This window comes from Streptomyces sp. NPDC001348, assembly GCF_053597535.1.
On sequence record NZ_JBSFIK010000055.1, the window covers coordinates 1 to 54,509 of the forward strand.

Annotated in this window: 57 protein-coding genes, 1 other RNA gene and 1 pseudogene (1 of these 59 running past the window's edge); 31 read left to right on the forward strand and 28 right to left on the reverse strand. The window is 71.3% G+C overall.

The window, feature by feature from the left end; genetic code table 11:
- Positions 1-135: 135 nt before the first annotated feature.
- From ACWC21_RS37065 to ACWC21_RS37080, 4 genes are all read right to left on the reverse strand, one after another.
- Positions 136-870 (reverse strand): bifunctional DNA primase/polymerase, encoded by a 735-nt coding sequence (locus ACWC21_RS37065; protein WP_450888593.1) that lies wholly within the window; start codon positions 868-870, stop codon positions 136-138.
- A 127-nt stretch (positions 871-997) separates the two neighbouring features.
- Positions 998-1,999: a small ribosomal subunit Rsm22 family protein gene (locus ACWC21_RS37070; RefSeq protein WP_450888595.1), complete on the reverse strand. Its 1,002-nt coding sequence runs from the start codon at positions 1,997-1,999 to the stop codon at positions 998-1,000.
- Positions 2,000-2,011: 12 nt separating this feature from the next.
- Positions 2,012-3,187 (reverse strand): serine hydrolase domain-containing protein, encoded by a 1,176-nt coding sequence (locus tag ACWC21_RS37075; protein WP_450888597.1) that lies wholly within the window; start codon positions 3,185-3,187, stop codon positions 2,012-2,014.
- On the reverse strand, positions 3,139-4,434 hold the full coding sequence (locus ACWC21_RS37080) for a multidrug effflux MFS transporter (RefSeq protein WP_450888599.1): 1,296 nt from the start codon (positions 4,432-4,434) through the stop codon (positions 3,139-3,141). The genes ACWC21_RS37075 and ACWC21_RS37080 overlap by 49 nt, the downstream gene beginning before the upstream one ends.
- 98 nt (positions 4,435-4,532) lie before the next feature.
- Between ACWC21_RS37080 and ACWC21_RS37085 the strand changes: the two genes are divergently transcribed.
- Together ACWC21_RS37085 and ACWC21_RS37090 are read left to right on the forward strand one after the other, a co-directional pair.
- The gene (locus tag ACWC21_RS37085; RefSeq protein WP_450888601.1) at positions 4,533-5,588 is read left to right on the forward strand and encodes a Gfo/Idh/MocA family protein; all 1,056 of its coding nucleotides are present in this window, start codon (positions 4,533-4,535) and stop codon (positions 5,586-5,588) included.
- Positions 5,585-5,803: a hypothetical protein gene (locus tag ACWC21_RS37090; protein WP_450888603.1), complete on the forward strand. Its 219-nt coding sequence runs from the start codon at positions 5,585-5,587 to the stop codon at positions 5,801-5,803. Before ACWC21_RS37085 ends, ACWC21_RS37090 begins: the two co-directional genes overlap by 4 nt.
- A gap of 306 nt (positions 5,804-6,109) precedes the next feature.
- On the opposite strand, the gene ACWC21_RS37095 is transcribed toward ACWC21_RS37090, so the two are convergent.
- The gene (locus tag ACWC21_RS37095; RefSeq protein WP_450888605.1) at positions 6,110-7,465 is read right to left on the reverse strand and encodes a D-alanyl-D-alanine carboxypeptidase family protein; all 1,356 of its coding nucleotides are present in this window, start codon (positions 7,463-7,465) and stop codon (positions 6,110-6,112) included.
- 124 nt (positions 7,466-7,589) lie between these two features.
- Here ACWC21_RS37095 and ACWC21_RS37100 point away from each other — a divergent pair.
- A pseudogene (locus ACWC21_RS37100) lies at positions 7,590-7,807 on the forward strand (ABC transporter permease); the annotation flags it as partial.
- 93 nt (positions 7,808-7,900) lie between these two features.
- Here ACWC21_RS37100 and ACWC21_RS37105 read toward each other — a convergent pair.
- Positions 7,901-8,887: an aldo/keto reductase gene (locus ACWC21_RS37105; protein ID WP_450888607.1), complete on the reverse strand. Its 987-nt coding sequence runs from the start codon at positions 8,885-8,887 to the stop codon at positions 7,901-7,903.
- A gap of 142 nt (positions 8,888-9,029) precedes the next feature.
- Between ACWC21_RS37105 and ACWC21_RS37110 the strand changes: the two genes are divergently transcribed.
- The 3 genes from ACWC21_RS37110 to ACWC21_RS37120 all read left to right on the forward strand — a co-directional run bounded on the left by ACWC21_RS37110 (position 9,030) and on the right by ACWC21_RS37120 (position 11,240).
- Positions 9,030-9,587, forward strand: coding sequence for a DoxX family protein (locus ACWC21_RS37110; protein ID WP_450888609.1), 558 nt, complete (start codon positions 9,030-9,032; stop codon positions 9,585-9,587).
- A 30-nt stretch (positions 9,588-9,617) separates the two neighbouring features.
- Positions 9,618-9,956 carry a MazG-like family protein gene (locus tag ACWC21_RS37115; protein WP_450888611.1) on the forward strand — a complete coding sequence of 113 codons (339 nt, stop codon included), beginning with the start codon at positions 9,618-9,620 and terminating at the stop codon, positions 9,954-9,956.
- A 153-nt stretch (positions 9,957-10,109) separates the two neighbouring features.
- Positions 10,110-11,240, forward strand: coding sequence for a GH12 family glycosyl hydrolase domain-containing protein (locus ACWC21_RS37120; RefSeq protein WP_450888613.1), 1,131 nt, complete (start codon positions 10,110-10,112; stop codon positions 11,238-11,240).
- Between the two features lie 280 nt (positions 11,241-11,520).
- Here the strand turns inward: ACWC21_RS37120 and ACWC21_RS37125 are convergent, their stop codons facing one another.
- Genes ACWC21_RS37125 through ACWC21_RS37140 form a run of 4 tightly spaced genes read right to left on the reverse strand, consistent with a single transcriptional unit; the run spans position 11,521 to position 13,912 of the window.
- Positions 11,521-12,132 carry a flavin reductase family protein gene (locus ACWC21_RS37125; RefSeq protein ID WP_450888615.1) on the reverse strand — a complete coding sequence of 204 codons (612 nt, stop codon included), beginning with the start codon at positions 12,130-12,132 and terminating at the stop codon, positions 11,521-11,523.
- A gap of 3 nt (positions 12,133-12,135) precedes the next feature.
- On the reverse strand, positions 12,136-12,363 hold the full coding sequence (locus ACWC21_RS37130; protein WP_450888616.1) for an MbtH family protein: 228 nt from the start codon (positions 12,361-12,363) through the stop codon (positions 12,136-12,138).
- A 50-nt stretch (positions 12,364-12,413) separates the two neighbouring features.
- Positions 12,414-13,133 carry a tryptophan 2,3-dioxygenase family protein gene (locus ACWC21_RS37135; protein ID WP_450888618.1) on the reverse strand — a complete coding sequence of 240 codons (720 nt, stop codon included), beginning with the start codon at positions 13,131-13,133 and terminating at the stop codon, positions 12,414-12,416.
- 2 nt (positions 13,134-13,135) lie between these two features.
- Positions 13,136-13,912: a thioesterase II family protein gene (locus tag ACWC21_RS37140; RefSeq protein WP_450888620.1), complete on the reverse strand. Its 777-nt coding sequence runs from the start codon at positions 13,910-13,912 to the stop codon at positions 13,136-13,138.
- Positions 13,913-14,130: 218 nt separating this feature from the next.
- On the opposite strand from ACWC21_RS37140, the gene ACWC21_RS37145 reads away from it, so the two are divergent.
- From ACWC21_RS37145 to ACWC21_RS37155, 3 genes are all read left to right on the forward strand, one after another.
- Positions 14,131-15,327 (forward strand): cytochrome P450, encoded by a 1,197-nt coding sequence (locus ACWC21_RS37145; protein ID WP_450888622.1) that lies wholly within the window; start codon positions 14,131-14,133, stop codon positions 15,325-15,327.
- Positions 15,328-15,354: 27 nt separating this feature from the next.
- Positions 15,355-15,585 (forward strand): ferredoxin, encoded by a 231-nt coding sequence (locus ACWC21_RS37150; protein ID WP_450888623.1) that lies wholly within the window; start codon positions 15,355-15,357, stop codon positions 15,583-15,585.
- 64 nt (positions 15,586-15,649) lie between these two features.
- Positions 15,650-16,954, forward strand: coding sequence for a cation:proton antiporter (locus ACWC21_RS37155; protein WP_450888625.1), 1,305 nt, complete (start codon positions 15,650-15,652; stop codon positions 16,952-16,954).
- A 121-nt stretch (positions 16,955-17,075) separates the two neighbouring features.
- On the opposite strand, the gene ACWC21_RS37160 is transcribed toward ACWC21_RS37155, so the two are convergent.
- The gene (locus ACWC21_RS37160; RefSeq protein ID WP_450888627.1) at positions 17,076-17,963 is read right to left on the reverse strand and encodes a sigma-70 family RNA polymerase sigma factor; all 888 of its coding nucleotides are present in this window, start codon (positions 17,961-17,963) and stop codon (positions 17,076-17,078) included.
- A 132-nt stretch (positions 17,964-18,095) separates the two neighbouring features.
- Between ACWC21_RS37160 and ACWC21_RS37165 the strand changes: the two genes are divergently transcribed.
- Entirely contained in the window at positions 18,096-19,688 is a 1,593-nt protein-coding gene (locus ACWC21_RS37165) for an MFS transporter (protein WP_450888629.1), read from the forward strand.
- A gap of 293 nt (positions 19,689-19,981) precedes the next feature.
- On the forward strand, positions 19,982-20,476 hold the full coding sequence (locus tag ACWC21_RS37170) for a winged helix-turn-helix domain-containing protein (RefSeq protein WP_450888630.1): 495 nt from the start codon (positions 19,982-19,984) through the stop codon (positions 20,474-20,476).
- Between the two features lie 145 nt (positions 20,477-20,621).
- Here the strand turns inward: ACWC21_RS37170 and ACWC21_RS37175 are convergent, their stop codons facing one another.
- Positions 20,622-21,128 carry a YceI family protein gene (locus ACWC21_RS37175; protein ID WP_450888632.1) on the reverse strand — a complete coding sequence of 169 codons (507 nt, stop codon included), beginning with the start codon at positions 21,126-21,128 and terminating at the stop codon, positions 20,622-20,624.
- Between the two features lie 86 nt (positions 21,129-21,214).
- Here ACWC21_RS37175 and ACWC21_RS37180 point away from each other — a divergent pair, with 86 nt between their 5' ends.
- The 8 genes from ACWC21_RS37180 to ACWC21_RS37215 all read left to right on the forward strand — a co-directional run bounded on the left by ACWC21_RS37180 (position 21,215) and on the right by ACWC21_RS37215 (position 30,327).
- Entirely contained in the window at positions 21,215-22,099 is an 885-nt protein-coding gene (locus tag ACWC21_RS37180; protein ID WP_450888633.1) for a sigma-70 family RNA polymerase sigma factor, read from the forward strand.
- Positions 22,100-22,244: 145 nt separating this feature from the next.
- Positions 22,245-23,837, forward strand: coding sequence for a tryptophan halogenase family protein (locus tag ACWC21_RS37185; RefSeq protein ID WP_450888634.1), 1,593 nt, complete (start codon positions 22,245-22,247; stop codon positions 23,835-23,837).
- Between the two features lie 25 nt (positions 23,838-23,862).
- The gene (locus ACWC21_RS37190; protein ID WP_450888636.1) at positions 23,863-24,468 is read left to right on the forward strand and encodes a flavin reductase family protein; all 606 of its coding nucleotides are present in this window, start codon (positions 23,863-23,865) and stop codon (positions 24,466-24,468) included.
- Positions 24,465-25,535 carry an LLM class flavin-dependent oxidoreductase gene (locus tag ACWC21_RS37195; RefSeq protein WP_450888637.1) on the forward strand — a complete coding sequence of 357 codons (1,071 nt, stop codon included), beginning with the start codon at positions 24,465-24,467 and terminating at the stop codon, positions 25,533-25,535. The genes ACWC21_RS37190 and ACWC21_RS37195 overlap by 4 nt, the downstream gene beginning before the upstream one ends.
- The gene (locus ACWC21_RS37200) at positions 25,532-27,289 is read left to right on the forward strand and encodes a non-ribosomal peptide synthetase (protein WP_450888639.1); all 1,758 of its coding nucleotides are present in this window, start codon (positions 25,532-25,534) and stop codon (positions 27,287-27,289) included. Before ACWC21_RS37195 ends, ACWC21_RS37200 begins: the two co-directional genes overlap by 4 nt.
- A 48-nt stretch (positions 27,290-27,337) precedes the next feature.
- Positions 27,338-28,549 (forward strand): cytochrome P450, encoded by a 1,212-nt coding sequence (locus tag ACWC21_RS37205; RefSeq protein WP_450888641.1) that lies wholly within the window; start codon positions 27,338-27,340, stop codon positions 28,547-28,549.
- A gap of 39 nt (positions 28,550-28,588) precedes the next feature.
- A complete protein-coding gene (locus tag ACWC21_RS37210; protein ID WP_450888643.1) occupies positions 28,589-29,932 on the forward strand; it encodes an FAD-dependent oxidoreductase in 1,344 nt (447 codons plus the stop codon).
- A gap of 68 nt (positions 29,933-30,000) precedes the next feature.
- Entirely contained in the window at positions 30,001-30,327 is a 327-nt protein-coding gene (locus ACWC21_RS37215) for an antibiotic biosynthesis monooxygenase family protein (RefSeq protein WP_450888645.1), read from the forward strand.
- 15 nt (positions 30,328-30,342) lie between these two features.
- Here ACWC21_RS37215 and ACWC21_RS37220 read toward each other — a convergent pair whose 3' ends face one another.
- From ACWC21_RS37220 to ACWC21_RS37255, 8 genes are all read right to left on the reverse strand, one after another.
- Positions 30,343-31,368, reverse strand: coding sequence for an isocitrate/isopropylmalate dehydrogenase family protein (locus tag ACWC21_RS37220; RefSeq protein WP_450888647.1), 1,026 nt, complete (start codon positions 31,366-31,368; stop codon positions 30,343-30,345).
- Positions 31,369-31,743: 375 nt separating this feature from the next.
- An RNA gene (gene rnpB, locus ACWC21_RS37225) (RNase P RNA component class A) lies at positions 31,744-32,147 on the reverse strand.
- 52 nt (positions 32,148-32,199) lie between these two features.
- Positions 32,200-32,778, reverse strand: a complete 579-nt coding sequence (locus ACWC21_RS37230) for a Uma2 family endonuclease (RefSeq protein ID WP_450888648.1) — start codon at positions 32,776-32,778, stop codon at positions 32,200-32,202.
- Between the two features lie 106 nt (positions 32,779-32,884).
- Positions 32,885-33,814 carry a DMT family transporter gene (locus ACWC21_RS37235; RefSeq protein WP_450888650.1) on the reverse strand — a complete coding sequence of 310 codons (930 nt, stop codon included), beginning with the start codon at positions 33,812-33,814 and terminating at the stop codon, positions 32,885-32,887.
- 4 nt (positions 33,815-33,818) lie between these two features.
- Positions 33,819-34,664, reverse strand: a complete 846-nt coding sequence (locus ACWC21_RS37240) for a helix-turn-helix domain-containing protein (RefSeq protein ID WP_450888652.1) — start codon at positions 34,662-34,664, stop codon at positions 33,819-33,821.
- 18 nt (positions 34,665-34,682) lie between these two features.
- On the reverse strand, positions 34,683-35,192 hold the full coding sequence (locus ACWC21_RS37245) for a TetR/AcrR family transcriptional regulator (protein WP_450888689.1): 510 nt from the start codon (positions 35,190-35,192) through the stop codon (positions 34,683-34,685).
- Positions 35,193-35,196: 4 nt separating this feature from the next.
- The gene (locus ACWC21_RS37250; protein ID WP_450888654.1) at positions 35,197-35,628 is read right to left on the reverse strand and encodes a DUF4260 family protein; all 432 of its coding nucleotides are present in this window, start codon (positions 35,626-35,628) and stop codon (positions 35,197-35,199) included.
- 91 nt (positions 35,629-35,719) lie between these two features.
- On the reverse strand, positions 35,720-36,310 hold the full coding sequence (locus ACWC21_RS37255) for a TetR/AcrR family transcriptional regulator (protein WP_450888691.1): 591 nt from the start codon (positions 36,308-36,310) through the stop codon (positions 35,720-35,722).
- Between the two features lie 167 nt (positions 36,311-36,477).
- Here ACWC21_RS37255 and ACWC21_RS37260 point away from each other — a divergent pair, with 167 nt between their 5' ends.
- From ACWC21_RS37260 to eda, 5 genes are all read left to right on the forward strand, one after another.
- Complete coding sequence (locus ACWC21_RS37260) at positions 36,478-38,070, forward strand: FAD-dependent monooxygenase (RefSeq protein WP_450888656.1); 1,593 nt, start codon at positions 36,478-36,480, stop codon at positions 38,068-38,070.
- A gap of 88 nt (positions 38,071-38,158) precedes the next feature.
- A complete protein-coding gene (locus ACWC21_RS37265; protein ID WP_450888658.1) occupies positions 38,159-38,908 on the forward strand; it encodes a MerR family transcriptional regulator in 750 nt (249 codons plus the stop codon).
- Positions 38,905-39,480 carry a hypothetical protein gene (locus ACWC21_RS37270; RefSeq protein WP_450888660.1) on the forward strand — a complete coding sequence of 192 codons (576 nt, stop codon included), beginning with the start codon at positions 38,905-38,907 and terminating at the stop codon, positions 39,478-39,480. Before ACWC21_RS37265 ends, ACWC21_RS37270 begins: the two co-directional genes overlap by 4 nt.
- 59 nt (positions 39,481-39,539) lie before the next feature.
- Positions 39,540-40,322, forward strand: a complete 783-nt coding sequence (gene yaaA / locus ACWC21_RS37275) for a peroxide stress protein YaaA (protein WP_450888661.1) — start codon at positions 39,540-39,542, stop codon at positions 40,320-40,322.
- 69 nt (positions 40,323-40,391) lie between these two features.
- Positions 40,392-41,054, forward strand: a complete 663-nt coding sequence (gene eda, locus ACWC21_RS37280; protein WP_450888663.1) for a bifunctional 4-hydroxy-2-oxoglutarate aldolase/2-dehydro-3-deoxy-phosphogluconate aldolase — start codon at positions 40,392-40,394, stop codon at positions 41,052-41,054.
- Here eda and ACWC21_RS37285 read toward each other — a convergent pair.
- From ACWC21_RS37285 to ACWC21_RS37295, 3 genes are read right to left on the reverse strand one after another with little or no spacing between them, the layout of a single operon-like run.
- Positions 41,026-42,555, reverse strand: a complete 1,530-nt coding sequence (locus ACWC21_RS37285) for a bifunctional RNase H/acid phosphatase (protein WP_450888664.1) — start codon at positions 42,553-42,555, stop codon at positions 41,026-41,028. The genes eda and ACWC21_RS37285 overlap by 29 nt on opposite strands.
- Positions 42,556-42,565: 10 nt before the next feature.
- Positions 42,566-43,309, reverse strand: a complete 744-nt coding sequence (locus ACWC21_RS37290; protein ID WP_450888692.1) for a zinc ribbon domain-containing protein — start codon at positions 43,307-43,309, stop codon at positions 42,566-42,568.
- Positions 43,306-44,172 (reverse strand): Nif3-like dinuclear metal center hexameric protein, encoded by an 867-nt coding sequence (locus ACWC21_RS37295; protein WP_450888666.1) that lies wholly within the window; start codon positions 44,170-44,172, stop codon positions 43,306-43,308. The genes ACWC21_RS37290 and ACWC21_RS37295 overlap by 4 nt, the downstream gene beginning before the upstream one ends.
- A gap of 188 nt (positions 44,173-44,360) precedes the next feature.
- Here ACWC21_RS37295 and ACWC21_RS37300 point away from each other — a divergent pair, with 188 nt between their 5' ends.
- Both ACWC21_RS37300 and ACWC21_RS37305 read left to right on the forward strand, forming a co-directional pair.
- The gene (locus tag ACWC21_RS37300) at positions 44,361-45,497 is read left to right on the forward strand and encodes a hypothetical protein (protein WP_450888668.1); all 1,137 of its coding nucleotides are present in this window, start codon (positions 44,361-44,363) and stop codon (positions 45,495-45,497) included.
- Between the two features lie 96 nt (positions 45,498-45,593).
- Positions 45,594-45,749, forward strand: coding sequence for a hypothetical protein (locus ACWC21_RS37305; RefSeq protein WP_450888670.1), 156 nt, complete (start codon positions 45,594-45,596; stop codon positions 45,747-45,749).
- 174 nt (positions 45,750-45,923) lie between these two features.
- Here the strand turns inward: ACWC21_RS37305 and ACWC21_RS37310 are convergent, their stop codons facing one another.
- From ACWC21_RS37310 to ACWC21_RS37320, 3 genes are read right to left on the reverse strand one after another with little or no spacing between them, the layout of a single operon-like run.
- Positions 45,924-46,862 carry a 3-oxoacyl-ACP reductase gene (locus ACWC21_RS37310; RefSeq protein ID WP_450888672.1) on the reverse strand — a complete coding sequence of 313 codons (939 nt, stop codon included), beginning with the start codon at positions 46,860-46,862 and terminating at the stop codon, positions 45,924-45,926.
- Positions 46,863-46,901: 39 nt separating this feature from the next.
- Positions 46,902-47,978, reverse strand: a complete 1,077-nt coding sequence (locus ACWC21_RS37315; protein WP_450888674.1) for a Zn-dependent alcohol dehydrogenase — start codon at positions 47,976-47,978, stop codon at positions 46,902-46,904.
- 32 nt (positions 47,979-48,010) lie between these two features.
- Positions 48,011-48,886 (reverse strand): MaoC/PaaZ C-terminal domain-containing protein, encoded by an 876-nt coding sequence (locus ACWC21_RS37320; protein WP_450888675.1) that lies wholly within the window; start codon positions 48,884-48,886, stop codon positions 48,011-48,013.
- A gap of 248 nt (positions 48,887-49,134) precedes the next feature.
- On the opposite strand from ACWC21_RS37320, the gene ACWC21_RS37325 reads away from it, so the two are divergent.
- Genes ACWC21_RS37325 through ACWC21_RS37340 form a run of 4 tightly spaced genes read left to right on the forward strand, consistent with a single transcriptional unit; the run spans position 49,135 to position 52,736 of the window.
- Positions 49,135-50,055, forward strand: a complete 921-nt coding sequence (locus ACWC21_RS37325) for an ABC transporter ATP-binding protein (protein ID WP_450888677.1) — start codon at positions 49,135-49,137, stop codon at positions 50,053-50,055.
- The gene (locus tag ACWC21_RS37330) at positions 50,055-50,771 is read left to right on the forward strand and encodes an ABC transporter permease (protein ID WP_450888678.1); all 717 of its coding nucleotides are present in this window, start codon (positions 50,055-50,057) and stop codon (positions 50,769-50,771) included. The genes ACWC21_RS37325 and ACWC21_RS37330 overlap by 1 nt, the downstream gene beginning before the upstream one ends.
- Positions 50,772-50,785: 14 nt before the next feature.
- On the forward strand, positions 50,786-52,072 hold the full coding sequence (locus ACWC21_RS37335; RefSeq protein ID WP_450888680.1) for a sensor histidine kinase: 1,287 nt from the start codon (positions 50,786-50,788) through the stop codon (positions 52,070-52,072).
- A gap of 52 nt (positions 52,073-52,124) precedes the next feature.
- Positions 52,125-52,736, forward strand: a complete 612-nt coding sequence (locus tag ACWC21_RS37340; RefSeq protein WP_450888682.1) for a response regulator — start codon at positions 52,125-52,127, stop codon at positions 52,734-52,736.
- Between the two features lie 40 nt (positions 52,737-52,776).
- On the opposite strand, the gene ACWC21_RS37345 is transcribed toward ACWC21_RS37340, so the two are convergent.
- Positions 52,777-53,565 (reverse strand): hypothetical protein, encoded by a 789-nt coding sequence (locus ACWC21_RS37345; protein WP_450888684.1) that lies wholly within the window; start codon positions 53,563-53,565, stop codon positions 52,777-52,779.
- Entirely contained in the window at positions 53,565-54,104 is a 540-nt protein-coding gene (locus ACWC21_RS37350) for a SigE family RNA polymerase sigma factor (RefSeq protein ID WP_450888686.1), read from the reverse strand. Before ACWC21_RS37350 ends, ACWC21_RS37345 begins: the two co-directional genes overlap by 1 nt.
- Before the next feature lie 183 nt (positions 54,105-54,287).
- On the opposite strand from ACWC21_RS37350, the gene ACWC21_RS37355 reads away from it, so the two are divergent.
- A protein-coding gene (locus ACWC21_RS37355; protein WP_450888688.1) for an MFS transporter crosses the window boundary here: on the forward strand, positions 54,288-54,509 show its 5' end (the start). 1,518 nt of this gene lie beyond the right edge of the window; only the first 222 of its 1,740 coding nucleotides appear in the window; it begins with the start codon at positions 54,288-54,290; its stop codon lies off the right edge, out of view.

Consider the following 54,509-nt stretch of genomic DNA (forward strand, 5'->3'; position numbering starts at 1 on the left):
CCACTCTCGGCTTCGCTCGAGCGGGGGGACCCCCATCGAGGGCTCTCCGGCGCCTTGCGATGCACGGCACCAGACCACGCGACCTCATCGGGCGCACATAGTGCAAGGACCCCTTAGGCCCTCTGCCGGCCCGGCTCAGCGCCGCAGGGGCCAGGCCGCCGTCGAGTGGCCGGGTTCCTGGCCCGCGTGGCGGGCGCAGGCGTCGGTGAGGGCCTCCAGCAGGCTCAGCGGGTCGGGCAGCGGAAGCTCGGGGCCGCGTACCCAGCGCACCGCCTTGCCGTCGCCCGGCAGCCGGGCCGGGGGGACCAGCACGTACGAGCCCCGGCAGTGCCAGCGCAGGCCCGGGTGCTCGTCCATCGTCTCGGGATGGCAGTCCAGTTCGCAGGGCCACCACTCGTCCTCGTCCTCGGGCGTGCCCCGGGTGAGGGTGAAGAACAGCATGCGGCCGTCGTCGCTCTCGGCGACCGGACCGACCTCGACGCCGGAGCCGAGCAGCCGCTCCAGGGCCTCCCGGCCGGCCTCCGCCGGCACGTCGAGCACGTCGTTCACCATGCCGGTGGCGGTGACGAAGTTGGCCTCCGGCTGGTGCCGGGCCCAACGCTCGATCTGGGCGCGGTCGGTGGTGGACTGCGTCTGCCAGGCGAAGGACACGGGATGCCGGGCCGGAGTGGGGCAGCCGACCCGGTCGCAGGAGCAGCGGTAGCCGGGTGCGGGGTGCGCGGCGGGCGCGAGCGGCAGTCCCGCTTCGGCGGCGGCCAGCAGCAGGGCCTCACGGCCGCCGTCGTCGGCGGTCTCCTTCGGGCGGCGGCCACGCAGCCACTGGGAGAGTCGGCCCTGCCGGCCGGACCGGCCGTCGAACGTCCCGCTCATGTATCGCCTCGCATCGCTGTTGTGCGGACAGCATGCCCCATGGTCCCACCTTCCCGTGCGCCGGGGGCATCCGGGGCAAGGGTGACCATGCGGTCAGCGCGGGGCGATCCCGGTCCGTGGCCCGGCGTCAGGAGTGTCCCGGCTCCGGTGCCGGCGGCCACGCGTCGCCCCAATCGGCGTCCCGGGCCGCCCGGTACAGCTCGCCGTGGCGTTTGGTGACCGTCGTGCGGCGCTTGTGCCCGTCGGCCTCGCACAGGTCGAGGAGGACCTGGCCCTTGCGGATCTGCGGGCGCCGCACGACCCGCGCGGGCGCCGGGGCGGCCGGGAGGCGGGTGGCGGCGACATAGCTGAACTTCTCGTCCTCGTAGGCCAGCGAGCCGCCCTTGACCTGCCGGTGCAGGGAGGAGCGGCTGACCCGCGCGGAGAAGTGGCACCAGTCCGTGCCGGGGGCGAGGGGGCAGGCGGCGCTGTGCGGGCAGGGCGCGGCGACGCGGAAGCCGGCCGCGACGAGCCGGTCGCGGGCCTCGACGACCCGGGCGTGGCCGGCCGGAGTGCCCGCCTCGACGATCACGACGGCCTGGGCGGACCGGGCGGCGGAGTCGACGAGGGCGGCGCGGTCGGGCTCGGTGAGTTCGTTGAGGACGTAGGAGACGGTGACCAGGTCGGCCGGGTCGAGGGTGAGGGCGGCGCCGATGCGGGCGCGCTGCCAGCGGACGTCCCCGAGTGCCGGGTGGGCGGCGGCGAGCTCCTCGCCGAGTGCGAGGGCGGGCGCCGCCCAGTCCAGCACGGTCACCGGCCGGGTCCCCGCCCAGGTGGCGCTGACCGCCCAGGTCGCCGCGCCGGTTCCGCCGCCGGCGTCGATGTGGCTGCCCGGCGTCCATCCCGGTACGGCGTCCGCGAAGGCCGCCAGCGCCGAGCGCACCGCCTCGAAGGTGGCCGGCATCCGGTAGGCGGCGTACGCGGCGACGTCGGCGCGGTCCCGGAGGATCGGCGCGTCGGTCGGGGTGTCTCCCCGGTAGTTGGCGATCAGCCGTTCCACGGCCCCGGCGGCCTGCTTGGGCGGGAGTCCGTCGAGCAGTGCGGTGAGGGTCGCGCGGAGGGTGTCGGCTGCGGAGGCGGGGGCGTTCACCCGCCGATTCTCTCAGGCGCCGCGGACCGCCCTCGCCAGCCGGGTCGCCGCCGCCGCCCTGGGCCCGCTGTCCGGTGGCCGTCGGCGGGGGTGCACGGTGTTGGCCAGCAGCACGAGGAAGGTGTCCGTCGCCGGGTCCAGTACCAGGGACGTCCCCGTGAAGCCCGTGTGGCCGGCCGCTCCGCTGCCCGCCAGCTCGCCCATGAACCACGGCTGGTCCACGGTGAAGCCGAGTCCGGGCGGGGCCAGCAGGAGTTCCACGAAGTCGGGGCCGAGGATCCGGGCGGGGCCGTACGCGCCGCCCGCCAGGAGGGTGCGGCAGAAGACCGCGAGGTCCGTGGCCGTGCCGAACAGGCCGGCGTGGCCGGCCACCCCGCCCAGCGCCCAGGCGTTCTCGTCGTGGACGACGCCCCGCACCATCCCCCGGTCCGTTTTGGCCCACGGCCGCCGCTGGTCCTCGGTGGCCGCGGCGTCCGGGCACGGCCCGAAGGCGGTCGCGGTCATCCCCAGCGGCCGGGTGATGCCCTCGTGCACCAGGACGTCGAGGGTGCGGCCGGTGACGCGTTCCAGCACGCACTGCAGCAGCAGCATGTTCAGGTCGGAGTAGAGGTGGGTGCCCGGCGGTTCGACCGGTGCCTCGGCCCGCAGCAGCGCCAGCCGTGCGGTGTCGTCGGCGCACTCGTACAGGGGCAGCTCGGGGCGCAGCCCGGAGGTGTGGGTGAGCAGCTGGCGTACGGTGATGTCGTGCTCGGCGGCGCCCCGGAACTCCGGGAGGAAGGCGCCCACCCGGGCGTCGATGCCGAGGGTGCCCCGTTCGATCTGCTGGACGGCGGCGACCGAGGTGAACAGCTTGGTGAGGGAGGCCAGGTCGAAGGGGGTGCCGACGGTCATCGGCACCCGGGCGGCGCGCGGCGGTTCCACGCCCGCGTCGCTCTGCGGGTCGTAGGCGGTGTACCGCACCGCCCAGCCCGCCGCCTCCCGCACGGCGATCACCGGCCCGCGTCCGGCCACCACGACGACGCCCGCCGCCCAGGGGTGGTCGCCGGCGGTGAGGTCGCGGACCTCCCGGGCCAGCCGGCCGAGTTCCGTGGGGTCGAGCCCGGCCCGTTCCGGGGTGTCGACGCGCAGTCTCGGTGCGCTCAGCTCTCTGCTCCCTCCGTCCCCGTACGCCTGTTCCAGGGTCGGCACATTCCCGCGAAGCACGCCAGTGCAACCAGCGCCCCCGCCAACTGGACGACGGCCATCGGCACGGCGGTGTGCTCCCCGGCGACGCCGACGAGCGGTGAGGCGACCGCTCCGACGAGGAAGGAGGAGGTGCCGAGCAGCGCGGACGCGGAGCCGGCCGTGTGCCGGGTGCGCAGCAGGGCGAGGGACTGGGCGTTGGGCAGGGTGATGCCCATCGCGGACATCAGGACGAAGAGGGCTGCGGCGACGGGGGCGAGTCCGACGTGCCCGAGGACGCCCGTGGACATCAGCAGCAGCGCGCCGGCAGCCAGGGTGATGACGGTCAGGCCGACGGCGAGCACCCCGTCCAGCCGGACCCGGCCGACCAGCACCTTGCCGTTGACCTGACCGGCGACGACCAGGCCGACGGAGTTGAGGCCGAACAGGAGGCTGAAGGTCTGCGGGGAGGCGCCGTAGATCTCCTGGATCACGAAGGGCGAGGCGCTTATGTAGGCGAAGAGCGCGGCGAAGGCGAAGCCGCCGGCGAGCATGTAACCGGTGAAGGGCAGGTCGGCGAGCAGCGCGCGCATCCCGCGCAGCGCCTCTCCGACGCCGCCGCCGTGGCGCTGAGCGGGTGGCAGGGTCTCGGGCAGCCGGAACCAGACGACGCAGCCCAGCAGGGCCCCGACCACCGTCAGGACCACGAAGACGCCCCGCCAGTCCGTCACCCGCAGGATCTGTCCGCCGATCAGCGGCGCGACGATGGGCGCCGCCCCGGAGACCAGCATGAGGGTGGAGAAGAAGCGGGCCATGGCCACGCCGTCGTACAGGTCCCGGACGACCGCCCGGGCGATGACGATCCCGGCCGCGCCCGCGAGGCCCTGGGCCAGCCGGAAGGCGACCAGGGTCTCCACGGTGGGCGCGACGGCGCACAGGGCGGTCGCCACGACGTAGACGGCGAGGCCGGCGAGGAGCGGGCGCCGGCGGCCCCACCGGTCGCTCATCGGGCCGACCACGAGCTGCCCGAGCGCCATCCCGGCCAGGCAGGCGGTGAGCGTGAGCTGGATCGTCGCGGCGGGTGCGTGCAGGGAACGGGTGACCGCCGGAAGGGACGGGAGGTACATGTCCATGGCCAGCGGGGGCGTCGCGGTGAGGCCGCCGAGGATGAGGACGAGCAGGAGGCCGGCCCGGCGGGTGGCCGGTACGGCGGGGTCCCGCGGCTCGGAGCCCTCGCCCAGCCCCGGTGTCGACGCCGTCGTGTGCTCGCCCATGTGCCCCTCCCTCTCCGAGCCGACCGGCACCTATGCTCTCAGCCCGGAGAAGACCGGTCGTACACACGTGCCGGGGATCACATGAGCGAGGGGTGGGGATGGCGGAGCAGAGCGTGCGGTGGGGGATCCTGGCCACGGGCGGGATCGCCGCCGCGTTCGCGGCGGACCTGGTGGACCTTCCCGACGCGGAACTGGTCGCGGTGGCCTCCCGCAGCGAGGAGTCGGCGCGGGCGTTCGCGGAGCGGTTCGGGATACCGCGGGCGTACGGCGACTGGGAGTCGCTGGCGAAGGACGGGGACATCGATGTCGTGTACGTCGCCACCCCGCACTCGGCCCACCGGGTGGCGGCCGGCCTGTGCCTGGAGGCGGGGCGGCACGTGCTGTGCGAGAAGCCGTTCACGCTGAACCTGCGCGAGGCCGGGGAACTGGTCGAGTTGGCGCGCGGACGCGGCCGCTTCCTGATGGAGGCGATGTGGATGTACTGCAACCCACTGGTCCGGCGGCTGAAGGCACTGGTCGACGACGGCGCGATCGGCGAAGTACGCACCGTCCAGGCCGACTTCGGCCTCGCCGGGCACCTCTTGCCGGAGGCGAGGAATGGAGAACTGCCGCCCGCGCACCGGCTGCGGGACCCGGCACTCGGCGGCGGCGCGCTGCTCGACCTGGGCGTGTACCCGGTGTCCTTCGCGCACCTGCTGCTCGGTGAGCCGTCCGACGTGACCGCGCGGGCCACACTGTCCGCCGAGGGCGTCGACCTGCAGACGGGAGCCCTGCTGGGCTGGGAGAGCGGTGCGCTCGCCTCGGTGCACTGCTCGATCGTCGGCGGTACGTCCGTCTCGGCGTCGGTGACGGGTTCGCGGGGCCGGATCGACATCCCGGACGGCTTCTTCCACCCCGACCGGTTCGTGCTGCACCGCGACGGCCGCGCCCCCGAGGAGTTCGCCGCCGACCCGGCCGACGGGCCGCGCAGCAGCCTGCGGCACGAGGCGAAGGAGGTCATGCGGGCGCTGCGGGCGGGCGAGACGGAGTCCCCGCTGGTGCCGCTGGACGGCACGCTCGCGGTGATGCGGACGCTGGACGCGGTGCGGGAGCGGATCGGGGTGCGTTATCCCGGTGAACTCGAGGAGGGAGCCTCGTACGTTCCCGTGTCATGACCGGCACGCGGACGAGGATCGCGGTGGTGACCGGCGCCGGCTCCGGCATCGGCCGGGCGGTCGCCGTGGAGCTGCCGCTGGAGGCGAACGTGCAGTTCGCGACGGTCCTGGCGACGACGATGCCGTATGGGGGGGCGGAGCTGAGCACCGACGCCCCGTCACTCCCTCGCCCCGCACAAACGGAATTGCAACATCCGCGCTATTGCGGGCGATAGCGACCCTATGCTCAAATTTCCTTCACCAGAGCTTCACAGTTGGACCTCTGGTATCCGCCGACCACACCGAGGGGGGAGGCGGCAGCCGTTCCACCGCACCGGGCTGGGGGTGGACCTCGCGCCGAGCGCGGGTACGCACCGGTGGGTGGATCGGCTGCCGCTTGAGCAGACCTGCGGTCGGCCGCCATGTTCTGCCTGCCGCGTAGCGCCTGTTGCGCGTGGTCGCGGCGTTGCCGGGCCGTCGACGTGAGCCCCGCCACCACCCTCCCCCCGCCGTTGCGGGCGGAGGGAATGTGACGTCCGGCCTCAGCCCGACTGCTCCATGTCCGGCTTGCTCCGCGCCTCGTGGTTGGCCTTCGCGTCCGGCACGGCCTTCGCGTCCGGCGCAGCCTTCGCGCTGGGTGCGGCATCGGCATCGCGCTTGGCCTTCGCGCCGGGCGCGGCCTTCCCGCCGGGCGCGGCCGTCGCGTCCGGCACCCCGTCCGCGACCGCGGCGGCCCTGCGCCGTCGCAGGGCCCACGCGCCCGCTCCCAGCAACGCGACCGCGCCACCGGCCCCTTCCAGCAGCCGCCAGGCCGACGAGCCGCCCGAGGGCGTCCCCGACGCCCCGGCGGCGGCCTGGGCCCCCTTGCGCTTCGGAGCCGGACTCGCGCTCGCGCCCACCTTCGCGCCGCCCTCGCTGATCGGCTCGACCAGCGCGCCGATCGGCTCCGCCGAACGCCCCCCGCCGAAGCCCCAGTCGAGCAGCGCGGCGGTCTCCTCGTACACGGCATTGCCTCCGCTCCTGGGGTGCATCACCGTGACCAGCAGGGTGCGCCCGCCGCGCACGGCCGCGCCGGTGAACGTGTTGCCGGCATGGCTGGTGTAGCCGTTCTTCACCCCGATGAGACCGTCGTAGGTGTCCAGCCCCCAGGCCCCCGTCAGCAGCCGGTCGGTGTTCTGGATCTGGAAGGTCTTCTTGCCGCCCGCCGGGAAGTCGGCGGTCCGCGTACCGCAGTAGCCCCGGAAGTCCCCGTCCTTCAGCCCGTGCCGGGCGAACAGGGTCAGGTCGTACGCCGAGGACAGCTGGCCCTTGTGGTCGAAGCCGTCGGGGCTGACCACATGGGTGTCCAGGGCCTGCAGGTCCTCCGCCTTGGCCTGCATCTCGGCGACCGTCTTCGCCAGCCCGCCGTTGAGGTGGGCGAGGACGTGCACCGCGTCGTTGCCGGAGCGCAGGAACACGCCCTGCCAGAGCTGGTGGACGCTGTAGGTGATGCCGGGCTTGACGCCGACCAGGCTGGAGCCCGCCGGGACGTCGGCCAGGTCGGCGTCGGTGACCTTGTGCGTCATGCCGCGGTCCAGCTTGTTCAGCACGGTGTCCGCGAACAGCATCTTCAGCGTGGAGGCGGGCGCGAGACGTTGGTGGGCGTTGAACGAGGCGAGCACCTCACCGGTGTCGTGGTCGGCGACGAGCCAGGACCGGGCGGTCAGTTTCCTGGGCAGCCCCGTGGCGCCACTCACCTGGATCCCTGGACGAGCCAGCCGCACACCGCCTATGGCCGTCGCCGCGGAGGCGGGGCCTGCTGCCGACAGGGGAAGGGCGGCGGCCGTCAGACCTAGGACGGCACGCCGACTGAGCCGAGAACAATCATGCACTCCGGGACCGTACACCGCGGCCGCCATAGGAAAATCTGACCCTGTACCCGATTTCCCAGCCCTGACACATGTTTTACCCAGGTCTGCTCAAAGGTTCCTCCGCAGCTTGGCGCCGCGCCGACAGCGGGCGCCAAGAACCTCGAGGAACGGGATGTTCGGCGTCCGTCTCACGCGCGAACCGATCCGGCACAAGAATGCCGCTCCGGTCATCGCGACGGGTCTGGCGCTCGGTATCGCGCCGGTCATCACCGTCGACTCGCTGTCGGCCGGCATGCAGGAGGCGCAGGACAAAGTCCTGAAATCGCCGTACGGCCCGGGACGGACATGACCGTCACCAAGGCCCGTTCGGCGCCCGGGGCCGGCGGCTCGTCCACCGCCCGCCGCGCCCCACGCCTGGCCACCGTCGAGGCAGGGCGGATCACGCCGACCGAGCAGAGCGTGCGCTGCTGAGAAGGGGGCCGCTCACCTCCCGAGTATCCGGTCGACGTCGGCCAGTTGCGCAGCGGTGAGCGGCCCCTTCGCGATGGCGCCCGCGTTCTGCTCGGCCTGCGCGACCGAGCGGAAGCCGGGGATGGGGACCGTACGAGGACTGCGTGCCCACAGCCAGGCGAGGGCTCCCTGGGCGAGGGTGCGACCGTCACTGGTGAGAACGTCCTTCAGGGCGTCGACCCGGGCGAGCCACTGCGGATCGGCCCCCGACCCGTCGCTGAACCCCTGGAGCCAGGCGGGCGGCCGGCTGCGGATGTCCCCGGTCTCCAGGGCGGCCCCCTGCGCGTGCTTGCCGGTGAGCAGGCCCATGGCGAGCGGGCTGCGGTTGATGCTCGCGAGCCCCGACTCCTCGCACAGCCGGATCATCTCCGGGGCGTCCTGCAGGACGTTGAGCGCGTGCTGTACGGCCGCGCAGTGCTCCCCTTCGGCGAAGACGGCGGCGCGTGCGGGGTCGTCGGTGCTCCACGCGTAGGCACGCACCAGCCCCTCCTTGACGAACTCCTCGCAGAGGTCGCGCAGTTCGGCCGCCCGACCGAGGTCGGCGTCCGACAGGTGCAGCTGGTAGAGGTCCACGTGGTCGGTGCCGAGGCGGCGCAGCGAGGCGGTGAGTGCGCGGCGGGCGTACTCCGGGGAGTCGTCGCTGCCCGTGAGGGTCCGGGTCTCCTCGTCGAAGACGTTGCCCCACTTGGTGGCGACGACGACATCGCCTCGCCGCTTGCCGAGGGCGCGGCCGAGAACGCGCTCGCTGTGTCCGGCGCCGTAGGTGTCGGCGGTGTCGAAGAAGGTGACGCCGAGGTCGAGGGCGCGGTGCACGGCCCGCACGGACTCCTCGTCGTCGACCTTGCCCCACCCCAGCGGCTGCCCGTCGGCGGCCTGCCACTCCCCGCCGATGGCCCAGCAGCCGAAGCCGAGCGCGCTGACCTGTATGCCACTGCGTCCCAGTGTCCTGTTGCTCTCCATGGCAAGGACGCTAGAAGTTGAAGCGCACACGAAGGCAAGCTCTTACCGCGGCTGTTTCAGCGGCTGCTTCAGGTGTGGACGGTGCGACGCTGGAAACGCGTGCAATGACCGTTCCTGTCGACTTCTCGCCTGGGGAGCAACCGTGACCTCTTACGACCGACGCGATCTGGGCCTGCTGCTGCTCCGGCTGGGGACCGGCGGAGTACTGGCGGCGCACGGCGCGCAGAAGCTGTTCGGCTGGTTCGGCGGCCACGGCCTGGAGGGGACCGGCAAGTTCATGGAGTCCGTCGGCTACTCCCCCGGCAAGGAGAGCGCGACGGCGGCGGGCCTGGCGGAGGCGGGCGGCGGCACGCTGCTGGCACTGGGCCTCGCGACCCCCGCGGCCGGCGCGGCGGCGGCCGGCGCGATGGTGGGCGCGGCGGCGGTGCACAAGCCGAACGGCTTCTTCGCCCAGGAGGGCGGCTACGAGTACGCGGCCAGCCTGGCCCTGGCCGCCACCGGCCTCGCCATCACCGGCCCCGGCCGCCTCTCCCTCGACCACGCCCTCGGCCACCGCGTCAACCGGGGCTGGATGGTCCCGGCGGCCCTCGGCGTGACGGCGGCGGCGACCGCGGTGGTCGTCGGGGCGCGGAACAAGCGCCTGCAGAAGTCCAAGGAGGCCGAGGCCGGGGCCGAACAGGAACCCCTGTTCGAAGAGTAGGCCCGCTCCGGCATGGGGCAGGCTGCCCGCATGACCGACGACGAGTACGCGGCCCTCTGGCCGACGATCGACGCCCTGACGTTCTGGCTGGACACCAAGGAAAGCCACGACGGCACCGAGGGCACGCTCCTGCGCGTCCTGAAGCTGTCGGAGGAGGTCGGCGAGGTCTCCGAGGCGGTGATCGGCGCGATGGGGCAGAACCCGCGCAAGGGAGTCACCCACACGTGGGAGGACGTCGAGGCGGAACTGTGCGACGTCGTCATCACGGCGCTCGTGGCGTTGCGCACGCTGACGCCTCAGGCGCGGGAGGTCTTCGGCCGGCATCTGGCGCGAGTGGCGGAGCGGTCGCTGGGCACCGAGCGGGCTTGACCGGCGGCCTGCGAGCCATGCTCCCGGTCACCACAGGGTTGTCAGGGACATGTGTGCGGCCTACAGTCCCAACTGCGAATGGGAGCGCTCCCATATGGGGAGGTGGGGGCGCTCCACCCCCCACCTCCGGACATACCGCCGAAAGAGGCCCGTATGCGACCGTTACCGCACCTCCCGCGTACCGTGCGCGGCACGTTGGGCGCGCTCCTCACCGCGCTCGCCACCGTTGCGGCGCTCTTCGCCGCGACCCCGTCCGCCCAGGCCGACACCACGGTCTGCGATCAGTTCGGCTCGACCGTCGTCCAGGGGCGATACGTCGTCCAGAACAACCGCTGGAACACCAGCCAGACCCAGTGCGTCACCGCCACCGGCTCCGGTTTCCGGGTCAGCCGGGCCGATGGTTCCGTGCCGACGAACGGCGCGCCGAAGTCCTACCCGTCCCTCTTCTTCGGCTGCCACTACACCAACTGCTCGCCGGGAACCAACCTCCCCGCACAGCTCTCCGGTATCTCCAGCGCGCCGAGCAGCATCTCGTACGGCTACGTCGGCGATGCCGTGTACGACGCGGCGTACGACATCTGGCTGGACCCGACACCGCGCACCGACGGCGTGAACCGGACCGAGATCATGATCTGGCTCAACAAGGTGGGCCCGATCCAGCCCGTCGGCTCCCAGGTCGGCTCGGCCACCGTGGGCGGACGCTCCTGGCAGGTGTGGTCGGGCAACAACGGCACCAACGACGTGCTGTCCTTCGTCGCCCCGTCGGCGATGAGCGGCTGGAGCTTCGACGTGATGGACTTCGTCCGGCAGGCCGTGTCCCGCGGGCTGGCCCAGAACAGCTGGTACCTGACGAGCATCCAGGCCGGTTTCGAGCCGTGGCAGAACGGCACCGGCCTCGCCGTGAACTCGTTCTCGTCGACCGTCAACACGGGTGGCGGCCCCGGCCCCGGCGGCCCGGGCGGTTCCACGAGCTGCCAGGTGTCGTACGCCACGAACGTGTGGGACGGGGGCTTCACCGCGAACGTCACCGTCGGCAACACCGGTTCGGCACCCGTCGACGGCTGGCACCTCGCCTTCACCCTGCCCTCGGGCCAGCGCATCACCAGCGCCTGGAATGCCTCCGTCTCCCCGTCCTCCGGATCCGTGACGGCGAGCGGCCTGTCGCACAACGCGGACATCCCCCCGGCCGGCAACCAGACGTTCGGCTTCCAGGGGACCTACAGCGGCGCCTTCGCCACGCCGAGCGGGTTCAGCCTGAACGGGACCGCCTGCAGCAGGGCGTGAGGTGGCCGCGGAACGCGGCGCCGTCGAAGTGGGCAGCGTCCGGCCCGGCTTCACTGCCGACGGCGGGGCAGACGAGTCGGGCTGTACGCCCTAGTTTTGCCCCGCTCAGCGAGCGACCACGCTCTGACCTGCCTGTTTACGAAGTCCCAGCGGCTGTCTCAGCCGCCTGGGACTTCTCAAGGCGTGGTTCAGGAACCGGACACCGTACTCGAGTCGCGATGCGCGGCCCGGTCGGTGGCGGATGTGCCCGGCCGAACGACGCGCGTGCGGGCGGGGCGGCTCAGCCATCGACGACATAGCGATCCAGGGTGCGGACGTAGTCCGCGGCGCCCATGCGGCCGACGGATCCCAGCAGGTCCAGGTCGACGTGGCAGCCGGATTCGTCGATCAGCCCCTCGTCCGCGGTGATGTGGACCACTTCTCCGATGACGACGAAGTGATCACCTACCGGGACCACCGCGGACGTCCGGCATTCGAAGGCGATGGGAGACCCGTCGATGCGGGGAGAGCGGACCCTCTTTCCGGGCAGCGGCCGCAGACCCGCCGGTTGGTACTCCGACTCACCGTACGGCAGGGGTTTCGCCGAGGCGGTGGCCGCCTCTGCATGTTTTTCGATCAGTACGTTGACAGTGAACTCCCCCGTACCTCCCTCGGTCGGCACCCTGGCGTTGCGGCACGAGTCCTTCTCCGTGCCGTCGGCCCGTCGACCGGCGCAGAAGAGCAGGGCCATGGGGGAATACCCGACCGCCGTGTAGTAGGAGAAGGGTGCCAGGTTGATCGCTCCGCCTGGGGAGACGGTGCTCACCATGGCCACCGGCCGGGGCACCACGCTCCACAGCAGAAGCCGCTCGCGCTGCCGCACGGTCATGTCCGCTACGTCGATCTCCAGCATGGATCAGCCGTTCTCGGTGGCGACGGGCCGGCCGGCGCTGGAACCCCGCAGGCTCTGGGGGCGCAGGTCCGTCCACACGCGGTCGACGTACGCGAGGCACTCTTCCAGTGTGCTGGTGACGCCGACGGGCGACCAGCCCGCCGGGATCGCCCGGTCCGTGGGCCAGACCGAGTACTGCCGTTCGTGGTTGATCACGACGTGATGGAGCCCGGTGGTGTCGTCCGCTGTCATGAGGGCCGCCTTCGTCCTGTGGAGGGGTTGATGTCGTGGTCCGGTGCTTCTCACGCGGGGCTGGGGGTGAGTTCATCCGTGTGCAGGGCCCCGCGCAGCCGCCGCAGTTCGGGGAAGGGCAGCGTGATCCGGCGCATCAGGAACTCCTCCCCGGACGTTCCTCCGGTGCCTTGCCGGCCGCCGACCATCTTCGACATCAGGCCGAGGTGGGCCACCTTCCAGCGCCAGTAGCCATTTCCCACGTCAAGCAGCATCTCGGCCACCCTGTGCAGGCCCCCACCGGCGATCCCGAGGCGGCAGACGTCGGCCACGGTGCGGCCTTGACGACGGGTGTTCTCCACGAAGGCCCGGTACAGCTCGCCCTCCTCACTGCCGTCCCCCAGCAGTCGGCCGAGTTCCCGGAACTGCTGCGACTGCGCCCCGCTGGCCGTGCCGAGATAGGGTCGGAACTGGACGAAGTGACGCAAGGGGAGCCGTTCCAGGACGAGTACCTGCTCATGCAGGATTCGGAGCAACTCGGCTGCGCGATGGAGGAGTTCCACGCTGGTCTCCACATCTTCGGCCGGACGGCCGACGGAGGCGAGCAGGTCCCTCGCCAGGCTCAGATCCGCGACGGCCTGCTTGAGCCACAGCTCGCAGGACTGGTGGGCGACGATGAAGAAGTGCTCGGCCAGGACCACGGTCCGGTCGGCTGTCGCGGGGATCTGTGTCTTCTGGAGTGACAGCAGGATGTCCGTCTGGAGATATGAGGAGTAGTTCAACTCGGCCATGGTCAGCTCCGCGTCAGTGAGTCTGTGTGGAGTGCGGTGTCGAGGAAGGCGGTGATGTCGACGAGAAGGTGTTCGGCGGTCTGGAACGGGTGGAAGTGGTCGCCCTCCCGTTCGAGCAGGCTGAACGGCCCGGTCGTCACCGACGCCCAGCCGGCCAGCAGGGAGGTGTCGACCAGCGGGTCCGAGGTGCCGTGATAGCAACGGACGGGGCAGGACAGGGAGACGGCTCCGGGCTCCGGCCGGTAGTCCTCGTGCGCCGTGATGTCCGTACGCAGCACCGGCAGCAGTGCTTCCACCAGTTCCGGCTCGCGGGCGACGGCTGGGTCGATCCCGCCCAGCGAGCTGACCAGGGACCACAGTTCGTCATCGGAGAGCAGCCCGGCCCGCGCCCGGCCCTGCACACCCGGAGCTGGGCAACTCGACGCCAGGAGACCACAGGGCGCTCGGTCCAACGTGCGGAGGGTCAGAGCGGTCTCGTAGGCGACGAAGGCACCAAGGCTGTGCCCGAACAGCACAGTGGGCAGGGGCTTCAGGCGCAGCAGTTCGGAGGAGAGTTCCGAACTCAACGCGCGCACGTCAGTGGACAGCGGCTCGCCGAAGCGGTCGCCGTGCCCCGGATACTGACACGCGAGCAGTTCGACGGCCGGCGGGAGCCCGGCGACCCATGCCTCGTAGCCGGCCGTGGTGCCGCCGGAGTGCGGTAGGCAGACGACCCTTGCGATGGGGGCGGACGCACGGGCCAGCGTCCGCAAACAGTGATCCCGGCGAGTATGCGGCATGATGCGCTCCTCCGCTTCGGACGTGTTCTCAACTTCCCACGGCGTACCGGGGGCACAGAGCAATCTTTCGGCTCTCCGTCACTGCCGGGAGCGGCCGCGAAAGACTTCTGACACAACTGGAGCGGCCCCGCGCGGCCGTCTGTGACGATCCCTTTACCGGAGCCGGTGCCAGGCACTGCGAGCAGTGCGTTTCCAGTCTTCAGTGGGGATTGCCGTCGATGAGCCGAACAGCTGTCGCCTCGCTCGATCTGACCGACTCGCGCACGTTCATGGAGCATGATCCGTTGAGGTTCTTCGCCGAGGTGAGGTTGAGCGAGCCGGTGTACTGGCACGCTGCCGCGGACGGCCGCCCCGGTTTCTGGGTGGTGGCCGGGTACGCCGACGTGGTCGCCTGTTACGGCGCTTCCGAGGCTTTGGCCTCGGGCCGTGGAACCGTGCTCGATGTGCTGTTGCGCGGCGACGACTCCGCCGGAGGCAGGATGCTTGCCGTCACGGACCGGCCACGGCACCGGGAACTTCGAGCCCTCTTGTGGCGCGCCCTGTCGCCGAGAGTACTCAACAGGGTCGCTCGGAGGATCGAGGAGCGCACCACCGCGCTCATCGAGGCCGCCGCCGGCCTGGAGACCTTCGACTTCGCCACCCAGGTCGCGGAACACGTGCCCATGAACACGATCTGCGACCTGTTGTCCATCCCCGAGACGGACCGGCCGAACCTGCTGCAGTGGAGCAAAGGAGCGCTGACCGGGGCGGAGGAACTCGATTCCCTGGAAGCACGCAATGAACTGGTCCTTTACTTCATGGACCTGGCCGAGCTGCGGCGCGCTGACCCGGGTGACGACGTGATCAGCACGATCGCCACCGGGCTGATCCAGGGCGAGCCACTGAGTCTTGAGGAGATCGCGCTCAACTGCTACAGCCTGATCATCGGCGGTGACGAGTCCTCGCGGGTCTCAGCAGTCAGCACGGTCAAGGCTCTCGCCGAACACCCTTCGCAGTGGCGGGCCTTGCGGTCCGGTGAGGTCGACCTGGACACGGCCGTCGAGGAGGCCCTCCGCTGGGCGACTCCCTCGTTCCACTTCGCACGAACCGCCACACGCGACCAGTCCATCGGGGGGCGGCACGTGCGGGCGGGAGACATCGTGACGCTGTGGAACATCTCGGCCAACAACGACGAGCAGGCATTCTCCGAGCCGCGAGTCCTCGACCTGTCCCGGACTCCAAACAGGCATGTCGCCCTGGGCCACGGACCCCACTACTGCCTGGGGGCCTTTCTCGGCCGTGCCGAACTGCGCGCCCTGTTGAGCGTGCTTGCCGGGACCGTCCGGGACCTGGAGGTCACCGGGCCGCCCGCCCGTATCCAGTCCAACTTTCTCAACGGCTACAGCTCGCTGCCGGTGCGCTTCCTCGCGAAATGACGGCGCGGCAGAGGCAAGGGGACGCCCATGCGAACCGAGAAGAGGAACGACATGCTTGTGACGGTCGACCAGGAGCGCTGTATCAGCTCGGGAATGTGCGTCCTCGCTGTGAGCGAGGTGTTCGACCAGCGGGAGGCGGACGGATCCGTCCGCCTGCTGCGGGAGGACGTGCCAGGCGAACTGCAGGACCGGGTACGCCGTGCCGCCGGCGTCTGCCCTTCGCGAGCGATCTCCATCCAGCAGGAGACCGAGTCCTAGACAACACGGATCCCGCACGAGTGGTCATCGATCGCCGAGGAAACCCCTAGCGGAGGAGCCCGTCATGCCGCCGGTCACAGCCCCGCCATTGGGCGGGCATCCGTTGCTGGTTCTGCTGGTCCAGGTGTGCTTGCTGCTCGGTGCCGCACTGCTGCTCGGCCGGCTCGCGACACGCTTCGGACTACCTGCGGTATCGGGCGAGTTGACCGCTGGAATCCTGCTCGGGCCCTCGGTCGCCGGCCGGTTAGTCCCGGGGTTTCACCGCTGGCTGCAGACGTCACAGGCCTCCCAGGTTCATCTCCTTGACGCGGTCGGTCAGCTCGGCGTGATCCTCCTTGTGGGGACGACCGCACTGGAGGTCGACCTCGCCCTGGTGCGTCGTACCGGACGCACGTCCTTCATGGTGGGAGCATTCGGCCTGCTGATCCCTCTGGGGCTCGGTTGCGCCGCGGCCTTTGTGGCGCCTGTCGCCCTGCAGCCGGCTGGTCGCGCCCGCGGTCTGTTCGTCTTCTTCATCGGCGTGGCCATGTGCGTCAGCGCTCTCCCGGTGATCGCCAAGATGCTGTCGGACATGCGGCTGCTGCACCGGGAGATCGCTCAGCTGACCATCGCGGTCGGCGTGGTGGACGATGTCACCGGCTGGATGCTGCTGTCCGTGGCCTCCGCCGCGGCGGCCGGCGGGCTCACCCTCGGATCGGTCGCCGCGCCGCTGGTCCGGCTGGTGCTGATCACGGCATGTGCCGTGCTCCTCGGCCGTCCGGCGATCAGGTGGCTGATGGCCAGGGCACGGAAACCGCAGACGGCGATGGGCATGGCGACCGTGCTGATCACGGGGTGCGCGGCGGCCACGCAGGCCATGGGCATGGAGGCGTCCTTCGGAGCCCTTGTCGGCGGTCTGCTGGTCGGCGCCGCCGGGCCTGGCACGCGGAGTGCCCTGTTGCCCCTGCGCTCCGTCACGCTCTCGGTCCTCGCCCCCCTCTACTTCGCCGAGACCGGTCTGCGGATGAACCTGTCCGTGCTGGGCACACCGCTGATCGCGCTCGCCGCGCTGTGTGCGCTCGCCGTAGCGACGGTGGGCAAGTTCGCCGGGGCGCTGCTCGGCGCCCGCGTTGCCGGGCTCGATCGCCGTGCCGCCCTGGTGCTCGGTGCCGGGATGAACGCACGAGGCGTCATACAGATCATCGTCGCCGGGATCGGTCTGCGGCTCGGCGTGCTGAACACCGCCTCCTACACCATCGTGGTGCTGATCGCCGTCTGCACGTCGCTGATGGCGCCACCGGTCCTTCGCAGGGCCGTGCAGCGCATCGAGGTCAACGACGAGGAGCGAGCGCGTCTCCAGCGGGGCAAGGATCTGGCGGGCGTCTCCTGAGGAGACGCCCGGCCTGAAGTCCTGTCGCTCGGATCAGGCCGGATGCAAGTCACGGGGCCTTCCCGACACCGCGGATGCGCTTGCCGGACCCGCAACGCCGGGATGATCCGAACGACCGCGCCTACGGCTTGAAGGCACCGAAGTCGATCGCGGCGAGGCGCTCCGGGTCGAGCAGGATCTGGATCTGCGTGATCCGGCCCTGCCGGACGGCGAAGCCCATCACGGACACGCGTGCGCCGTCCCGGTGGACCAGGGCACCGGGGGTGCCGTTGACGAGGACGGCGGACACCGTCACACCCGGCTGGCGGAACAGCGCGGCCCGCTCCGCCACGAGGCGCGCGCCGCGGATCGCTGCCGAGGCGGAGGCGAGCGCGAGCCCGCCGTCCGCACGGAGTTCGACATCCGGGTCGAGTACGGCCACCAACCCGTCGAGATCACCGTTGCGCGCCGCGCCGAAGAAGGCGTCGACCAGCATCCGCCGGGTCGCGAAGTCAGCGTCGGAGTCCACTTCACGGGTGCCCTGTACCCGGCGGCGCGCCCGGCTTGCGAGCTGGCGGGTCGCCACTGTCGTACGCCCGACGACGGCCGCGATCTCGTCGAAGGTCAGATGGAACATGTCGTGCAGCACGAACGCGACCCGCTCGGCGGGGGCCAGCGTGTCCAGCACGATCAGCAGCGCGAGGCTGACCGAGTCGCTCAGCAGCGCCTCGTCCTCAGGGCCGGGGGACGGTTCGTGCCCGACCACGGGGTCCGGCAGGTGGACGCCCACCGGGTCCTCCGGCCGCGTGGCGCGTGTCCTCAGGGCGTTCAGGCAGATCCGGCTGATCACCGTGGTCAGCCAGGCGGGGAGGTTGTCCACCTCGTCCACGTTGCTGCGGCTGAGTCTGATCCAGGTCTCCTGTACGGCGTCCTCGGCCTCGGCGTGGGAGCCCAGCATCCGGTACGCGACGTTCCTCAGGCGCGGCCGGAAGTGCTCGAACTGCTCCGCCAGCAGATCGTGGTCGTGCACGGTCACACTCCTCGGTCGCCAGGGGTCATCACTTGTGGGCGGCTAGCCGGCCCGTCGCATGTGGACCCGACCGGGAGCACGGATGATCACTTCTTCATTGCATATCACACGGACTTCGAGAGGGGAGATGACATGAGTGTTTCTCTCACCGAATCACGACGCCGGCAGCTGACGCTGTTCGCGATGTGCATGGCGACATTCATGACCTCGCTCGACCTGACCATCGTGAACGTAGCGCTGCCGTCGATGCAGAGCGAATTGCACATGAGCGCCGCAGAGCTGGAGTGGGTGATCAGTGCGTATTCGTTGAGCCTGGCCGCGATCATCCCGGCCAGCGGAGCGCTCGGCGACCGGTACGGCCGCAAGCGGGTCTTCCTGACCGGCATGGTCGTCTTTCTCGTCGGTGTGATCGCCTGCGCCGTGGCCTGGAACGCCGTATCTCTCATCGCCTTCCGCGCCGTGCAGGGCGTCGGCGGCGCGGCGATGCTCGCCCTGGGGCTTTCGATCATCACAGAGACGTACCCGCAGGAGCAGCGGGCCGGTGCGATCGGGGCCTGGGCGGCCATCGGCGGCACCGGATTCGGCGCCGGACCCGTCGGCGGGGGGATCCTGCTCACCTTCTTCAGCTGGCCGTCGGTGTTCTGGGTCAACCTGCCCTTCGCGGCCCTGGGCATCGTCTGCACGACCGTGGCGGTCCGGGAGTCACGCAATCCCCAGGCCCGCAGGCTGGACGTGCCGGGGATGGTGCTCAGTTCCCTCGGACTTGTCTGTCTCACGCTCGGGTTCGTCGAGTCGTCCGATCAGCCGTGGGGAGCGGCCCTCGTGGCCTTGCCCCTGACTGTCGGAGCGGCCCTCCTGGCCGCCTTCTTCTGGTGGGAGCGCCGTGCTCCGCACGCCATGCTTCCGCCGGCTCTGCTGCGGGCCCGGAGCTTCGCAAGCGCCTCGGGCATCTACATGCTGTGTTACGGCGGGATGAGCGGCGCGCTCTTCTGGGTGACGCTGTACTTCCAGAACGTCGCGGGCTGGTCGGTGCTGCGCACCGGCCTGTCCTGGCTGTTCATGAACATCCCCTTCCTGACAATGGCGCAGTTCGGCGGGCGGCTCGACTCCCGCTTCCGGTCATCGGTGGTGGCCACCTGGGGAACGCTGGTGGCCGCGGTCGGTGTGTTCCTGCTCAGCCGGGCGGGAACCACCCCCTTCGCGATCAGCGCCCTCGGATACGCGCTGTACGGCGGCGGGTTCGGCACATTCGTGCCCGCCGTGACCCACGTGGCGATGCGCGACGTACCCTCCGGTGTCTCGGGAGCGGCCTCCGGCGTCCTGAACGCGTCACGGCAGATCGGCTCCTCGGTGTGCCTCGCGGTCCTCGGCACCGTGGGCGTGAACGCGGCCGTCTCCGACTGGCACGGAAAGGTGTCCGGGCTGGACGGGTCTCGCCACGCAGCGGCCCTCGATCAGGCGGACAACGTGGGCGGCGGTCGCCTCCACACAGTGGTGGAAACGCTCGGCAGCTCGTTCCGGCAGGCCACCGTCGATTCCTTCCTGCACGGCTACCAGTTGGCCGTCGGGATCGCCGCGGCCTGCACGGCCGTGGCAGCGGGCCTCGCCTGGACGGGGTTCCGCAACCGGGGCGAGCGGCCGCAGGCCGCCGCGCACCCGGCCTCGGTGGTCCAGGAACCCGAAGCCACTGTGTCGGGGGACAGCCCCGCCCGACGTAGTCAGTAATCCACGTCACGGTGAGGAGGACGGCCAAGGGGGCAGGATGGGAGGTGATTCTTCAGTCAGCGCGGTCTGTCCGCGCCGTTGGATACGGCGCGGACAGACCGTCCTGGCGCCCAGCTTGACAACTGCGTCCAGCGAGAATGCGCCACCGGGCACAGGCAATATGCCGCCCGCGGACTGCCCAGCGCCTCGCCTCGAGCCGCGACGTGATGGCAGCCCCTGACATCCGAAGCGCATCCTTCGCCGAGCCCAAAAGGTAAGAACGCCAGTTTGCCTGTTTGCCGCGGGAGACACTCTTGAGCAAAGGCGTCAAGTTAATACGCTGGCCCATCGAAGCCGACGTCCGGAATGACTGCAGAAAGGCCGGGATTCCCCGCCTGCTGGTCGTAGAGGCCGGCAACGATGCTCCTGTCTGCGCCGACCCCACGGAGGACTGGATCAGAGCACCGGCCCCCCGTGGCGACGTCGAGGCACGTATAGAGGCGTTGGTCCAGCGTGCCTATGGACAGAAGGTCCCGACCGTCGACTCCACCGGGCTTCTTTGTTTCGGCACCAACTCGGTGGCCATCTCCAGCACCCAGGTGGGAATCATGGAGCACTTCGTCGCCCACTACGGGGAAGTGGTCTACCGGGCGGAGCTCGAGCAGCAGGTGGTCATGACGACCGGAAAGATCACCAGAAACGCCCTCGACCTGCAGATCATGCGGCTGCGCCGCCGCATCGCCGCGGTCGACCTCAGCATCACGACCGTCTGGGGACGGGGTTACATCCTCGAGTCTGCCACCACCTGACACGTATCGCGCCTTCCGGCAGCATCCGGTCTCGCCGGTGTGCCCTCTGCCCGTTCGTCACACGGGCAGAGGGCGCCCAGGTCCGGGCCCCGCGATTCACGAGGAGGCGAGCGAGGCCTGGATGTCCAAGGTGATCCGCACGGTCTCACCGACAACGGCGGTGGGGATGTGCGGGGTTACGGCGAAGTCCGTCCGGCCGACCGTCACCGAGGCACTGCCATCGAGCCACCGGGACTCCGCGTACCGGGTCGGTACGGAAGCCGCCGGGTTCGGCGACCAGAGTGACGGTCCCGGTGACATCGCGCATGGCCGACTCGCCGTCGATCAATATCCGGCCCTCGTGCCAGCGCACCGGAGTGGAACGGAATACCAGCTTGTTGTGCGGGTCGGACGCCAGCGCATCGTCGCAGCGGAAATAGCCGTCACGGGCTCCGTAACCGGTGTCGATGCTGTCCGTCTCGATACGGGCGGTCAGGCAGGACCGCTCGACCGTCTCCCCGGTGCGGATCGTGCCGTCGAAGACGTTGAAACGCCCGTGCACCCGAGCCGCCCCCGGATGGCGATCGGTGAACCGCACCTCGGAGTCGGAGGCGTCGATGGTCCAGGTTCTCGCGATGTACCCGGGGACGGGCTCGGCAACGGTTTCGGTCATACCGCCTCTCCTCGTCGTTCGTGCGTCACACGGCCCGCGACGCACGGGTCATGAGTACGACGGACCGTGAACCGGAAAGGTGACCCATGGACCAGCATCAGTCCCTGGCAGACTGCTTCGAGGAGAACCGCAGGGCCCTGCTCGGACTGGCATACCGCATGCTCGGCTCCCGCGAGGAGGCGGAAGACGCGGTGCAGGAGACCTGGCTGCGGTTGGACCGCGCCGATACCGAGGCGGTGCGCAACCTGCCGGGCTGGCTCCGCACGGTCACCTCCCGTGTCTGCCTCGACCTGCTGCGCAGTCGGCGCGGTGGACGCGAGGAGTGCTCGGACCGTGACCTCGCACCGGCCACTGTGGCTCCCGGCAAGGGGGATCCCGAGCACGAGGCGCTCGAGGCCGAGTCCGTCGGTCTGGCGCTTCTCGTCGTCCTCAACACCCTCAGCCCTGCCGAGCGGGTCGCGTTCGTACTGCACGACATGTTCGGCGTGCCGTTCGACGAGATCGGTGGGATTCTGGACCGCAGCCAGGCGACCGCCAAGAAACTGGCCAGCCGCGCCCGGCACAAGGTGCGGGTGCCCCGGGAGCGGCAGCTGGCGGCGGTGGACCAGCACCGCGAGGTCGTGGCGGCCTTCCAGATCGCGGCATGCACCGGTGACACCGGGATCATCGCCGCGCGTCTCGCGCCGGACGTGGTGCGGCGCGCCGATGCGGCGGCCCTGCCCCCCGGCCGCCCGGTCACGGCGCACGGTGCCACCGCCGTCGCCCGTGAGATCAGCCGGTTCGGAGGTGCCGCACGGTACTCCGAACCCGCCCTGATAGACGGCCGTGCCGGCCTGCTGGTGGCGCCAGGGGGACGTCTCCGCCTCGCTGTGTGCTTCCGCATCGAGAACGGCCTGGTGAAGGAATACGAGCTGGTCGGGGACCCTGCTCGGCTCAGGCGTCTGTGCATCAGGCTGCTTCCCGGATGCTGAGCGAGGCTGACGCCGCCTCGTCCGGCCGACCGGGTGGAGAGCGTCTTTCGTAAATCTTTTTTCCGGCGGGCGACCCTGCTGAGGCCCGTGCAAGAGTCTGCGTGCAACGTCCAAGGATCTGACCGCACCCATCAGGACGGAAATCATGATCAAGGACATAGTGATCGTCGGCGGCGGTACGGCCGGCTGGATGACCGCCACTTACCTCAAAGCGAGTTTCGGTGACCGACTGTCCGTCACGCTCGTGGAGTCGAAGGCCGTTTCGACGATCGGCGTAGGCGAGGCCACCTTCAGCACGGTGCGGAACTTCTTCCGGCACCTCGGGCTGAGCGAGCCGGAGTGGATGCCCCGCTGTCACGCCTCGTACAAGCTCGCCATCCGGTTCGAGAACTGGCGGGAGAAAGGCCATCACTTCTACCACCCCTTCGAGCGTCCTCGCGTGGTCGACGGGTTCTCGCTCGCCGACTGGTGGCTGCACGAGGGACCGAGCGACCGTTTCGACCAGGACTGCTCGGTGCTGGCGGCACTGTGCGACGCCAAGCGCTCGCCCCGCCGTCTCGGCGGGGACCTGTTCGAGGAAGTCTTCGAGACGGGGGAGGCACGGGACATGGCCCGTGCGCTTCCCGAGGGGCACGGCACGCAGTTCCCGTACGCCTATCACTTCGACGCCACCCTGCTCGCCCGGCTCCTCAGCGAGTACGGGGTGGAACGCGGGGTGCGGCACGTCCAGGACGACGTCCTCGATGTGCGTCTCGACCAGGACGGCTGGATCTCCGATGTGCTCACCAAGGACCACGGGGCGATCAGTGGTGACCTGTTCGTCGACTGCACCGGGTTCCGTGGCCTGCTGCTGAACAAGGCTCTCGGCGTGCCGTTCGTCTCCTACCAGGAATCGCTGCCCAACGACAGCGCGGTGGCCCTGCGCGTCCCCGTGGACGTCGCCAGCCGCGGCATGCGACCGTGCACTACGGCCACCGCACAGGACGCCGGCTGGATCTGGACCATCCCCCTGCTCGACCGGATCGGCACCGGCTACGTCTATTCCAGCGCCTACACCACGCCTGAGGAGGCGGAACGCACACTGCGCGCGTTCGTCGGGCCGGAGGCCGCCGACCTGTCCGCCAACCACATCAAGATGCGGATCGGCCGCAGCGCCGAGTCCTGGGTGAAGAACTGTGTGGCCATCGGCCTGTCGAGCGGTTTCGTCGAACCCCTGGAGTCCACCGGGATCTTCTTCATCCACAACGCCGTGGAGCAGCTGGTCAAACGATTCCCCGGCACCCGTGACGACGAGCCGCTGCGCCGGTCCTACAACCGCCAGGTCGGCGACGTCATGGACGGCGTCCGCGAGTTCCTGTTCCTGCACTACTACGCCGCCGCCCGGTCGGACAACGCGTACTGGCGGGACGCGAAGACCCGCGCGATGCCCGACGGCCTGGCCGAACGCCTCGAACAGTGGCGTACCACACTGCCGGACCAGAACTCCGTCTTCCCACGCTTCCACGGCTTCGAACCGTATTCGTACACGGCCATGATCATGGGGCTCGGTGGACTCGACGTCCGGCCGTTGCCCGCACTCGGCCGGCTCGACGCGACCGCGGCGCGCCTCGAGTTCCAGCGCGTACGGGCACAGGCCTCGACACTGATCGACCGGTTGCCCGGCCAGTACGAGTATCTCGCCCACCAGGCCGCCGGACTCGACGACAGCATGTCCGGGCGCCTCGTGCCCAGCGCCTGACGGCATGCCAGGAGGTGCCTCCACCATGCTCATACACATGGCGGGGGCCGACGGCCGCACTGCGGCACAGCCGGTCTCCGCAACCGCGTTCAGAACTTTGATGGCGGCCTTCCCGGCCGGAGTCGCCGTGGTGACCGCTGCCGACGAAGACGGACAGCAGTACGGCATGACCTGTACCGCCGTCTCCAGCGTGTCGGTCAGCCCTCCCACGCTACTGGTCTGCATACAGCATTCCAGCCGCACCCTCGGCGTCCTCACCAGGACCGGCAGCTTCGCGGTGAACCTGCTGTGCGACCGGGCACGCGCGGTCGCCGAACTGTTCGCCAGCCGGGGCCCGGACCGCTTCGAGCACGTGACGTGGACGGCGCGGCCGGGCTGCGGCGGCCCGCATCTCGCACATGACGCGCACTCCGTCGCCGACTGCAGGGTCACCCGTTCGGTGACCGTTGGCGATCACGTCGTCGTGTTCGGCGAGGTCTTCAGGGTCACCGCCGAGGACGATGAACGACCGCGCCCGCTGGTCTACGGAATGCGTGAGTACTGGTCCCTCGGCCACACAGGCGCCGCACCGGATGACGCCACCCCCTTGTCGGGCCCATCAGCGACCCCGGACACGGAGAGGTACAAATGACCAGCTATGGGATATCGCTGCTGCCGGACACTCTCCCGCAACAGCGCAGCGCCAAGGATTACTACGCCAACCTGCTGGCGGTGTCCCAACTGTCCGAGGACCTCGGACTCGACTACGTCAAAATGACCGAGCACTACCTGCACTCCTACGGCGGGTACTGCCCCGATCCGCTCGCGTTCCTGTCGGCGGTCGCGGCCCGCACCAGCAGGATCCGGTTGATGACCGGGGGCATCCAGGCCTCCTTCCACCACCCGATCCAGCTCGCGGCGCGTACCGCTCAGCTCGACGCGCTCAGCGGCGGTCGGCTGGACGTCGGCTTCGCGCGTGCCTTCCTGCCTTACGAGTTCGACTCCTTCGGTATAGACATGGACAGCAGCACGGAGCGTTTCCGTGCCACCGTGGACGCCGTGGTCCGACTGTGGACCGAACCCGATGCGAGCGAGGACACGCCGTTCTTCCGCTACCGGGACGCGAACTCACTGCCGCTCCCGACTCAGGACCCGCATCCCCCGGTGTGGGCCGCCGCGCTCCTGACCCGCTCCAGCTTCGAGTGGATCGGGGACTCCGGTTACAACCTCCTGATCGCCTCGGCGCCCAGCCGTGAGCAGGTGGAGCAGGTGCGCGAGATGATCGAGCTGTACCGGAGGAGGTTCGCCGCAGCGCCGGCGAACGCCGGAAAGCAGCCCCGGGTCGCAATCAGCGTCGCGCTGTACCTGGCCGACTCGGATGAGGAAGCGGTGGAGCAGGGCACCGTGGCGCTGCGCCGTCACTGGGACACGTTCGGCTCGGCCGCAGCCGCGTGGCGCAGCCGTACCTCCACGTCATACCAGGGGTACCGCGAGGCCGTGGTGGACAAGCACCGGGCCGGTCCGAGCGAGGCCGCCGGCCTGGCGGTGATCGGCTCGCCCGACAGCGCCGTCAAGCAACTGCGGCAGATCGAGGATGAACTGGGGGCGGACATCGTCCTGTTCCAGCTCGACTACGGCCAGCAGCCCCTGGAGACGATGGAGCGCAGCTTGAAGCTGTTCGCGTCGGAGGTCCGCCCCTACCTGGGCAGGACGCGGTGACCCGGAGGCCGGTCGGCCGCACGGTGCCGGAACTGTTCGAGGCACAGGCGGCGCGCACTCCGGACGCGCCGGCGCTCCTGTACAAGGACACCTCGCTCACCTACCGCGCTCTCAACGAGCGCGCCAACCAGCTGGCGCGGCTGCTGATCGACCGGGGCGTGGGCCCGGACCACCTGGTCGCGCTCGCCGTGCCACGTTCCCCCGAGCTGGTGGTGGCACTGCTGGCGATCCTCAAGGCGGGCGGCGCCTATCTGCCACTCGATCCTCGCTATCCGTCGGCACGCAAGGCGTTCATGATCCAGGACGCCGCCCCCAGGTTGCTCGTGCGTGCCGGAGCGGGCTCGGTCGAGGGGGTGGAGCTGGACGAGATCGTGCTCGACACCGAGGCGTGCGCCGAGGCCTGCTCCCGGCATGGCGGCACGGACGTGACCGACGCCGAACGCTCGAAGCCGCTGTCGGACCTGCACCTGATGTACATCATCTACACCTCCGGCTCCACCGGGACGCCGAAGGGCGTCGCGGTCACGCACGAGGGCGTCGCCGACCTGGTCGCCACCCAGGCGGACCGTTTCCGGCCGGCTCCCGGCGACCGGGTGCTGGCCTGGGCCTCGGTCAGCTTCGACGCGGGCTTCTGGGACATCGCGCTAGCCCTGCTGCATGGGGGCACCCTGGTCCTGGCCGACGATGAGGACCTGCTGCCGGGCGACGCCCTGCACGAGACCCTGCTCAAGTACGAGGTCGACCACGCGGTGCTGCCTCCGGCGGCGTTGAGTGTCACGGACAGCCGGGAGGTGCTGGCCGGGGGCACGATCATGTCGACCGGTGACGCCTGTACCCCGGCACTGGTGCGGACCTGGGCAGCGGGCCGTCGCATGTTCAACGGCTACGGCCCCACCGAGGTGACGGTCGGCTGTACCATCGCCGGCCCGATCACGGAGGCGGACGGCGTCGGTATCGGTGTCCCGTGGACCGGGACCCGGGTCTATGTGCTCGACGAGCACCTGCGGCCCGTACCTGACGGCGAGGAGGGCGAGCTGTACCTGGCCGGCACCGGGCTGGCCCGCGGCTACGTGGGCCGTCCGGGGCTGACCGCGGCACGGTTCCTGCCGGACCCCTTCGGGCCGCCCGGCAGCCGCATGTACCGCTCCGGCGACCGCGGACGCCGGGACACCGCCGGCCGCTTCCACTTCGCAGGCCGGGCCGACGGACAGGTGAAACTGCGGGGATTCCGCGTCGAACTGGGCGAGATCGAGGCCTTCCTCACCGAGCAGCCGGACATCGATCTGGCCGCGGTGCTCGTCGAGGGAGAACTCGCCGACGCCCGGCTGGTGGCGTACATCACCGCCCGTCCCGGCACCGTCGTCGACTCCCCCGGCCTGCGGGCTCGACTGGCCGCCGCCCTTCCGGAGTTCATGGTGCCGACGCGCATCGAGGTACTCGACGCTTTTCCCACGCTGCCCAACGGGAAGATCGACCGAAGCGCCCTGGCGGCCCGAGGCGGTACAGCCGCGCCGGAGCGGACCGGCACCTCCCGGAAGGGCTCTCCGGAGGACCGGCTGTACGACGCGGTCGCCCGGCTGCTCGGCGTGCCGAAGGCCGATCCCGAGGCGAACTTCTTCGACCTCGGCGGCAATTCCCTGCTTGCCGGCCGGCTCATCGGCTCGCTGCGCGAGGAGTTGGGCGTGCGCGTGCCCATCCGGGTGGTTCTCAAGGCGCGCGACCTGCGGGAGATCGCCCACTCCCTGGACGGGTGACACACCAAGGACGGCCGCACCGGGGACCGCGGCCCGGTGCGGCAAGGAATGGAGAGTTACGTGACTGAACAACTGGTCCACTTCCCGATCCTCAAGGACCCGGCCTGTCCCTTCGATCCGGCGCCCACCCTCCGCGCGCTCGGCGACCCCGTCCGGGTCAGGCTCTGGGACGGCAGCACCCCGTGGCTCATCACCGGATACGATCTCGGACGCAAGCTCCTGGTGGATCCCCGGGTCAGCGCCGATTCGTCCAGGCCCGGCTATCCACACTTCGACCTGGGCAGCCGAGAGCGGCGCAAGGACGGTCGCTCGTTCGTCGCCATAGACGACCCCGAGCACGCCCGCCAGCGCCGCATGGTCTCGTCGCCGTTCGCCATCCGGAACGTCGAGGCGCTCAGGGGCGATGTCACCGATATCGTGAGCGGGCTCATCGACGACCTCCTCGCCGGGCCCAACCCGACCGACCTCGTCAGCCGGTTCGCATTTCCCACCTCCACCCAGGTCATCTGCCGGATGCTCGGGGTGCCTTACGCCGACCACGAGTTCTTCCAGGAACAGAGCACTCTGATGCTGCACCGGGACAGCTCCCCCGAGATGGTGGTCGGCGCCCAGGAGTCGCTGCGCGGCTATCTCAGGGAATTGATCGACCGGCAGGCCAAGGAGCCCGGGGACGGCCTGATCTCCTCGGTGATCGAGACCCAGGTGCGCACCGGCGAGCTGAGCCCCGAGCAACTGTCGTACATCTCCATGACCTTGTTGGTCGCCGGTCTGGAGACGACCGGGAACATGATCGCCCTGGGCACTCTGGCCCTGCTGCGCAACCCCGACCAGCTCGCCCTCCTGCGGGAGACCGAGGACCGGACGCTCATCAACCGTGCGGTCGACGAACTGCTGCGCTACCTCAACATCTCGCACTCCGGCCGTCGGCGTGTGGCCGTTGAGGACATCGCCGTCGGGGACATCACCATCCGCGCCGGAGAGGGGATCATCCTCGCCAGCGAACTGGCCAACCGTGACCCGGAGAACTTCCCCGAACCCGACTGCCTGGACATCACCCGAGACGCCCAGCACCACCTGGCCTTCGGCTTCGGCCCCCACCACTGCCTCGGCCGCCCGCTGGCCACCCTCGAACTGCAGGTCGTGTACGGCACGCTCTACCGACGCATCCCCACCCTGCGCCTCGCCACCGACTTCGCGGACGTCCCGTTCAAGTACGACGGCGTGGCCTACGGCGTCCGTGAGCTTCCGGTGGCCTGGTAGCCGGGCCCTGTGTCCGCTCTGTCTCAGGAGGAGCCATTCATGCGCGACTCGCGCACGTCCGTACCGGTGGCGAACAGCGGCATCGTGGTGGTCGGGGCGGGGCTGGCCGGTCCGGTCGCCGCGATCTACCTGGCTCGGCGATTCGGCCAGGTCACCGTTCTGGAACGGCATGCCGACTCCCGGCATGTCGCGGCCAGGCAGAGCCGGTCCCTGATGGTGATCCTCTCGGACCGAGGGTGGCGCGTGCTGCGCGAACTCGGCCTGGAAGAGGCTGTGCGCCGGATCTGTGTTCCGCTCTCGGCCCGGTGCGGTCATCTGCCGGACGGCAGCACCGTAGTGACCCCCTACAGCCGTGACCGAGCGCCGATCTGGGCGGTCGAACGGCACAGGCTGCACCGCCTCCTCCTGGACGCGGCCGAGGCCGAGCCGGGAGTGAGCCTTCATTTCGAGCGTTCGGTCCTCGCCGTCGACCTGAAGGCACCAAAACTTCTTGTCAGGGCGGGCACCGCCGAACGGTGGATCCCGTGCCGGCACGTCCTCGGCTGCGACGGCGCTCATTCGGTGGTCCGTGCCGCGCTGGTCGATCACGGTGCTCATGAGCAGGTGAGCACCCTCGAGCTGGCCTACCAGGAGATCGTCCTCGACCTGCCCTCCTGCGATCGCGAGCTCATGCACTACTGGCCGGCCGGCGACGCCCTCTTCGGGGCCTTCCCACTCGTCTCCTCCCCGCTGTTCGCGGGTTCGGTCTTCTTCCGGAAGGAGGGTCCCCGGCCCTCATACGCCGTCGCGTCCGACGGCCGCGCGCGGGCCCGGCAGTTCACCGACGTCTTTCCGAGCCTGGCCGTCGGCATCCCGGACCTGGAGGAGCAGTTGGAGACCAAGCCGGTCTCCTTCGTGCGGCTCACCCGCTGCGACACATGGGCCTCGGGTGACCGGGCCGTACTCGTCGGCGACTCCTGCCATGCGATGGCCCCCTTCATGGGTCAGGGCATGAACTGCGCTTTCGAGGACGTCCGTGCGCTGGTGAGCCACCTGGACCGGGAGGGTGACTGGCAGCGGGCGTTCGCGGCGTACGAACGGATCCGGAAGAACGACGGCGACGCGATCGCCGACATCTCCTACCAGCACTACCGGACGATGTCCCGTCTGCCGGACCCCCAGCAGGAGGCCGAGGAGGCCGTGGCCCGACGGCTGGTGGCCCTGATGCCGGACCGGTTCGTTCCGCTCTACGAGCGCTGCGCGTTCAGCGAGGAGAGCTACAGCTCGGCGCTGACCGAGGAACGCAGGCTGCGGGAACTCGCCCGGCGGATCCTCAGTCGCCACGGCTCCACCGCCGCCGACCTGCCCGATCAGCAACTACGCGCGTCCGTACCGGCTCAGTGAGTCGTCGCCGTGCACTTGCCGAGTTCATACAAGTGAAGTCATCCAAGAGGGAATGCCAGGAGGGCACAGTGATTCTGGTCGCGTTCAGGTCGCGTTTCTCCGAACAGGTCGACAACGCATACGGAACAACGGAAGAGCACCTGGCCAAGAAGGTGCGGGAGATGGCCGGCGACGACCTCGTCCATCTCAAGAACTACACGGCTGACGACGGCGAGCGTCTGGCTCTGGTGTGGTGGCGGAACCCCGAGACCCTGGAAAAGTGGCGCAACGACCCCGAGCACCAGGATGCCCAGCGGCTCGGCCGCGACAAGTGGTACGAGTTCTTCGAGCTCAGCATCGCCGAGGTCGTCCGCACCAGTTCCAGCAAGGGCCCCGAGGAGTACCCGGCCGCCTGAGCGAGGTACCGCCACTCACATCGCGGCGACCACGGCACCGGTCACCTGCCGGGTGCTCAGTGAGCCTCCGAGGTCCGGGGTGACCCGTCCGGCCGCGATCGAGGCGGCGACTGCCGCCTCGATCGCGGCCGCCTCGGACTCGTATCCCAGATGCCGTAGGAGCAGCCCGGTCGTCAGCAGACAGGCGAAGGGGTTCGCTATGCCCTTCCCCGCGATGTCCGGCGCTGAGCCGTGCACCGGTTCGAACAGCCCGAAACCCGTCTCGGGGTTGAGACTCGCCGACGGTGCCAGACCGATCCCACCGACCAGCGCGGCGGCCAGGTCGCTGAGAATGTCGCCATACGAATTGCTTGCCACGATGACGTCGAAGCGATCCGGTTCGGTGACGAGCTTCATCGCGGCGGCGTCGATGTAGAGGTGCCGGGTGGCCGTCCCGGGGTGACGTTCCGCAGTTCGCCGCCAGCACTCCTGCCACAACCGGCCGCCGGCCCGTACCGCGTTGGCCTTGTCGACGAGGCACACCTCGCGGCGGGCCGTGGCGAACGCGAAATCCAGGATCCTGGAGACGCCGTGCCAGGTATTGACGTCTGCGTCGATGGCCACCTCATGCGGCGAGGACGTACGCAGGTTGCCGCCGATGCCGCTGTAGAGCCCCTCGGTGTTCTCTCGGACGATCACACAGTCGAGCGTGCGGCTTGTCGAGGCCCGCAGCGCGCTGAGCCGGTCGTGCCACAGCCGGACTGGCCGGTAGTTGGCGTACAGGTCGAACGACTGCCGCAGGCGCATCAGCACACCGCGCACGTAGTCCGTTTCCTCCAGATCAGGCTGTCCGATGGCCCCCAGCAGGACGGCGGAACCCGCGGCTACGCGCGCCAGATCCGTCTCACTCATCGCCAGGCCTTCGCGGCGGTACCGGTCAGCGCCGATCTGGTCGAGGACGTCGACCGACAGGCCGACACCGAGCGTGTCCAGCACCTGAAGAGCGCACTCGACCACTTCGGGACCGATGCCGTCGCCGGGGATGACAGTGATGGAAGCCAACGGGTCACCCTTTCTGGAGCCGGAAAAGGGAGCATCCGCCGACCGCTCCAGGATGCCGGTCCGGCGTACGGCCAGGCTAGGTGCCGCCCCCCTCGCCCACCCCCGGTTCTGTCACGGTTCATTCACCACCGGGCCCGGACTCCCTGGGTCCCTCGCACGCCTTAGGGTCGCTTCCAGGTGGGCAGCGCTTGTCGAAAACCAGCTCAGGGGGGGTCGCCCGCCCCTGAGCTCCAGGGACTTTTCAGGGACTTCCAGCGCTGTCCGAGGGACTTCCGAGGGACTTTCCGCCGCGTGACGCGGCAAGCCCTCGAAAGATCAGAAAGGGCCTCCGACGCAGGTCAGAAGCCATTTCCCAGGTAAAGCCGCAGGTGGCGGCAGACGAGTCGGGCTGTACGCCGGGTTCTGTTCCGGGGGGTCCTCGCGGGCCCTCCGGCGACGGCCATCCATCTAGGGCCGGTGTTGCCACCGGTCTCGTGCGGTCTACCCGCGGACTCGGGCGGGCAGCCCTCGAACGTCCGCGCAGGGCGCCTTTCACAGCGCCCCTCTTGACCTTGCTCCGGGTGGGGTTTACCTAGCTGCCCAGGTCACCCTGGGCACTGGTGGTCTCTTACACCACCGTTTCACCCTTACCGAGGACCGAGGTCCCCGGCGGTTTGTTTTCTGTGGCACTGTCCCGCGGGTCACCCCGGGTGGCCGTTAGCCACCACCCTGCCCTGTGGAGCCCGGACGTTCCTCGGGAAGCCCCCTAGGGGACTCCACGCGGCCGTCCGCCCGGCTCGTCTGCCGTGTCGACCATGGTACCGGGCGGGGCGGGTGGTTCTGTCCCTGCGGTCAGAGGAAGTCCGTGGTGTCCAGTTCGAAGGCGAAGGGCTCGGGCAGGGACAGTGGGTCACCGAAAGAACGTTTGAGGAGCTGCAGGTAGTCATCCTTCTGGGGCTCGCTGAACAGCGTCACCATGGCGGTCTCACGGTCGACCAGCAGGTAGAGGGGGATGCCTCCACGGGCATAGCACCGGCGTTTGACCTCTCGGTCGGCCTCGGGCTTGGTGGAGGTCACCTCCAAGACCATGGCGACGCCGTCGCAGGGCATCCAGGAGTCGGCATTCCCGAAGAGATCGAGCTCCATGGCGCCGAACGTGACGTCCGGGATCGCGTGGTTCTTCGGGCACGCGCCCCCACTCGCCAGTTTCAGGCCCTTGTTCCCCGAGAAGTCCATGTCGACGCGGGACCGCTTGATCACTTGCCTCACGACCCGGCTGATGTACTTCTCGTGGTCCCCGTCCGGCGGCGGCGTCACGACGATCTCCCCCTCGATCAGTTCGGCCCGGAAGCCCTCCGGGGTGTCGAGGGACAGGAAGATGTCCAGCAGGCCCTCGGCCGGCGTGGTGGGCTCATGGGTCACGGCAGTCATGTCACGCCCCTCCTTCGGTCGGTCGCCAGACTGGGACATCCCAAGATCACCTGTCCATGAGATCGGGAACCGTTCCCTCGATCGTGGCACACGGGGGCAGGCCTCGTCAGGCCGACTCGACCCACCCGTCCGCCTGGGTGGGCTGCGGTGCCGACCGGGTGGCCGGGGGCTCAGGCTGCCGTGTTCCGGCCGCCGTGGCCAGGACCGATCCCGCCAGGATCAGCGCGAAGGCCACCCCGATGGCGGGGGTCAGCGGCTCGTCCAGGAAGACCGAACCGGCCGCCACCGCGACCGCCGGGTTGACGTACGTGATCACCGAGGACCGGACCGGGCCCACCTCCTTGATCAGCTCCAGGAAGGCGACGAAGGCGACCGCCGTGCAGATGGCGCCGAGGCCCGCGAGGGCGGCGAGGGCCCGGCCCGGGGGGACGGCGGCGGGCCAGGTGGCCGCGGCGGCGGGGGCGTAGAGGAGGGCGGTGAGAGCCAGGCAGGGGGTGATGAGGTGGAGGGTGGGGAGGTCCTTCATGCGGCGTGCCGCTATCAGGGGTGCCGTCGCGTAGCCGAGGACCGTGACCAGCACCTCGGCCAGGGAGCGGGCGTCGCCGCCGGTCAGGTGCGGGACGGTGAGCACGCCGACCCCGGCGAGGCCGACGCCCAGTCCGGTCAGCCGCCGTGCGCTCAGCCGTTCGGTGTCGCCGAAGAGCCGGGCCGCGACCACCCCGGCGATCGGGACGCCCGCGATCAGCAGGCCGGCCGTGGAGCTGGAGAGGTGCCGTTCGGCGTCGGTGAGGGTGAGCCAGGGGCCCGCGATCTCCAGGGACGCGAAGGCCAGCATGGGCCGCCAGTGGTCGCGTACGTTCCGGGCCAGGCCCTTCTGGCGCAGGGCGAAGGGGAGCAGGAGGGCGGCGCCGAGCGCGCAGCGCGTGAACACCACCATGGTCGGGGACACCGTGTCCACCGCCACTTTGATCATCAGATAGGGGATGCCCCAGATCACTCCCATGAGGGAGAACAGGAACCAGCCGCGTGGAGTCATGCCGTCAGTTTCGGGGCGGTCGCCGCGCCCCGTCTTGAACGCTGTTGCGGTACGCCGCCGGGGTCACCCCCAGCACCCGGCGGAACCAGCGGGTGAGGTGGGCCTGGTCGGCGAAGCCGACGAGCGATGCCACCTCGGCGGGGCGCAGGCCGGTCTCCAGCAGCCGGCGGGCCCGGGCGACCCGGTACTGGGCCAGCCAGGCGTACGGCGGCACGCCCATCGTCGTGCGGAAGGCGCGCAGGAGCTGGTACCGGGACATGTCCAGTCCGGCCGCCAGGTCGGCCAGGGACGGTGGGGCGAGGAGTTCGTCGGCGAGGCGGTCGCGTACGACCTGCGCGATCCGGTCGGCACCGGGCACGGTGTCGTTCGCAGCGCGGGCCGTGGAGTGGCGGCGGGCCAGCGCGGTGAGCAGCCAGGGGAGGCGGGACTCGGCCTCCAACGGGTCGGGGCAGGAGCTGAGTTCGGTGTGCGTGACGTGCAGGGCCGTGGACAGTTCGGGGTCGTCCAGGACCGCCTCGCGGAAGTGCGGCAGGCCGCCGAGGATGCCGTCGGTGAGAAGGGACGTGTCGGCGTACAGGGCCCGGTAGGCGTAGCCGTCGGAGGCGTCGGCGGGGCCGCCGGTGTGTATCTCGCCGGGGGCGAGGACGACGATGGAGCCCGGGCCCGAACGGATCAGCCCGCCCCGGTAGTCGATGACCTCGCAGCCACCGGTGGTGACGCCGATGGTGTACTCGTCGTGCGCGTGCGGGGCGTAGACGTGCGTGTCGAAGCAGGCCGTCAGGAGGTCCAGTACCGGACCGCGGCGGCCTAGTCGTGCCCTGGTCCACGTCGCCTGCTCGTGTTCCCCCACTGTGCCCCCCCTTGTCGTCTAGGGATGCAACGCCTTGAGGCCGTGTTTCCATGCCGCCGACAGGTCCGCGTCCTCGGGGAACCGGCCATGGATCTCCAGGATCACCATGCCGTGCGCGAAGGCCCAGACGGCGCGGGCCAGGTCCAGGTCTCCGCCGCAGGCCCGCAGCAGGGGCAGTGCGGCGCGGTCCTCGAGGCCGGCGGGGAGTTCGGCGTGCGGCAGGGGGCGTTCCGTGGCCAGGCGGTAGAGGTGCGGGTGGGCGAGGGCGTGGTCCCGGTAGGCCGTGGCCAGCGCTTCCAGGGAGCCGGGGGCGCGGGACTCGGCGGCCTCCAGGGCTTCGGCCGACTCGGTGAGCAACTGCGCGACCAGTTCGACCTCGACGGCGTGCTTGTCGGGGAAGTGCTTGTAGAGGGAGGGGGCCTTGATGCCGAGCCGGTCGGCGAGGGTCCGCATGGTGAGCAGGGCGGGGCCGGACTCCTCGAGGAGGTCGCGGGCGGCCGCGACGATCTCCCTGGCCCTCGGGGTCAGTCGTTCAGCCACGCTGGAAGCCCTCCTTCGTCCGCAGCCCGTACCCGAAGGCGCGATCGTACGAGATGTGGGCGAGCCAGCCGCACAGTGCCGCGAAGGCGGGGGCCCAGGCGACGGGGGTGACCGTGTAGAGCGCCATGAGCGTGAGGGGGACCAGCGCCCTGTGCATCGCGTTGTAGTACGGCACCGCGCGGGGCGCCAGCTGCCCCTTCGCCATGCGGGGCGCGTCGTCGAGGGCGACCAGGAAGGTGAGGTCGGGCAGTACGAGGAAGAGTACGGCCAGGGCGCCCGCGAGCCAGCCGTGGTTCACCGCCTCCAGCACCGCGAAGGCGGACCAGAACAGGGCGCCGGCGAGCCAGGCCGTGCGGCGCAGGACGGTGTGGGCGGTGAGCGAGGTGCGGGACGGTACGGACGTGGTCGCACTCGTACTGGTCATGCTGCTGCCTCCTGGGCCCGGACGACGTTCAGCTAACGCCGTTAGCCACTAACGGTATGACTAACGGCGTTAGCCGTCAAGGGTCGGGAGGCTACGTCGCCACCCGCTCCAGGGCGTCGAACGCCACCCCCAGCCGGAGCCGGTGCCCCTCGGCCACCTCGTCCACCGGGTCACCCGCGAGCAGGCGCCGCGCGGAGGTGACGTAGACCGTGCGGTACGCGGCGACCGTCAGCGCCGCGAGCAGCTCCGGATCGCCGGCACCCGCCTCCGCGAAGGCTCCGGCGAGCGCCTCCTCCAGCTCCTCCACCCCTTCCCGGGCACGGGCCCTGAGGCCGGGCGAGTCGGCGACGACCCGCCAGAAGGCCGCGAAACCGTCACCCACCCCGCCCAACGGGTGCCGCTGGTCGAGGAGTTCGAGGGCGAGGCGGCGCAGCGCGGCCAGCGGGGCCTCGCCGGGACCGCGCCGCCGCACGGCTCCGGTGAAGGTCTCGACGGCCTCCGGGATGCGGTCGAGGAACAGGTCCTCCTTGCGCGGGAAGTAGTTGAAGACGGTCATGGCGGAGACACCCGCGGCCCGGGCGACCTCCGCGACGGTCACCCGGTCGAAGCCGTGCTGCGCGAACAGTCCGGTCGCGATGTCGGAGATCCGCTGCCGGGTCTGCCGCTTCTTGCGCTCCCGCAAGGGGAGTTCGGCCTCCCGGACCTCCTGGCCCGCTTGCCCTTCCCGGCCCTCCCGGCCTTCCCGGCCCTCGCGACCTTCCCGGAACTCCAGGCCTTCCCGGTCTTCCTGGTCATCGATCACAGGAAAACTATAGCGAGCCAAAATTTTTAGTGACTACAGTGAAGTTCATGACGACGACGGATTACGACGTGGTGGTGGCCGGCGCAGGTCCGGTGGGGCTCTTCCTCGGCTGCGAGTTACGGCTCGGCGGTGCGCGTGTGCTGGTCGTGGAGCGGCTGACCGAGGTGGACGAGACGATCAAGGCGGGGTCGATCAACACGCCCAGCGCGGTGGCGTTCTACCGGCGGGGGCTGCTGCCCGAACTGGCGGCCGTGTGGGAGAAGATCATGGGCGGGCTGCGGGCCTTCGCGCGGGCCCGGGGCGACGGCGGCGAACCGCGCCTGCCCCCGAAGTTCGCCGGGCACTTCGCCGGGATCATGATGAGCGCCGACCTGTTCGACGACGCCGACCCGGCTTTCGCCGACGTCGGTCCGGCCGGTGAGGCCGGCCTGGGCGTACCGCAGGCGGAGCTGGAACGGATCCTCGCCGCCCACGCCGAGAAGCTGGGCGTCGAGGTGCGCAGGGGCGTGGAGCTGACCGGGTTCACGGACGACGGGGGCGGGGTGACCGTGGCCCTGGCCCCCGCCGGCGGATCCGCGCCCGAGGAGGTCCGCGCCGGCTGGCTGGTCGGCTGTGACGGCGGCCGCAGCACGGTCCGCAAGCTCGCCGGGTTCGACTTCCCCGGTACCCCGCCGGAGATCACCGGCTACCAGGCGGTGGTGGACATGACCGGCGCCGAGAGACTGGGCACGGGCTGGAACACCACCGACACGGGCACGTACGTCAACGGTCCCTTCCCGGGGCGCGTCCTCACGGTGGAGTTCGACGGGCCGCCCGCCGACCGCTCCTCCCCCGTGACCACGGAGGAGCTGCAGGCCGCCCTGCGCCGGGTGTCCGGCGTCCCCGAAGTGACCGTGCACAAGGTGCGCTCCGTCACCCGCTTCACCGACAACGCCCGCCAGGCGACCACCTACCGCAAGGGCCGGGTCCTGCTCGCGGGTGACGCCGCGCACGTGCACTCCCCGTTCGGCGGGCAGGGGCTCAACCTGGGCATCGGGGACGCGATGAACCTCGGCTGGAAACTCGCCGCCGTGGCACGCGGCCGCGCCCCGGAGACCCTGCTGGACTCCTACACCGCGGAGCGGCATCCGATCGGCGCCTGGGTGCTCGACTGGACGCGCGCCCAGATCGCCCTGATGCGACCCGACCGGCACGCCCGCGCCCTGCGCCGGGTGGTCACCGACCTCGCGCTGACGACCACCGGCACCACCTACCTCGTCAAGCAGATCTCCGGCGTCTGGCAGCACTACGACCTGCCCGGCGACCACCCCCTGACCGGCCACAGCGCCCCCGACCTCGACCTCGCGGACGGCACCCGCCTCGGCGACCACCTCCACACCGGGCGCGCCCTCCTGCTCGACCTCACCGACGACCCCGCACTGCGGGCCCGCGCCGACGGCTACGCCGGCCTGGTGGACGTCGTCACCACCACCTGCCCCGCCCGCCCGGACCTCGCGGCCCTGCTGGTACGGCCGGACGGTTTCGTGGCGTGGGCGTCGGACGGGGGCGAGGAGATCTCCGGGACCTCCCTGGCCGAGGCCCTGGAGCGCTGGTTCGGCGCGGCGGCACTTCCCGCCCGACCTGAGACATCCACGACCTGAGACATCCGCGACCTGACACATCCCCGACCTGACACATCCCCGCTCCGGCACTTGACCCTGACGCGGCGTCAACGTCTGTACTGCTGTCATGCGGATCGGAGAACTCGCCGCCGCGGTCGGCGTCACGACACGTACCGTGCGGCACTACCACCACCTCGGCCTGCTCCCCGAACCGGAGCGCCTGGCGAACGGATACCGGCACTACACCCTCCGGCACGCCGTCGTCCTCGCCCGGATCCGGCGGCTGACGGAGCTCGGGCTCGGGCTGGCCGAGGTGCGGGACGTGCTCGCGGACGACGCCGGCAAGGACCTCGTCGAGGTGCTCACCGAACTCGACGAGGACCTGGCCCGTCAGGAAGCGGAGCTGCGCCGGCGCCGGGCGCGGCTGCGGGGGCTCCTGGAGCACGGGGAGCTGCCCGCCGAAGGCCCGGTCTCGACCGAACTGGCCTCCCTTTTCAGTGGGATGGGTGACCCGTCGGACTCGCCGATGGCGGCCAAGGACCGGGAGATCCTCACGCTGCTCGACACCGCCGCTCCGGCCGAGGCGCGGGAGCGGTTGTTCACCGCGCTGCGCGGCGCCCTCGGCTCGCCGGACGTCCTGGCGCGGGCCCAGGAGGCGTACGCACTGCTCGACCGGCTCGAGGACGCCGAGCGGGACGACCCGAGGGTGGCGGAGGCGGCCCGGGCGCTGGCGGCGTGCATCCCGCCGGAGCTGGTCTCCGAGGTGCCCGTGGACCACGACAACGCGTTTCTGCGCGCCGTCTGCGCCGACATGGCCCCGGCCCAGGCGGAGGCGGTCCGCCGCGTGCTGCGAACCCTCACGGAGGGGCGGCCATGAGGGCGGCCCGCACCCTGGTCCGACACGAGGCGCGGCTGCTGGCGAGCCTGGCGCTGTGGCCGGCCCGGCGGCGTACCGGTACGGCCGACGGCCAGGTCTTCGGGTATGCGCGGGGACAGGGCCCGACGATGGCCGGGCTCGCCTTCGTGTGCGTGATCGAGACGTTCACCATGTCCGTGCTGCTGCGCCACTGGCCGACCCCGCACGGGGTGGTGCTGGCCCTGGACGCCTACACCGTGGTGTTCGTCGTCGCCCTGCACGCGGCCTGTGTGGTCCACCCGCATGTGCTGACGGCCGACGCCCTGCGCGTCCGCCACGGGGTCCACGTCGACCTCTTCATACCCCTGGAGACGATCAAGGACGTACGGCGCGAGGAGCGCTTCACCCAGGAGCACGCCCCCGGCCGACTGGATGTCGCGGTCGGCTCCCGCACGTCGGTCACCGTTGAACTGGCGCAGCCCGTACGGCACATGACGCTGCTCGGCCGCCGCCGCGAGGTGACCGTGGTCCGGCTGCACGCCGACGACGCCGACGCCCTGGTGCGCGAGCTCACCCGGGCGGGGCGGCCGTAGGCGGGGCGGCTCGGGGGCAGCCCGTACGCTGGCCCGGAGCTCGAGAGAAGGAGTACCCCGTGCTTGTCCTGCTGCCGCCCTCCGAAGGCAAGGCCCCCTCCGGGCGTGGCGCCCCGTTGAAGCTGGAGTCCCTGTCCCTGCCCGGGCTGAACGCCGCGCGTGAGGCCGTGCTCGGCGAGTTGGTCGAACTGTGCTCCGGTGACGAGGACAAGGCGCGCGAGGTGCTCGGGCTGAGCGAGGGACTGCGCGGCGAGGTGGCCAAGAACGCGGGCCTGCGTGCCGCCGGCGCCCGGCCGGCGGGCGCGATCTACACGGGGGTGCTGTACGACGCCCTGGACCTGGCCTCCCTGGACGCCGCCGCCAAACGGAGGGCCGCCCGGTCGCTGCTGGTGTTCTCGGGGCTGTGGGGCGCGGTCCGCGTGACGGACCGGATCCCTTCCTACCGGTGCTCGATGGGCGTGAAGCTGCCGGGACTGGGTGCGCTCGGCGCGTACTGGCGTACGCCGATGGCGGAGGTGCTGCCCGAGGTGGCGGGGAGCGGACTGGTGCTGGACCTGCGGTCCGCCGCCTACGCGGCCGCCTGGAAGCCGACGGGGGAGGTCGCCGGGCGGACCGCGACCGTGCGTGTGCTGCACGCGCCGACCCGGAAGGTGGTCAGCCACTTCAACAAGGCGACGAAGGGCCGGATCGTGCGCGGCCTGCTGTCGGCCGGGGCGGCGCCCGCGAACCCCGCCGAGCTGGTGGCGGCGCTCCGGGACCTGGGGTACGTGGTGGAAGCGGAGGCTCCGGCCGGGGCGGGCCGGCCGTGGGCGCTGGACGTGCTGGTGACGGAGGTCCACTGACCCGAGGAGCACATTGCAGCATGCGCAACGCCCTTTGCGCATGCTGCAAGCCGCGGGCACGATGAGCGCATGACCTCAGCCCGGCCCTCCTCCCCGGCCGTCTCCCCGCTGGACATCGCGCCCGTCCTGCCCGTGGTGGTGGTGTCCGACGCCGCCGACGCCGTACCGCTGGCGCGGGCGCTGGTGGCCGGCGGACTGGCCGCGATCGAGGTGACCCTGCGGACGCCCGCGGCGCTCCGGGCGATCCGGGCGATCTCCGACGCGGTGCCGGACGCGGTGGTCGGGGCGGGCACGGTGCTGACGCCGGGGCAGGTGACGGAGTGCGTGGCCGCGGGGGCCCGGTTCCTGGTCAGCCCCGGCTGGACGGACCTGCTGCTGGGGGCGATGCGGGCGTCCGGTGTGCCGTTCCTGCCGGGGGTGTCGACGGCCTCCGAGGTGGTGGCGCTGCTCGAGCGCGGGGTGCGGGAGATGAAGTTCTTCCCGGCGCAGGCGGCGGGCGGTACGGCGTATCTGCGGTCGCTGGCCGGTCCGTTGCCGCAGGCGCGCTTCTGCCCCACGGGCGGCATCGGGCCGGACAACGCCCAGGAGTACCTGTCCCTGCCCAACGTCGGCTGTGTAGGCGGCACCTGGATGGTCCCGGCGGACGCCGTCGCGGCCCGTGACTGGGCGCGGGTGGAAGAGCTGGCGCGGGGCGCCGCCGGGCTCAGGGACGCAGATGGGACGTGTCGTTGAACAGCCGTACGCTCGCGTTGCCGTCCGCGTAGTACGCCACCGCCGACAGCGACGCCGCCGACAGTTCCATGCGGAACAGCGACTCCGGCGGGGCGCCGAGGGCGAGGCGGACGAACGTCTTGATCGGGGTGACGTGCGTGACCAGCAGGACCGTGCGGCCCGCGTGGGCCGCGACCAGCTTGTCGCGGGCGGCGGCGATCCGGACCGCGGTGGCCGCGAAGCTCTCGCCGCCACCGGTCGGTTCGGCGTCCGGGTCGGCGAGCCAGGCGTTCAGGTCGTCCGGGTAGCGCTCCCGCACCTCGCCGAAGGTGAGGCCCTCCCAGGCGCCGAAGTCGGTCTCGCGCAGCCCGTCGTCGACCGTCACCTCGAGCCCGAGCCGGGCGGCGACGATCCCCGCGGTCTCGCGGGTGCGGGTGAGCGGGGAGGCGACGACCGCCTGGATCGTGCCGCGCCGCGCGAGGGCGGTCGCGACCCGCTCGGCCTGCTCCCGCCCGACCGCGGAGAGGGAGGGATCGGTGCCGCCGCTGCCGGAGAACCGCTTCTGCGGGGTCAACGGCGTCTCCCCGTGCCGCAACAGCACGAAGGTCGCGGGCGCACCGAGATCAGCGGGCGCCGACCAGCCGGTGGCGGGCGTGGCGCCGGTTGCCGGGGTCGTGCCGCCGGAAGCGGCTGGGGCGGGTACGGCGGAAGCGTCAGGAGCGGTCCCACCGGAAGCGGCGGGGGCGGTCCCACCGGAAGCAGCGCGGACGTTCCCGCTGGCAGCGGTAGGGGCGGTCCCGTACGCGGTGCCCGCGGCGGTTCCGCCCGGGCCGGCCGCCGGAACACCGGCCCCTTCGGCCCGGACCGGCGCGACCGGGTCCGGGCGGGGCTCCTCGAGGCCCGGGGTGCGGTCGCCGGAGGCGAGGGTGCGGGCGGCGTTCACGTCGGCGTCGGCGGGTGCCGCGTCCGGTGCCGGCGGTGCCGCGTCCCGGCCCGCCGCCAGTGCCGCGCGGGCGCGTGCCGCCCCCGCCGCCGCGTCCCCGGGCGGGCCCTCCGGGAGCCGGGGGCCGGTGTCCAGCGCCGCGCGGGACGTGGACGGGGACCACTGCTCGCCCCTGGCGCCCGCGTCCATCGCCTCGTTGGCCAGGCGGTCGGCGTGCTTGTTGCGTTCGCGGGGGATCCACTCGTAGGTGACCCGGCCGGGCGGGAAGACCCGGGCCGCCTCCGCGGCCAGGGGCTTCATGTCGGGGTGCTTGATCTTCCAGCGTCCCGACATCTGCTCGACGACGAGCTTGGAGTCCATGCGGACCCGTACCCGGGCGGCGGGGTCGAGGGCGTGGGCGGCGCGCAGGCCTGCCAGGAGGCCACGGTACTCGGCCACGTTGTTGGTGGCGGTGCCGAGGTACTCCGCCGCCTCGGCCAGGGTCTCCCCCGTCGTGGCGTCGCTGACGACGGCCCCGTATCCGGCCGGTCCGGGGTTGCCCCGCGACCCGCCGTCGGCCTCGACCATGAACTCCCGCACCGCCAGGCTCCTACAGGCCGGACTCTGCGGTGCGCACCAGGATGCGGCGGCAGTTCTCGCAGCGCACCACCGTGTCGGGCGCGGCCGAGCGGATCTCGCTCAGCTCGGTGATCGCGAGCTCCTGCCGGCAGCCCTGGCAGGTGCGCTGGTACAGCTTGGCCGCGCCGATCCCGCCCTGCTGCTCGCGGAGCTTGTCGTACAGCTTGAGCAGGTCCGCGGGAACCGAGGCCGCGACGACCCCGCGCTCCTTGGTCACCGAGGCCACCTCGGCGTCGATCTCCTGCGCGGCGGCGTCCCGGCGCGCGGTCGCGTCGTCGGTCTTCGCCTGGACGGAGGCCACCCGCTCGGTGAGCTCGCCGACCCGCTCCTGGGCGGACTCGCGGCGCTCCATGACCTCGAGGACGACGTCCTCCAGGTCGCTCTGCCGCTTGCCCAGCGAGACGATCTCCCGCTGGAGGTTCTCCAGGTCCTTGGGGCTGGTCACCGCCCCGGAGTCCAGGCGCTGCTGGTCGCGGGCGGCACGCTGGCGCACCTGGTCCACGTCCTGCTCGGCCTTGGTCTGCTCACGGGCGGTGTCGCTCTCCTCGGTCTGCGCGGCCACGAGCAGGTCGCGCAGCTGGGTCAGGTCCTTGGACAGCGACTCGATCTCGGCGTGCTCGGGCAGCGTCCGGCGCTTGTGCGCCAGCTGCTGGAGGCGGACGTCGAGGGCCTGGACGTCGAGGAGACGGATCTGGTCGGCGGGCGCGGCGTTCAGTTGGGGGCTCCCATGGTGCTAGAGGTCGTGACGGACGCCGCGTGGGCGGTCCAGGGGTCGGTGACCGCCTTGGAGACGTGGACGCGCAGGTCCCAGTCGTGACGGTCGGAGATTTCGTCGAGCTGGGCGGCGGCCAGCTCGCACCAGGGCCATTCGGTGGCCCAGTGTGCCGCGTCGAGCAGCGCGAGCGGAGCGGGGGCGAGGGCCGCGGTGAACTCCGAGGCCGGGTGGTGGCGCAGGTCCGCGGTGAGGAAGGCGTCCACGCCGGCCGCCCGGACGTGGTCGAAGAGGCTGTCGCCGGAGCCGCCGCTCACCGCGACCGTGCGCACGGTCGCCTCGGGGTCGCCGGCCACCCGGATGCCCTGCGCGGTGGCGGGCAGCCGTTCGGCGGCGCGGGCCGCGAACTCACGGACGGTGACGGGGTGGTCGAGTGCGCAGATCCGGCCGAGGCCCCGGCGGCCCTCCGGGTCGGCCGGGTCCGGTACGAGGGGCCGCACGACCCGCAGGTCCAGCGCCCCGGCGAGTGCGTCGCTGACGCCCGGGTCGGCCGTGTCGGCGTTGGTGTGGGCGACGTGCAGCGCGATGTCGTTCTTGATCAGGGTGTGCACGACCCGGCCCTTGAAGGTGGAGGCCGCGACCGTGGTCGTACCGCGCAGATAGAGCGGGTGGTGGGTGACCAGCAGGTCGGCGCCCCGTTTCACCGCCTCGTCGACGACCTCCTGGACCGGGTCGACGGCGAACAGGACCCGCGTGACCTCCTGGTCGGGGTCGCCCACCACGGTGCCGACCGCGTCCCAGGACTCGGCCCGCTCGGCGGGCCACAGGGTCTCCAGGGCGGCGATGACTTCAGACAGACGGGGCACGGGGAAAAGGCTACCTGGCTGTTCGGCACGGGTGTACCGCCTTCCGCCCCACCGGTCCCGGACAGCACATCGGTCCGCGCCCGCTCAGGGGAACCGGCGCGCCGTACCCCGTACGTGTGAAGCGAGTGCCTGCCGGTCCCCCGTCTGCGCGTACGAAAACTAGCTTCGTCACTGGAGGTGACCGAACGATGACTGCCTGTGCGATCGAACCTTCGGCGACCGGGGCGTACGACGCGACGTCGCGGACGGACTGCGCCATCACCGTGGACGGTGTCTACGCCGCCCGGCTCGCGGCGGCCGGTGACTGCTGGTTCCCGGAGCGCTGGACGCTGGACGGGTCCGAGCCGTACGCGGTGCCGCTGCCCGGCAACCAGCCGGAGGAGCCCGGCACCGAGGTCCAGCCGATGAGTGACGGGCGGGTGCTCGTCCACCGGCTGGTGGAGCGGCGGCACGCCTTCTCGCTGCTGTACCCGACCGGGCCCGGCACCGGCGAGTTGCCGCTCGGCGCGGTGGAGTGCCAGGAGCGGGGCACCCGGGTGCGTCTGCTGCCCCCGGCGCCGGGCGGCGAGCGGGCGTACGCCCTGGCGGTGGGCCGGTACACGACCGCGGTGTGGCTGGTGGCGGGCGGCGCCTGCGGGCCCGAGCAGCTCGCCGAGGTCCCCGGGCGCTGCTCGGGCGGCGTCTGGCTGGACCGCGCCGGGCGCCTGCTGGCCGTGGACCGGGAGATCGGGGGGCGGACCAAGGCGGTGGTGGTGGATCTGGAGCGGGGCGGCGAGGTGTCGCCGCTGCTGCAGATCACCGCCGAGAGCGACGACCGGCTGCTGCTCGCCGACCCCGACAGCGGGCTGCTGCTGATCTCCTCGGACGCGCCGTCCCCGGGGCAGGAACGGTTGGCCTGGGGCGTCCTGGGCAGCACGCTGCCGGTGCGCTTCCCGGAGTGCCTGCGGGTGCCCGACTGCGCCGTGACTCCGTTCTCCATCCAGCCGGGGCAGGTGCTGACGCCGGAGCACTGCGCGGTGGCCCTGCGGATGGACGGGCCGCTGGGCCGCTGGGTCGGCGTGTGGCGGCCCGCGGAACGGCAGGTGCACCACCTGCGGGCGCCGGAGGGCTGGCTGGCGGGGGCCGGGCTGTGGACGGCGGAGGGGGTGCTGCGGCTGCCGTACGTCACCCGGGACGTGCCGTGCGGTGTGGCGGGGGTGCCGGCACCCCCGCGAACCGCCGTCGCCCCGGGCCCGCGGCCGGCGGGACCGGAGCCCGAGAAACCGGTTGTCGTCCGTCCGGTGCCGTTGCAGCAAGCGCCGTTGGGACGTGTTGTAACGAACTAGTGCCGGTTGGCGTGCCCGCCTGGATTCGACCCGAGGTGTGCCGGTTAGACTCGCCCGGCTGTACGAAAGATCATGTTGACGGGGTGAATTCTTCCGATGAGCGACGCCAGCACGTCCCAGCCGCTGCCTGGGGACCTTCAGGAGTCCGACGGTCACGGCAAGCACCGGGGCCCGGTCTCCGTCCAAGACGGCGAGACGGCGCCTCGCGGTCGGCACCGCAAGCCGGAGCCGGCCGAGAGCGCGGCCGCCTGACGGTCCGCCGGAAGGGCCCGCCCCCCGATCGGGGGGCGGGCCCTTCCGCATGCTCGCACTCACGCGTTCGTCTGCGCACGTGCGTCTGCGCATGTTCCTCTGCGCGTGTTCGTCTGTGCGTGTTCGTCTGTGCGTGTTCGTCTGTGCGTGTTCGTCTGCGCGCGTCCCCCGCCCTCAGCGCCGCTTGAGCGCCAGCACCTCCGCCGCCGCGAACGTCTCCCCCGCCGGGCGCTGCGCGTAGTGCGGGGTGAGGAGCGCGTCGAGCTCGTCGTACGTGAAGGTGTCCTGCTTGCTGTCGAACTGCGCCCGCACCCGGGGCCGTTCGACCACCGCCACCATGCCGCCGTGCACCACGAGCAGCTGTCCGTTGACCCGGGCGGCGGCGGGTGAGGCCAGATAGCCGACGAGCGGGGCGACGTGCTCGGGGGCGAGCGGGTCGAGGCCCTCGTCGGGCGCGGCGAGCCCGGCGAAGACGTCCTCGGTCATCCGGGTCCGGGCGCGCGGGCAGATGACGTTGGCCGTCACGCCGTACTTGGCGAGGGCGAGCGCGGTCGACGTGGTCAGACCCACGATGCCGCCCTTCGCCGCCGCGTAGTTGGGCTGCCCCGCCGAACCGGCCAGGAACGCCTCCGAGGAGGTGTTCACGATCCGCCCGTACACCGGCTCCCCGGCCGCCTTTGACCGCTGCCGCCAGTGCGCGGACGCGAAGCGGGTGGTGTTGAAGTGGCCCTTGAGGTGGACGCGTATCACGGCGTCCCATTCCTCCTCCGTCATGGAGAAGACCATGCGGTCGCGGAGGATGCCCGCGTTGTTGACCAGGATGTCCAGCCGGCCGAACTCCGCGACGGCCAGGTCGACCAGGGCCCGGGCGTGTGCGAAGTCGGCGACGTCCCCGGTGTGCGCCACGGCCCGGCCGCCCGCCGCGCGGATCTCGGCGGCGACCTCCTCGGCGGGTCCGGCGGACGACTCGCCCGAGCCGTCGCGGCCGGGCCGTCCGTAGTCGTTGACGACGACGGCCGCGCCGAGCCGGGCGAGTTCGAGCGCCTCGGCCCGGCCGAGACCGCGGCCGGCACCGGTGACGACGGCGGACAGCCCCTCCAGTGGCAGCGACATGCGCACTCCCGTCAGGTCTCGCGGATTCCGGCAGGTCTCTCAGATCTCGATGCACGTACGCAGGGCGGTCCCGGTGCGCATCTGGTCCAGTGCCTCGTTGATGTCGGTGAGCGGCACCCGGTGGGTGATCAGGCCCGCCAGGTCGATGCGGCCCGCCCGCCACAGGGCGATCGTGCGCTCGTAGGAGCGCAGCACGTCACCGCCGCCGTACATCGACGGCAGGATCCGCTTCTCGTCGAAGAACAGCTCGAACATGTTGAGCTGGAGGAAGTCGTCCATGGCGCCCGCGCCGACGACGACGAGGGTGCCGCCGCGCCGGGTGTTCTCGTAGGCGGTCCTGGCGGTGGCCGACTTTCCGACGACCTCGAAGACGTAGTCGAAGCCCTCGCCGCCGGTGACCTGCTGCTTGGCGTCGGCGAGTTCGTCCGGGGACACCGCTTTGGTGGCGCCGAACCGCAGGGCCGACTCGCGGCGGGAGGCGACCGGGTCGACGGCGACGATCTCGGCGGCGCCCTTCAGCCGGGCCCCCTGGACGGCGGAGATGCCGACACCCCCGCAGCCGATGACGGCGACCGACGAACCGGCCTCGACGTCGGCGGTGTTGAGGGCGGCACCCAGTCCGGTGGTCACCCCGCAGCCGATGAGGGCGGCGATGTCGAAGGGCACGTCGTCCGGGATCGGGACGGCGCAGCCGGCGTCGACGACGACCTCCTCGGCGAAGGTGCCGGTGCCCGCGAAGCCGAAGACGTCCCCGCCGGGGCGTTTGAAGTTGGGGGTGCCCGCGTTCATGAACCCGGCCAGGCACAGTTCGGTCTGCCCCCGCTTGCAGGCGGGGCACGCGCCGCAGGCGGGCAGCCAGCAGAGCACCACCCGGTCCCCGGGCTTCAGCCCGCGCACGCCCTCGCCCACCTCGACGATCTCGCCCGCCCCCTCGTGGCCGGGCACGAAGGGCGCCGGCTGGGGCAGCACCCCGCTCATCGCGGACAGGTCCGAGTGGCACAGCCCGGTGGCGTGCACCCGGACCCGCACCCTGCCCGGGCCGAAGCCCACCGCCTCGACGTCGTCGAAGACCTCCAGCTTGTCCTGGCCGATCTCGTGCAGTACGGCTGCGCGCATGGTGCGGCTCCCCTCATGAAGGCTCGGTGGGCTCAGGAGTGTTCGACGACTGTGTCGGCGAGGACGGGCGCGTCGTCCCGGTCGAGGGCGCTGACGGCGACCCGCACCGAGCCGTCCCCCCGCCACATCCGGATGCGCAGGGTCTCCCCCGGGTACACGACTCCGGCGAAGCGGGTGGTGTAGGCGCGTACCCGCGTCACGTCACCGCCGAGCAGTGTGTCGACGACGGCCTTGAGCGTGATCCCGTAGGTGCACAGCCCGTGCAGGATGGGCCGGTCGAACCCGGCGAGCTTGGCGAACTCCGGGTCGGCGTGCAGCGGGTTGAGGTCGCCGGAGAGCCGGTAGAGCAGGGCCTGGTCCTCGCGGACCGGCCGCTCGACGGTCCGGTCCGGTTCGCCGCCCGGCGGGTCGAGACGTGCGGAGGGTCCGCGGTCGCCGCCCCAGCCGCCCTCACCGCGTACGAAGATCTGGGCGTCGCTGGTCCACAGCGGGCCCTCGTCGTCCGCGACCTCGGTGCGCATGACGAGCACGGCCGCCTTGCCCTTGTCGTACACGGCGGCGATGCGGCCGGTGGCGGTCGCGGTGCCCTCGGCCGGGATGGGCCGGTGCACGGTCAGCGACTGGCCGCCGTGCAGGACGCGGGCGAGGTCGACGTCGATGCCGGGCATGGACAGGCTGTTGATCACGCCTGGGGAACCGGCGCCCGCGACGGTGGCGAAGCTGGGCAGGACGTGCAGCCGGGACTCGAGGGTGTAGCGCAGCTCGTCCGGGTCGGTGGCCGGGCCGCTCCGGTCGGGGTTCGCGCCGGCGCCGATGCCTAGGTGGTAGAGCTGGACGTCCTTGGTGTCCCAGGCGATCCGGCCGGACCGGGGCGTGGCCCCGAGGGCCTTGGCTGCGTCGATGGGCATACGGCTCCTGACACTGGCGGCTTCAAGACCCCGGCACGGCCGTCCGCACCGTCGGCCGCACCGAGGTCGACACGGGCCGATCTAGAACGCGTTCCAGTCCGGCGCCCTCTGTATAGCCCAGGGCTCCGTAGTTGTGAAGGCTCCTGACGGCGTGTCAGCTCACAGCGACCGACCATGACATTTGTACTGCCCGAGTCCGTACATGAGCATCTGCCGGGCCGCCCGCCCATGCCCGTAGCGTCATAGGCATGACACAGACATCACCCGCGGTCTCCTTCCGGGGAGCGGTCAAGGCCTACGGCGAACTCCGTGCCGTCGACGGCGTCGACCTGGAGATCACGCACGGCGAGACGGTGGCGCTGCTGGGCCGCAACGGCGCCGGGAAGTCCACGACCATCGCCCTGCTGCTCGGCCTGCTGGGGGCGGACGCGGGCCGGGTCGAGCTCTTCGGCGCCGCCCCGGAGCGGGCCGTGCGCGCGGGCCGGGTGGGTGCCATGCTCCAGGAGGCCCGCGCGGTGCCCCGGGTCACCGTCGGTGAACTGGTCTCCTTCGTCGCCTCCCGCTATCCGGACCCGCTGCCGGTGGCACGAGCCCTGGAACTCGCCGGGATCGCGGAGCTCGCGGGGCGGCGGGTGGACCGGCTGTCCGGCGGGCAGACGCAGCGCGTGCGGTTCGCGGTCGCGCTCGCCGGGGACCCCTCGCTGCTGGTCCTGGACGAACCGACGGCGGCTCTGGACGTGGAGGCGCGGCGTGCCTTCTGGGAGTCGATGCGGACGTACGCCCGGCAGGGGCACACCGTCCTGTTCTCCACCCACTACCTGGAGGAGGCCGACGCCCATGCCGACCGGATCCTGGTGATCGACCGCGGCCGGATCGTCGCGGACGGCACCGGCGAGACCCTGCGCCGTGCGGCGGGCGGCAACCTGGTCTCCTTCGACCTGGCCGGACGCGGCACGGACGACCTCGGCCTGCTGCCCGGCGTGCGGTCGGTGGAGGTGCGCCAGGACCGGGCGCGGCTGCGCACCGACGACTCCGACGCGACGGTGATCGCACTCGCCGAACTGGGCGCGATACGCGGCCTGGAGGTCGCCCCGGCCTCGCTGGAGGACGCCTTCCTGGCACTGACCTCCGGTTCTTGCGGCCCTGCCACGGAGATGGAGACGGTGTGATGTGGGACTACCTGCTCCTGGAGGTGCGCCGGACGCTGCGCGACACGGGCTTCGTGATCGGCGGTATCGCGATGCCGGTGATGATGTACCTCCTGTTCACCAACATCGGTGAGAACGACGGGACGTGGAAGACGGCGTCCATGATCGGCATGGCCGCCTACGGTGCCGTCGGCTCGGCGCTGAACACCGGCGGCGTGGTCGCGGAGGACCGGGCGGTCGGCTGGCTGCGGCAGCTGCGGGTGACGCCGATGACCCCGCGCGCGGTGGTGACCGGGCGGGCACTGACCGGCGCGGTGACCGTACTGCCCGCGATCACCGCGGTGCTCGCGGCGGGCGGCCTGGTGAACGGCGTTCGGCTGTCGGCCCTGCAGTGGGCGGCGACCGCGCTGCTGCTGTGGCTCGGCTCGATCCCCTTCACCCTGCTGGGCCTCGGCAACGGCTACCGGCTCACCGGTCCGGCCACGGGTGTGGCCAACATGATGTGCAATCTGGGCCTGGCGGTGGTCGGCGGCCTGTGGTTCCCGGTGAGCCTGTTCCCGCACTGGCTGCGCTCCCTGTCCACGTACACGCCCACCAACCGCTTTGCCGAGATGGGCACTTCGGTGGCCGGGGGACACGCCCCGGCGCCTGCCGCGATCCTCGTACTGACCGGTTGGCTGCTGGCCTTCGGCTCGTACGCTGTGCTGTCGTACCGCCGGGGTGCGGGGAACATCTGATCGGGGGATCTCGGATGAGCGGTCTCAAGTCGTGGTGGCGGACGGTGGGGTGTCAGGTGCGGGCCTGGCCGACGGCGCGGGCGCAGTGGAAGGCGGACATGGCCCGCTTCAAAGCCGATCAGAAAGCCGCCCGGAAGTCCGGGCAGGTCCCCGAGCACCCGGGCCCGCCGCCCACCGGTTTCGCCCTGGTGCCCTGGCTGCTGATGGGCATGGGCTCCTTCTCCAACCTCCTGCAGGGCAAGACCCCCAACCCGTGGGTCGGCGGCGTGGGCCTGTTCGCCTTCAACTCGCTGTACATCTACGTGGCCTTCCGCGCCTTCCACAAGGAGACACGCGAGGCGACCTCCACCCGCGTGGCGCTGCTGCTGATGGGACTGGTGACCACCGGTCTGGCCCTCGGTTACGGCGGCAACTGGCTGTTGTTCTTCCCGCTGCTGGGCCTGGCGACCGGCGCGATCGTGCGGGGTCCGTGGCTCGGACGGACGGGGATGGCGCTGGCCGCCTTCGCGGGCACCGTCTCCGGCTTCCGCGACGGTGGCGACGCGGTGAACATCGCCTACGGCACGTTCCTGTCCACGATGGTGACCGCCGCGATCCTCTCCCTCTCCGAGGCCGTGCGGGATCTGCGCGCCGCCCGCGAGGAGCTGGCCCGGCGGGCGGTGGAGCAGGAGCGACTGCGCTTCTCCCGGGACCTGCACGACCTGCTCGGCCACACCCTGTCGGTGATCGTGGTGAAGTCGGAGGCGGCCCGGCGCCTGGCCGACCGCGACCTGTCGGCCGCGCTGACGCAGATCGGCGACATCGAGTCCGTCGGCCGGCAGGCGCTGACCGAGATCCGCGAGGCGGTGACCGGCTACCGCGAGGGCAGTCTCGCCACCGAGCTGTCCCGGGCCGGCTCGGCGCTGTCCGCGGCGAACGTGGAACCGGTGGTGCGCCAGTCGGGGAAGCCGCTCGCCCCGCAGACCGAGGCCCTGCTCGGCTGGGTGGTGCGTGAGGCGGTCACCAACGTCGTCCGGCACAGCGACGCCACCCTCTGCGAGATCACCGTCGACAGCGACACCGAGCACACCCGGCTCACCGTCACCGACAACGGCACCGGCACCGGCAAGGCCGTCGCGCGCCACGCGGAGGGCATCGGCGGCACCGGCCTGAAGGGCCTGACCGAGCGCCTCGCGGCGGCGGGCGGCTCCCTGGAGGCCGGCCCGTCGCCGCGCGGCGGCTTCACGGTCACCGCCGAACTCCCGGTGGAGCCGACGGAACTGGCTGCCCTGGGAGCGGCCGCGGCACCCACGGCGAGCTGACCGCCCAGCTCACGTCGCTCTCAACCGGCCGCCTCTGACCTACCCTTGGGGCGTGAACGACATCCGGGTGCTGCTCGCGGAGGACCAGGGCATGATGCGCGGCGCCCTGGCCCTGCTGCTCGGCATGGAGTCCGACATCGAGGTGGTCGCCCAGGTCCCGACCGGCGACGCGATCGTGGACGCGGCACTCGCGCACCGGCCCGACGTGGCCCTGCTCGACATCGAACTGCCGGGACGCAGCGGACTGGACGCGGCGGCGGAACTGCGTGAAAGGGTGCCGGACTGCCGGGTGCTGATACTGACCACCTTCGGCCGGCCCGGCTATCTGCGCCGGGCCATGGAGGCGGGGGCGTCCGGCTTCCTGGTCAAGGACGGGCCGGTGGAGGAACTGGCCGTGGCGGTCCGGCGCGTGCTCGCCGGGGAGACGGTGGTCGACCCGGCGCTGGCGGCGGCCGCGCTCAGCGCGGGACCGAGCCCGCTGACGGCCCGCGAGTGCGACGTGCTGAAGGCGTCGGCGGACGGGGCGACGGTCGCCGACATCGCCGGCAGGCTCCATCTGTCCGAGTCCACCGTGCGCAACTACCTCTCTTCGGCGATCGGCAAGACCGGCACGCGGAACCGTGCGGAGGCGGTGCGGGAGGCCCGGCAGCAAGGGTGGTTGTGAGCCCCGCCGGCCCGTCTCCCCGTACCGGATCACCTCCCCTTCACGGGTACGGGATCACCTCCGCCGACTGGTAGGTGGTCCCCTTCGGCGCCACGCACACGAACCACTTCGTCCGGAACCCGACGGCCGCCCGGGTAAGGTCCACGCTGCTCGTGCCGTTCTTCCAGGTGCACTTGACCTGCCAGGCGGTGTCGGCGACCTGGCCGACCACCAGACGGCCCGAGCTCTCGGGCGTGTCGCCCAGGCGGGTCGCGGCGGCCTCCATGTCCGTACCCGCGAAGTCCTCCCTCTGCTCGGCCGTGTTGTACATCAGCTGCTGAGGGCGGTGCGTGCCGTAGGCGCGGGTGACGAAGAACGAGCTCTTTCCGATGAGTGCGGCCGGCTTGCGGGCGCCCGCCGGCTCGAGGCCCAGCTCGGTCATGGCCTGGAACTGTCTGCTCGCCTCCTCCTCGTTGCGCGGCGCTCCCCACAGCTCGACGGCGAGCCGCCACTCCTTGCCGGCGTAGAGGCCTCTGGCCAGCGTGGTCCGCTGCGGCGCGTAGACATGCCGTTCCTCGGGCGACTTCGGCGGCGTCGCCACCGCCGCCCCCCGCTCCCCGTGCCCGCCCCCGGGCAGTCCCGTCACCGCCAGCGTCGCCCCCGTCGACCCCGCCAGCACCGCCGCCGTGACCGCCGCGACCGCCCACCGCCGCGCTCTGCGCCGCCGGCCGCCGCGGATGACCGCCTGCACCGGGGCTATACCGATCTCGACCTCGTCCGCGGCGTCCGCGAGGAGGAGGGCGATGTCCGTCTGCGTCATGTCGTGCCTCGTCTCCCTGTCCGCGCTCATCACTTACGCCCTCCCTGCGTCACCATCTCGGCCAGCGCCGGTATGGCGCGGAGTTTCGCGATCCCCTTGGCCGCGTTGCTCTTGACCGTGCCGACCGAGCAGCCCATCGCCTCCGCCGTCTGGGTCTCCGTCAGGTCCTCCCAGTACCGCAGGACCACCGCCTCCCGCTGCCGCGCGGGCAGCTGGGCGAGCGCCTTCAGCAGGGCGCTGCGGTCGTCGGCCTGGGCGATGCGGTCACCGGTGTCGGCCACCTCGTGCACCAGGCCCGAGTCGTCCCTCGGCGCCAGGAACTCCTTCAGCCTTCTGCGGTGTCTGCGCGCGTGCGCGTTGATCATGACGCGCCGTACGTACGCCTCCGGGTCGTCCGCCGAGCCGACCTTGCGCCAGGCCGTGTAGACCTGTTCCAGCGTCGACTGGACCAGGTCCTCGGCCGTGTGCTGCTCCCCCGTGAGGAGAAATGCCGTACGCATCAGCCGCGGCCAGCGGCCGACGACGAAGCTCTGGAACTCCTCGTCCCGAGCCCTCTTCCGATCCCCCATGGGCACCTCCTAGACAACATAAGGAGTCCATGAGCCGTCCGGATCGTTGCCTCGCACGGAAGCCTGATGCCCGATCAGAAAACCATGACAAGGTCAAGAAATCATTAGAGGCACGAAGCAACGGAATAGTTGCCTGTGCATACGGGGTTGAGCCAGTACTTATCTCACTGGAGGCCTCACTCAATGACGCACACGACGACCGACCAGCCCGCCCGGAGCGCGAGCGGGGCCGTGGTCCCCGTGCTCGCCTTCGCGGGCATCGTGGTCGCGGTGATGCAGACCCTGCTCGTCCCGGTCATCAAGGACCTGCCGCAACTGCTGGACACCGCGCCCAGCAACGCCACCTGGGTCCTGACCTCGACTCTCCTGTCGGGCGCCGTGGCCACCCCGATCATGGGCCGGCTC

Excerpts from the sequence above, each read along its gene's own strand:
- ACWC21_RS37065 (WP_450888593.1), bottom strand. The coding sequence starts at position 870 with ATGAGCGGGACGTTCGACGGCCGGTCCGGCCGGCAGGGCCGACTCTCC.
- ACWC21_RS37080 (WP_450888599.1), bottom strand. The coding sequence starts at position 4,434 with ATGGGCGAGCACACGACGGCGTCGACACCGGGGCTGGGCGAGGGCTCC.
- ACWC21_RS37085 (WP_450888601.1), top strand. The coding sequence starts at position 4,533 with ATGGCGGAGCAGAGCGTGCGGTGGGGGATCCTGGCCACGGGCGGGATC.
- ACWC21_RS37090 (WP_450888603.1), top strand. The coding sequence starts at position 5,585 with ATGACCGGCACGCGGACGAGGATCGCGGTGGTGACCGGCGCCGGCTCC.
- ACWC21_RS37095 (WP_450888605.1), bottom strand. The coding sequence starts at position 7,465 with ATGGCGGCCGCGGTGTACGGTCCCGGAGTGCATGATTGTTCTCGGCTC.
- ACWC21_RS37105 (WP_450888607.1), bottom strand. The coding sequence starts at position 8,887 with ATGGAGAGCAACAGGACACTGGGACGCAGTGGCATACAGGTCAGCGCG.
- ACWC21_RS37115 (WP_450888611.1), top strand. The coding sequence starts at position 9,618 with ATGACCGACGACGAGTACGCGGCCCTCTGGCCGACGATCGACGCCCTG.
- ACWC21_RS37120 (WP_450888613.1), top strand. The coding sequence starts at position 10,110 with ATGCGACCGTTACCGCACCTCCCGCGTACCGTGCGCGGCACGTTGGGC.
- ACWC21_RS37125 (WP_450888615.1), bottom strand. The coding sequence starts at position 12,132 with ATGCTGGAGATCGACGTAGCGGACATGACCGTGCGGCAGCGCGAGCGG.
- ACWC21_RS37130 (WP_450888616.1), bottom strand. The coding sequence starts at position 12,363 with ATGACAGCGGACGACACCACCGGGCTCCATCACGTCGTGATCAACCAC.
- ACWC21_RS37135 (WP_450888618.1), bottom strand. The coding sequence starts at position 13,133 with ATGGCCGAGTTGAACTACTCCTCATATCTCCAGACGGACATCCTGCTG.
- ACWC21_RS37140 (WP_450888620.1), bottom strand. The coding sequence starts at position 13,912 with ATGCCGCATACTCGCCGGGATCACTGTTTGCGGACGCTGGCCCGTGCG.
- ACWC21_RS37145 (WP_450888622.1), top strand. The coding sequence starts at position 14,131 with ATGAGCCGAACAGCTGTCGCCTCGCTCGATCTGACCGACTCGCGCACG.
- ACWC21_RS37150 (WP_450888623.1), top strand. The coding sequence starts at position 15,355 with ATGCGAACCGAGAAGAGGAACGACATGCTTGTGACGGTCGACCAGGAG.
- ACWC21_RS37155 (WP_450888625.1), top strand. The coding sequence starts at position 15,650 with ATGCCGCCGGTCACAGCCCCGCCATTGGGCGGGCATCCGTTGCTGGTT.
- ACWC21_RS37165 (WP_450888629.1), top strand. The coding sequence starts at position 18,096 with ATGAGTGTTTCTCTCACCGAATCACGACGCCGGCAGCTGACGCTGTTC.
- ACWC21_RS37175 (WP_450888632.1), bottom strand. The coding sequence starts at position 21,128 with ATGACCGAAACCGTTGCCGAGCCCGTCCCCGGGTACATCGCGAGAACC.
- ACWC21_RS37180 (WP_450888633.1), top strand. The coding sequence starts at position 21,215 with ATGGACCAGCATCAGTCCCTGGCAGACTGCTTCGAGGAGAACCGCAGG.
- ACWC21_RS37185 (WP_450888634.1), top strand. The coding sequence starts at position 22,245 with ATGATCAAGGACATAGTGATCGTCGGCGGCGGTACGGCCGGCTGGATG.
- ACWC21_RS37190 (WP_450888636.1), top strand. The coding sequence starts at position 23,863 with ATGCTCATACACATGGCGGGGGCCGACGGCCGCACTGCGGCACAGCCG.
- ACWC21_RS37195 (WP_450888637.1), top strand. The coding sequence starts at position 24,465 with ATGACCAGCTATGGGATATCGCTGCTGCCGGACACTCTCCCGCAACAG.
- ACWC21_RS37205 (WP_450888641.1), top strand. The coding sequence starts at position 27,338 with ATGGAGAGTTACGTGACTGAACAACTGGTCCACTTCCCGATCCTCAAG.
- ACWC21_RS37210 (WP_450888643.1), top strand. The coding sequence starts at position 28,589 with ATGCGCGACTCGCGCACGTCCGTACCGGTGGCGAACAGCGGCATCGTG.
- ACWC21_RS37230 (WP_450888648.1), bottom strand. The coding sequence starts at position 32,778 with ATGACTGCCGTGACCCATGAGCCCACCACGCCGGCCGAGGGCCTGCTG.
- ACWC21_RS37235 (WP_450888650.1), bottom strand. The coding sequence starts at position 33,814 with ATGACTCCACGCGGCTGGTTCCTGTTCTCCCTCATGGGAGTGATCTGG.
- ACWC21_RS37250 (WP_450888654.1), bottom strand. The coding sequence starts at position 35,628 with ATGACCAGTACGAGTGCGACCACGTCCGTACCGTCCCGCACCTCGCTC.
- ACWC21_RS37260 (WP_450888656.1), top strand. The coding sequence starts at position 36,478 with ATGACGACGACGGATTACGACGTGGTGGTGGCCGGCGCAGGTCCGGTG.
- ACWC21_RS37265 (WP_450888658.1), top strand. The coding sequence starts at position 38,159 with ATGCGGATCGGAGAACTCGCCGCCGCGGTCGGCGTCACGACACGTACC.
- ACWC21_RS37270 (WP_450888660.1), top strand. The coding sequence starts at position 38,905 with ATGAGGGCGGCCCGCACCCTGGTCCGACACGAGGCGCGGCTGCTGGCG.
- eda (WP_450888663.1), top strand. The coding sequence starts at position 40,392 with ATGACCTCAGCCCGGCCCTCCTCCCCGGCCGTCTCCCCGCTGGACATC.
- ACWC21_RS37300 (WP_450888668.1), top strand. The coding sequence starts at position 44,361 with ATGACTGCCTGTGCGATCGAACCTTCGGCGACCGGGGCGTACGACGCG.
- ACWC21_RS37305 (WP_450888670.1), top strand. The coding sequence starts at position 45,594 with ATGAGCGACGCCAGCACGTCCCAGCCGCTGCCTGGGGACCTTCAGGAG.
- ACWC21_RS37310 (WP_450888672.1), bottom strand. The coding sequence starts at position 46,862 with ATGTCGCTGCCACTGGAGGGGCTGTCCGCCGTCGTCACCGGTGCCGGC.
- ACWC21_RS37315 (WP_450888674.1), bottom strand. The coding sequence starts at position 47,978 with ATGCGCGCAGCCGTACTGCACGAGATCGGCCAGGACAAGCTGGAGGTC.
- ACWC21_RS37320 (WP_450888675.1), bottom strand. The coding sequence starts at position 48,886 with ATGCCCATCGACGCAGCCAAGGCCCTCGGGGCCACGCCCCGGTCCGGC.
- ACWC21_RS37325 (WP_450888677.1), top strand. The coding sequence starts at position 49,135 with ATGACACAGACATCACCCGCGGTCTCCTTCCGGGGAGCGGTCAAGGCC.
- ACWC21_RS37330 (WP_450888678.1), top strand. The coding sequence starts at position 50,055 with ATGTGGGACTACCTGCTCCTGGAGGTGCGCCGGACGCTGCGCGACACG.
- ACWC21_RS37335 (WP_450888680.1), top strand. The coding sequence starts at position 50,786 with ATGAGCGGTCTCAAGTCGTGGTGGCGGACGGTGGGGTGTCAGGTGCGG.
- ACWC21_RS37345 (WP_450888684.1), bottom strand. The coding sequence starts at position 53,565 with ATGAGCGCGGACAGGGAGACGAGGCACGACATGACGCAGACGGACATC.
- ACWC21_RS37350 (WP_450888686.1), bottom strand. The coding sequence starts at position 54,104 with ATGGGGGATCGGAAGAGGGCTCGGGACGAGGAGTTCCAGAGCTTCGTC.